The organism is Corynebacterium pilosum DSM 20521 = CIP 103422 (genome assembly GCF_000373805.1).
GTDB lineage: Bacteria > Actinomycetota > Actinomycetes > Mycobacteriales > Mycobacteriaceae > Corynebacterium > Corynebacterium pilosum.
The window spans coordinates 1-57,671 of the sequence record NZ_KB892467.1; the positions used below are offsets into that span (position 1 = coordinate 1).

Below are 57,671 nucleotides of genomic sequence, written 5' to 3' on the forward strand. Positions count from 1 at the left end.
CGTAAAGCCACCCGGAATCGGGTGCAGTTCACCAACGATGAGTCTGCGATCAAAACCTTGTGGTTGATGATCTGCAACATTGAGGACAAACGGGCCGCCAAGCGCGCTAAGCAGGGCAAACGGGTCGCGGCGACCAGCGGCCGGCTGATCGAGGGCAGGCGGGNGACGAACTGGAAGCAGGCCATCAACCAGATGTCTGTGGCTTACCCTGACCGCTTCGAGCCCTACCTCTAATAATCACGCCCCACACACAAACAACTTGACACGCTCTCGGCCAGCAAAGTCATGGCGCTGGTGCCTGCGTCCCGGAGCATGTCGTTAATGGTCATGAACCTGACACTAAAACACCCACACAACCCAAGCGCGGGGGTAGCCGGCACATGTCCGAAACCTGTGGAAAACAACATAGTTATCCACAGAAAAACAGTGGCCCACGCCACAACGGTTGCGCGCGCCACTAGCTTCGGTACCATGTTTCGGCCACGCGATCGTCGTAAAGCAAAAACGCAGGATGTGTAGGGTGGGGGCACAACGCAACCAAAGAAAGGACCCCCATGGCCCGTCTGCCACTGTCCCTCATTGATTTCTGCACGATCTACGAAGGCGAAACCGCCGGCGAATCCATGCAGCGTAGCGTCGAGCTGGCGCAGCGCGCGGAGAAGCTGGGTTATTCGCGGATTTGGTACTCCGAGCACCACAATATGCCGACCATCGCGTCGAGCTCTCCCGCGGTGCTGATTAGCCACATCGGCGCGAAGACCGAGAAGATCCGCCTGGGCGCCGGCGGCGTGATGCTGCCGAACCACTCCCCTTATGTGATCGCGGAGCAGTTCGGCACGCTCGGCGAGCTCTACCCCGACCGCATCGACCTGGGCCTGGGGCGCGCGCCCGGCACCGACCAGAACACGCTGGGGCGTGCTTTACGACGAGACCCCCGCGCCGCCGAGAACTTCCCGCAGGATGTGGTGGAGCTCCACGGCTACTTCCGCGGGCGCCCGACCGTGCCTGGGGTGACTGCCGTGCCGGGCGTGGGCGTGAAGATGCCGCTGTACATCCTGGGCTCCTCCATGTTTGGCGCGACCCTTGCCGCGAAGCTGGGGCTGCCGTACTCCTTCGCGTCGCACTTCGCGCCGCAGCACTTGGTGCAGGCCACGACGTACTACAAGGAAAGCTTTGAGCCTTCTGAGGTGCTGGATGAGCCATATGTGATCGCGGCGGTCAACGTCACAGCCGCGCCGACGCGCGAGGAAGCCGAAGAGCAGACCGCCGGGGTGCACCGCAACCGCGTGAAGACCATGATGGGGCGCCGCGGCACGGTGCTTAACGACGAGCAGCTCGACCAGGTGGTGAACTCGCACCAGGGCCAGCAGATCATCGATATGCTGCGCTTCACCGGTGTGGGTACTGGCCCGGAGGTGGTGCAGTACCTGGAGGAGTTTGCGGAGCTGGCGAAGGCCGATGAGCTGATGATTTCGCTGCAGGGGCGTAATAATGCTGAGGCGATGGCGTCGATGGAGATCCTCGCCGACGCGTGGGGCCTGGATCCGGCCAACATGGTGGGCGATCCCGGCAACTTCTAGCGGCGCGACAGATTAGGCCCCGAAGACGAGGCCGATGACGATCAGGACGGGCAGCGACAGCAGCGTTGATGCGACGCCGGTGTCGCGGGCCAGGTCGGTGGCGGTGCGGAATCGTACGGCGTAGGTGTACACGTTCTGCGCGGTCGGCAGCGCGCCGAGCACGGCGGCGGTGTACAGGGCCTGGCCCTCCATGCCGAAGAGGAAGTAGGCCAGGGCCACGGCGATGAGCGGGTGCACGATGTTTTTGAACCCAGCGGCCAGCGCCACGCCGCGGGTGAGGCGGAGTTCGGCACCGTGCAGGCTCATGCCGAAGACCATAAGTGCCAGGGGCACTGAGGCGCCGGCAAGGATGCCGATCGGCTCTGTGATCAGCGCGGGCACGTCCCAGCCACTGAGTGCCAGTGCAAGGCCGATGACGGCGGCGATGAGCATCGGGTTGCGCAGCGCGACGGCAATGTTGTGGCGCCAGCCGGAATCGGTAGCCTCGGTGGTTTTGATGTCCAGCAGGGTCAGCATCACGGGCGCGTAGAACGCCACTTGGAACAGGATGACGGGCACGACCACGGCACCATCGCCGAGCAAATACACCGCCAGCGGGATGCCCAGGTTGCCGCCGTTTGCGTAGCTTGCGGCGAGCTGCCCCACCATCGACGAGGGCGTATCCCACCCGCGCAGGCGGAAGGCGAGAAACGCGAGCAGCCCGACGATCACCGCCGAAGCCGCGACCACCGCAAAGTGCGGCCCAAGAACAACGCGGGGATCCGTGTTAAGCAGTTGGTCGATCAGCAGCGCCGGGGTGGCCACGTTGTAGACCAATAAAGCCAGCGGGCGCGACCCGCCTTTGCCCAGCACGTTGCCGCGGGCGAGGAAGTAGCCGACGGCGATGACGATGATCACTACGCCGAAGCCTTGTAGAACCGCGAACATTGCGCCCTTTCCTTTTATTTGGCTCCTAGCTTATCGGCCCACACCCCACTCGGTTTCGTTAGACATTCCTTATGCCTGCCGACACAGTGGAACAGGTACAGTGGATACCTAAGGTTTCCATGCCCCCGAGTTGGGCGTCGATAAACCCGTGAACAGGTCAAACGAATGCCACCCTAGTGGGAACTTTGAGAATCTTTGTGCCTCGGGTCATTCCTTTTCGCAAGGTGTGGATCCAGAAGTATAATCAAAACGCATTCGGTGCCATGGAAACTGTTTTCATGTGTTGTGGACCCGCCGAAAAAGAATAGAAGGATAGAGATGTCGAGCCTCAGGCCACCCCAGCAACACGAGGAAATCGCCGAGTTCATTCGGCAAGAAATTTTCACTGGCCGCTACGCGCCTGGCGATCCCCTGCCCTCCGAGGCGGAGCTGTGCCAGCAATTTGATTCATCGCGCGGCCCCGTGCGCCAGGCGATGTCCACGCTGCGCGCAGAAGGCCTCATCTCCTCGGGGCGTGGGCGCCGCTCCATCGTGCTGGAAAACATCCCCACCGAATCTTTCGACTCCGTCTTCTCCGTCACCGCTTGGCTACGCGCCCTAGGCAAGGAACCCGGGCAGAACACGCTGTGGATCGCCCGCCAGCCGGCCAGCGCGGAAGTCGCCGAGGCACTCGAAATCGCGCCGGAAGAGCAGACGGTCGCCGTCCACCGCGTGCGCACCGCGGACGGCGAACCCATCATGGTTGAAAGGATGCACTTCCCCGCCGAGATCGGCCGCCACCTGCTCGATTTCGACGCCGACAACGGCTCCATCCACCGCCACCTGCTCCGCATGGGTGTCGATTTCAACAACGTCTCGCGCACCCTCATCGCCATCCCAGCCTCCGCAGAAGACGCCGAATCCCTCAAGGTCGACGAGGGCTACCCCCTCCTGCGCCTGACCATGCGCTGCTACACACACTCCGGCCAGCCGGTCGAGCTCGCCGACTACCGCTATCGCTGCGACAAGATCCAGTTAGGCATGAACAGCGTGCGCGGCGCTTCCTCCCCGCTGTGGGTAGACATCCCCGACAGCGACTAGGTATCCCGCGCCCAAGCTATTAACCTTTTCAGGCATGGCAACGAACAGGGCGACCCGCACCGCCACCCGCGCGGTAGCCGTGCTGGGCACCGCCGGGCTGCTGGCGTCGTGCTCCGCGGGTTCCACGGCGACGCAGGTCGGCAGGGTCGCGGGCGCGGGAGTGGTCGTCGGCACGTCCGGCGCACCCGCCAGCCTCGATTTCACCACCACCGGCGGCGCCGCAATCCCTCAAGCGCTCATGTCCAACGTGTACGAAACGCTGGTACGCATCGACGACACCGGCACCCCCGTCCCCCACTTGGCGGAGAGCATTGCGCGTAACGACGATGGCCTGCGCTATACCTTTGAGCTGCGCGAGGGGGTGTTCTTCTCTAATGGTGACGAGTTCACTGCTGAAACCGCCGCGTTTTCCATCAACTATGTGAAGAATGAATGGACGAACGGGTTGAAGGCGCAGATGGATCCGGTGGAGTCGGTGGATGTCGTCGATAAGCACACGCTCGTCGTGACGCTGAGTGCTCCGTCGAATCGGTGGTTGTGGTCGATGGGCACGCTGACGGGGGCGATGATGACGCCAAATGGGGTGGATTCTTTGGCGACGGACCCGGTCGGCACGGGGCCGTACACGGTGGATCGTTTTAATGTGGGCGAGTCGATTACCTTTGCCGCGCGCGAGGATTATTGGTCTACGCCGGCGCACCATAATGCGGCGATCCGCTACTTCGCGGACTCTGTGGCCAGCGTCAACGCTTTGCGCGCCGGCGATGTGGACGTGGTGTGGGCACTCCAGGCGCCTGAGCTTCTGGATTCGCTTCCCGACGATTACCGCGTCCAAGTCGGCTCCACCAATGGCGAGGTGATCTTCTCCATGAACAATGACTCAGCCCCCTTCGACGACCCGACCGTGCGCCAGGCCGCCGCCTACGCCATCGACCGCGACGCGCTGAACCAGGTGGTCTACGAGGGCTTGGGCACCAACACCGGTGGGGCGCCGGTCCCGCCGAGCGACCCGTGGTACACCGGCCGCGACTACTACCCCTTCGACCCGGCGCGCGCCCGCGAGCTGTTGGCCGGTCGCACCCCTGAGCTCACAATCTCTGTGCCCAGCCAGCCTTATGCGCAGAAGGCCGCGGAGCTGATTTATTCGCAGCTGACGGAGGTGGGCTTCCGCGTCACGTTGGAGACCTTGGAGTTTCCTGCGGTGTGGTTGGGGCAGGTGATGAATCAGCACGATTATCAGGCGTCGATCATCGCGCATGTGGAGCCGCGCGATATCCCCGCGCTGTTTGGCAATCCGGACTATTACCTGCGCTACGACTCCCCAGAAGTGCGCAAGGAGCTGGCGCTTGCCGACGAGGGCGATACCGCACGCCAGGTCACCCACATGGAGGCCGCGGTGGACCAGATCATGGCGGATGCCGGCGCACTCACACTGGCGAATAGTCCGAATATTGTGCTCACAGCACCTGGGGTGATCGGCATCGATGCCGATGTGATCACCGATGCCCTTCCGCTGGCGGGGGTGCAGCGCCCATGACCTCCAGTGTTGTTTACTTCGCGGGCCGGATGCTCGCCCGCTTTGTCATCATGTTGTTTCTTGCCAGCGTGATCATCTTCGTGTTGTTGCGCGCCATCCCTGGTGATCCGGCGCGCATCGCGTTGGGGGTCACCGCCACCGACGAGTCTGTGGCGGAGCTCTCGGCCCGCCTGGGCACGGATCGGCCCCTGATCGCCCAGTATCTGGATTGGATGGCTGGGCTGCTCACCGGCAATTTCGGAATCTCTTTGGCCAGCCAGCAGGACATCACACCGCTGATGGTAGATCGGGCGCAGGTTTCGCTGATTCTGTGCGGGGCGGCCATGGTGGTCTCCTTGCTGATCGCGATCCCCACGGGTGTGTATTTGGCCCGGCGCGACCACCGCCCGGATGCGGCGATCGTGTCGGCGGGTACCCAGCTGGGCATCGCGGTGCCCAGTTTTTTGGTGGGTATCTTGCTGGTGGCGGTCTTTGCCGTGCGGCTGAACTGGTTGCCCGCCAACGGCTGGGTTCCGCCGGGCCAGGACTTCGGGGCGTTCGTGTCCCACCTGGTGTTGCCGGTGATAGCGCTGTCCTTGGTGCAGGCGACGATTTTGACCCGCTACGTACGCAGCGCGATTGTGGAGGAGTTGCACAAGGACTACATCCGGACGGCTCGGGCGGGGGGATCGTCGACAAGCGAAGCCCTCTACCGCCATGCTCTGCGTAACGCGGCGCTGCCTGTGCTGACCGTGACGGGGCTGCAGCTGACCAGCCTGATTGTGGGCGCGGTGGTAATTGAGCGCGTGTTCGTGATTCCGGGACTGGGGTCGATGCTGATCGATTCGGTGGCCAACCGCGATCTGACCACCGTGCAGACGGTGATGATGCTGCTGGTCGTATTCACGCTCACCGTTAATTTGGTCGTGGATGTGGCGTACCGGGTCATCGACCCTCGGCTGAGGAGTCGCGCATGAAACTCTCTGGTTGGATTGGGGCGGGCATCGTGGGCCTGGTCGTTATCATGGCGGTGGTCGCTGTGGTGTGGACGCCTTATGACCCCACGCAGGCGCTTGTCGACGATCGCCTCGCCGCGCCGAGTGCTGCCCACTGGTTGGGCACTGATCAGTTTGGTCGCGATATTCTCTCCCGCATCATGGAAGGCGCCCAGGTGACCTTGGCGGTGGGGTTGGTCGCGGTGGCGATCTCCGCGCTGGTGGGCGTGCCGCTGGGGATCATGGCCGGGCAGCGGCGTGGCTGGGCCGAAACCTTGATCATGCGGGGTGCGGACCTGCTGCTGGCTTTTCCGGCGTTGTTGCTGGCCATCGTGTTTACGGCGGTGTTTGGGGCGTCCACGAGCATTGTGATGTTGGCGATCGGGATTGCCGGCATCCCAGGCTTTGCGCGCGTGGCCAGGGCCGGCACGCTGCGGGTGATGACGCAAGACTATATCCTCGCCGCCCGCATCTCCGGGGTGTCCGGGCCGATGATCGCGTGGCGGCATATCCTGCCCAATATTGTGGGCGTGATCATCGTCCAGATGTCCGTCGGCTTTGCCCTGGCCATCCTTGCGGAGGCGGGCTTGTCCTTCCTAGGCCTGGGCACCCCTGCCCCTTATGCCAGCTGGGGCCGCATGCTGCAGGCTTCCCAGGGCTACCTGGCCTCCGCCCCGCACTTGGCGATCGCCCCCGGTATAGCCATCGCCGCCACGGTGCTGGGCTTCAACCTGCTCGGCGACGGGCTGGCGGGTAGCCGACGCCTTGTACCAGGGAAGGAGACGGCATGATCAGCGTTCATAACCTTTCGATCCGCAGCGCCTCAGGCGACCAGATCCTGGACGACATCTCCTTTGACCTCGCCCCCGGCGAGCGCCTGGGCATCATCGGCGAATCCGGCTCCGGCAAATCCATGACGGCCCTAGCATTGATGGGCCTGCTGCCGCGATCCGTGGACGCCTCGGGCGAGGTGATCGTCGATAAGCACAACATACTCACCGCACCCGCGCGCGTGACCCGCAAGATCCGCGGCCGGAAGATCGGCATGGTTTTCCAGGAACCGATGACCGCGCTGGATCCGCTCATGCCCGTGGGCCGGCAGGTCTCGCGCGATGCGGCGCGTGCCGACGAGCTCCTGGCCGACGTCGGTGTCACCCGGCCCGGCGCCTATCCGCATGAGCTGTCCGGCGGACAGCGCCAACGCGTGCTGATCGCCAAGGCCTTAGCCGGCGAGCCCGACCTGCTGATTTGTGACGAACCCACCACCGCCCTGGACACCACCACGCAGGCGCAGGTACTTGACCTGATCGAGCGCCTGGTTGCCGAACGCGGCATGGCGCTGCTGTTCATTTCCCATGACCTGGCGGTGGTGCGCCGCATGACTGAGCGCGTGCTAATTTTCCAACACGGACGCACCGTCGCCCCGGATTCCGACTACGCCCAAGCCCTCGTGGCTGCCTCGCGCCCCGGTCCGCCCGCCGCTGCGCGCCCGCTGGGTGAGCCTGTGATCGAGCTGGACCGCGTCAGCCTGCGCCGCGGCGACACCCTCGCCGTCGACGATATGTCACTGACCGTCCGCCGCGGCCAACGCCTCGGGCTGGTTGGTGGTTCCGGCTCCGGCAAGACCTCCCTGCTGCGTTTGATCGCCGGTTTGAGTACCCCGGATTCGGGCACCGTGCGCGTGGGCGGTCGCCTGCAGATGGTCTTCCAGGACCCGGCCGGCTCCCTGAACCCGCGACTAACCGTCGGCACCTCCATCCGCGAGGCCGGCGGCCGCGACGCCCCCGTCGACGCTGTGCTGGAGCAGGTCGGGCTGCCCGGGGTGGCCGGCCGCTACCCGCACGAATTCTCCGGCGGCCAGCGCCAACGCATCTCGATTGCGCGCGCCGCCAGCCCCCGCCCCGAGATTTTGCTTGCCGACGAACCCGTCTCCGCCCTCGATGTCACAGTGCGCGCCCAGGTGCTTGACCTGCTGAATTCGCTTGTCGACGACGATGGCCTCACCCTCGTGTTCGTCTCCCACGATCTGTCGGTGGTGCGCACCGTGTGTCCCACCCTCGCCGTTGTGTATGAAGGCCGCATCGTTGAAGCCGGCGACACCGAGGAAATCTGGGCCAACCCCCAACACGAGTACACCCGGCACCTGCTGGACGCCGTCCCGCGCTGACCTCCCCTCCCCTTTTTCGCAAATGCATATAGTCCTCGCTACATAGTGCGACTAGGTTATTGACAACCAGTTGGTGTCACGCACTATGTGCCGAGGACTATATCGCTTTAGGTTGTGTGGGTGCCGGATCCCGCTAGAGGTGGGTTTCACCAAGCAGTTCGTAACGCGGCCCACCCGAACGGCCCTGGCCCAGGAAGGATTCGTAGAGGCCGATCGTCGACACGCGCCACTGCGGTCCGCGGTAGACGCTCAGGGCATGGGTGAGGTCGCCGAGCAGCCACGGGTCCTGGAGTCGGTTGTGAGCGCGGGCGACGGTCAGGTGTGCGCGCTGCCGGTCGCGCTGGTCGTCGTCGAGGACGCTGCCGGCCGTCAGTCCGCGCAGGCGTGCGGTGTCGCCGCCAACGCCGATCCACAAGGTGCGCGAAGAAAAGCAGCCGGCCCCGGAGAGGTACAGGTCCAACGGGCCGGTGGACGCGGCGGCGAGGTGGCGCAGCAGCACGTCGGGGTCCTCGGCCGTGTCACCGTAAAAGGCGCAGGTGATGTGCCAGTTATCCGGGTCCGTGAAGCGCAGCACACTGCCCTCGCGTTCGCGGATGGGGCGCAGCGCGGTCACCAGGTGCTCACGCGCCTCATCGGGAATGGATAGCGCGGCGAAAAGTCGGCGGCTCATGTCTCCACCGCCAGGGTGCGGGCCACCGAATCGAAAAGGAAGGTCACCCGCCCAGGCCCAGACAACATGGCGGCAACAGGCCCCAGCATCGGTTCGTGAACATAGCTGACCAGGTGAGTTCCAGCCTCAGAGCGCAGCACCACCCGATCCATCCGCGGCACGCCCAGCACGCTGATCAGGGCGCGGGGCACGCGCAGCGAGGCTTCCGTGTCCTCCACATCCACCGTCCAGGCCACCACGCCATCACCGCGATCAACCAGGTCAGAACCTTCCACGAACCACGTTTCACCGCGGTAATCGTCGTCAAGCATGACCTGCCCGTCGACGATTCTGAAATCGCCAGCCTCGGCCACGGTGCGTAGCGCTGGGCGTGGAAAAGGGGAGGTATCCAGCATGCGTTGCAGGTCGGTGCGGCCGGCGGCCAGCTCGTCTGCGATCCATTCAGCAATCATGCCCCACACCTTAACGACGAATATAGAACAACAACGCTGGGTCCAGAACATGCTCCTGATGGACCTCGAAGGCAGCGGAGAGCTCGTCGATCAGCGCCTGCTCATTACTGGCCTCATTCATGGCATCGACTATAGCCTGCGGGCAAGGTGGAAGAGGGTGTCGGCGATCGTGTCCCCCGCCCGCCGGATGCCGTCGTGCTGGTACTTCGCGGTCTCCCACACGGTCATGTGCGGCAGCAAAGCGGCTGTGTTCAGCGACATCGCGCGCGGGACGAACATGTCGTTGGTGTACACCGCGGCGGCACAGCTGCTCTCCGCTTCGGCCAGCGCGGACGGATCATAGAGCGCCGACCAATCATCCTTGACGGCCAGGCGGTGGGCGGCCTCGCGCAGGGGCTGCAGGGCCGGGTCCTCGTCGAAAAGAAACGGGAAGATGTGCTCTCCGGTCAGGTAGAAGGGGTCCTCGCCTGTGGGGTCAGCATCGGGTGCGAAACCCTCAAGCTGCTCAGAGACGCGCTGCGCCGACCACGCCGTGGCCGCGCCGGGCGCCCCGTAAATGGATTCGTGGATGAGGGCATACAGCGGGGTGCGCTCGAAACTGACCCGCTGACCCACCTCCGCCAGGAAATCGGGCTGCAGTCGCTTTTCGCCGCGCACTGTATAGAAAGGTGCATCAAACAACATGGCCATGTCCGCAATGCCATTGCCACGTCCCAACCCGATACCCACGGTGCGCAGCCGGCGCGAGCTCAAACGCTCCCCGGTGGGCAACGTCTCATCCGCGTTGTCCAGGTGGTGGCACACCTCGCGCACGCGCTCCTCCGCCCACGGAACTTGATCGTAGAACTCGCGGTGGCGCAGCTCCATCGTGGCAAAGGTGGCGCGGTAGACGTCGTCGGCATGCACGCCCACCCCGGGCAGGCCGCCGGTGAAGTACGCGCGCCCCACCGACTCCGGCGCCACCGACAGGTAGTGCGTGATGCAGAACCCGCCAAAGGACTGCCCCAACACGTCCCACCGCTCCAGCCCCAGCGCCTGGCGCAGCTCCTCGGCGTCGGCCACAATATTGTCGGCGCGCAGCAGTGGGAGCAGGGAATCGTCGTTAAGCGAATGCCTGTCCACACGCGAGGAACGACCGGTGCCGCGCTGGTCCAGCAACACCACGCGGTAGTGGCGTAGGGCGGTGGCCAGCCAGCCGTCGATGTCCGTGGGCCGCGGCGCCGGGTTGCCGGGCCCGCCCTGCAGGTAAAGCAAGGTGGGCGCGGCGGGATCGGCGACCAGTTCGCGGGCGAAGAGCTGGCAGTTGCCGCGGGTGGGGTCGGTGCGGTCCCACGGCACGGGCAGGGTGTGGTCGTGGATGGTCAGGCCACCGTAGGTTGCTGAAACTGTTCTCACGGCCCAGATCCTACCGTTAAGCTGAAGCCATGAAGATCCTCGACTATGGTGCCCACGTCCTCTCCGCCCCCACCCCAACCGGCGACCTCTTCTTCGTCTCCTCGGACGCCGCCCTCGACGGCAGCGCGCCCGTGCGCGGCGGCCTCCCACTGATCGCCCCCTGGTTCGCAAAATTCTTAGGCGACCAGCAGCACGGCTGGGCCCGCTCCAGCGTGTGGGAGATCGATGGAACGCAGGGCACGCTTAACGACGATTACCTCGAGCTTCGTTTCGCCGCGCAAGAGATCGAGAACGGCTGGCGTTTCGAACTCAGCTGCACCAACACCGGCGATACTGTGCGCAAAATCCAGCTGGCGTTCCACCCCTACTTCGCGGTCAGCGCGGTGGCTGACGTGGTGGTGCGTGGCATCGATGGCGTGAATGTGTGGGACCGCGTCAACCATGACAAGGCGCTGTACAAGGGTGACTTCACCTTCTCTGGTTTGACGGACCGGATCGCCCTGGCAGCCCCAGAGGTCACGGTGGAGGATGCCAACCGCCGCCTGACCATCACCGCGGAGGGCACTGATTCCACCGTGCTGTGGAACCCCGGCGCGGAGGGAGGTGCGCGCCTTGGGGATCTCGGCGAGGGCGAATGGGACAACTTCGTGTGCGTCGAACCAGCACTACTGGGCACCAACGCCGAGGGCGTAGATTTGCCTGGTGGGGAGACCGCGGTAATTGCAATGGAAGTCACCGCCACTATGGTGTGACGTGTGAATGAAAGAACTGCCCGTGCCGTAGAACTCGAACCTTTACCGAAACGCCCCAACCCATGGCGGCTGTTTACGGCGTTCAATTCGTCGGAGCCACGTTGGCCCGGCGCGTTGCGCGCCGCCATTGCCGTGACGGTGCCCGGCATGATCGCCCTGCTCCTGGGACATCCGGACGCGACGGTGCTGATCGCCTCGGGCGGGTTCATCGTGATCTACGGCGAGGGCCACCCGTACCGGGCACGCATCCGCATTATGGCGTGGGCGGCGGCGATGTTGGTCGCTGGTGCCACGGTGGGTGCTTTCGTCGGCACGTTTATGTGGGATGAGTTGCAGGCGGGCGGTTCACACTGGTGGTTGATGCTCTCGGCGGTATACACGGTGATCATCGCCACGGTGGGTACGTATGTGCAGAATGCTTTGCGCCTGCGGCCGCCGGGCGTCTTTTTCATCGTGATGGTCGCCGGCGGTTCCACGATGATGGTGAAGTCCGGCCTGAACCCGATCGAGGTCGGCGGCTGGGCCATCGTCGGCGCGCTCTCCGCGATCCTGGTGGGCATGTCCGGTGCGCTGGTTAACCCGCACGGCCCGGAGCGACAGGCCGTGATCACTGCGGACCGCGCAGTCGCCGTCTTTGAGGCGAAGGATTCTTCTTTGGGCCAGCACCACCGCGCGCAGCAGGCGGTGGCGCAAGCATGGTCCACGCTTGGTGATGCGGGCATCATTTCGGGCGGCGCGATCGTCGATAAGCACCAATCGCACCTTGTGGAACGCACGATGGACGCGCACCGTCGTCTGGCGCGGCGCGGTGGCGGCAGCCGTTTTGGTAACGATTCGGACATGGGCGCACTTTTCGACGAGCAACGCTTGGTGATCCCGCATACTCGGCCGTCGATCATGTACCGGCTGACACGCTCCGCCAACCGCCATAGCCACGCCTATATCACCGCGGAGAAGGTGCTGATGGCCACGCTGTTATCGGCGATCGTGGGTATTGCGCTGGGCTTTGACCGTCCGGACTGGGCCGTGGTGTCCGCCCTGCTGATGATCCAGTGGGGCCCGGACCGCATCCCCGGCCAGGTGCGCGGGCTGCACCGCCTGGTCGGTTCCCTAGTGGGCATTGGCCTCTACGGCGTGTTCCACCTGCTGGAAGTCGATGGGCTCACGCTGCTGTTGGCGCTGGCGGTGTGCCAGTTCGGTGCCGAGTTCTTCGTGACGAAGAACTACGCGTTCACCGTGATTTTCACCACCCCGCTGGCGCTGCTGATGGGTGATTCGCTGCAGCAGCCGCTTGGCGATGTCTTCTGGGCCCGCACCGCCGAGGTAGCCATCTCCATCGTCTTTGGCTCGCTCCTGCTGTGGCTGTGGCGCCCGTCCGCGGAGCGCGCCCACCACTACCGCCTGATCATCCGGGTGCGCAAGGCCATGGGCTCCCTGCTAGGCGCGCTGCTGGTCGGCCCGCCTTCAGGCGCGAAGGAGGAACGACGCGACCTGCAGTACGAACTACTCTCCGAGCGCCGAGCCATCAACTCCCTGGCCATGGACCACCCCGACGATGCCCTAGAAAAATGGGCCGACCACGTCGAGGCGCAGACCGCCGGCTACGCGATGCTTGAGTATTGCAACGCGCGTAACGACGATCGCCTCACCCCGGCCGAGGTCGCAGAGCTTGCGGCCCGGGTTCCTACCCCGCACGGACCTCATTCAGAGCCTGCGTAAAGACCTCCGGCGGCTGAGCTCCTGAGACTGCGAGCTTGCCGTCAAAGATGAAGAAGGGCACCCCGTTGATCCCCATCTGGCGGGCTGCCTGGATTTCTTCGCTCACGCTGTCGGCGTACTTCTCAGTAGCGAGGACATCGTCGATAAGCGATGTGTCGAGCCCGACCTGCTCCCCCAGCTCGCGCATTGTCTCTGGGGAGGCCACGTTCTTGCCCTCGGTGAAATAGGCGTGCTTCAGTGCTGCATCCCACTGGGTGCCCAGGCCGGCCTCGCGGGCGGCGTGGCCGACGCGGTGGGCATCAAAGGTGTTCGCGATGACCTGACCGCGCCAGTTGAACTCCAAGCCGATCGCCGCGGCGCGCTGGGCAAGCCCGGTGAGCATCTGCTCCACCTGCGCTGGGGCCATGCCCTTGGACTCGGCCAGCCACTGCGGGCCGGACACGGTGGGCTCCTTCGGCGCGTCGGGGGTCAGCTCGAAGGAACGCCAGATGATTTCCACATCGTCTTTGCCGTCGAAGTCCTCTAATGCCATGGACAGGTGCTTTTCGCCGATGGTGCAAAACGGGCACACGTAGTCGGACCAAATATCGATTCTCATGTCATCTTCCAACCATGCATTGCGACGAATCATTCCCTTTGTGGTTTACTTAGAGATTCTGTAACCAACCCGGGTGAAGGATTGACCTGCGCCCACGAAGGAATCGGTGCCACACAACGTGACCGACAAGACTGACAAGAAGTACGCGGACGAAGATCTTTATCCGCACAAAATCCACCCGGCGTTGGTGCCGGGAATCAGCGTCGATGAGCAGCGTAACCGCTTCGGCGTCGACAAGATCGTGTTCCTGCTGACCGCCGCCGCCATCCTGGCGTTCATTACGTGGGGCGTGGTGGCGCCGGATTCGGTGGCCAATACCGCATCGGCGGCGTTCGCGTGGGGCATGAAGAATGCGGGCTGGCTGCTCAATATTGTGATGCTGCTCGGTATCGCGATCATGATCGTCGTGGCGTTTAGCCGCTTCGGGTCGATCCGCCTGGGCAAGGACAACGAGGAGCCGGAGTTTTCGCGCTTTTCGTGGATCGCCATGATGTTCGGTGCCGGTATCGGCGTCGGTATCTTCTTCTTCGGACCGTCCGAGCCGCTGTGGATGTTCCTTGACCCGCCACCGGAGACCGTCGAGGCCGGATCGCCGCACGCGATCCACCAGGCCGTCGCCCAGGCCCACTTCCACTGGGGGCTAGCAGCCTGGGGCCTGTACTCCTTCGTCGGCGCAGCGATCGGCTACTCCATGTACCGCCGCGGCCGTGTTGCCCTGATCTCCTCCGTGTTCACCCCGCTGCTTGGCCTGGGCAAAACCCAGGGCGTGGTGGGGCGCGTGATCGACATGCTGGCCATCGTGGCCACCTTGTTCGGTACCGCCGCCACGCTGGGTCTGTCGGCCACGCAGATCGCCACCGGCGCAGAGATCGTCTCTGGCGCGGGCCCGCTGGGCAATTCCGCGCTGTTCATCATCATTGGTATCTTGTCGGCCGGATTCATCATCTCTGCAGTCTCTGGTGTTTCGCGCGGCATTCGCTACCTGTCCAACGCGAATATCTCGCTGACGCTGCTGCTGGTGCTCTTCGTGTTCATCACCGGGCCAACGCTTTTCCTGCTGAACCTGATCCCGTCCGGCACCGTGTACTACCTCTCTGAGTACCTAGACATGGCCTCGCGCTCTCTGTCCTGGGGCCAGGACACCGTCGACTTCCAGGCTGGATGGACAGCCTTCTACTGGGCGTGGTGGATTGCGTGGACCCCGTTCGTCGGCATGTTCATCGCGCGTATCTCCCGCGGCCGCACGCTGCGCGAGTTCACCATAGCCACCATGCTGGTGCCCACCGCGATCCTGATTTTCGCGTTCACCGTCTTCGGTGGCACCGCCATCACCTTCTCCCAAGAGGGCATCGAAGGTTTCGACGGCACCGCCTCCAGCGAGGAAGTGCTCTTCGCCATGTTCGGGCAACTGCCTCTGTCTAACATCACCCCCTTCTTGCTGATCCTGGCCCTGGCGGTCTTCTTCATCACCTCCGCCGACTCCGCCTCCGTGGTCATGGGCACGATGAGCTCCAAGGGCGACCCTGCCCCGAACAAGCTGGTCGTCGTGTTCTGGGGTCTGTGCATGATGGGCATCGCGATCGTCATGCTGCTCTCCGGCGGCGAAGACTCCCTGTCCGGCCTACAAAACCTCACCATCCTAATTGCCCTGCCGTTCTCCATAGTGTTGCTGGGCATGATGGTCTCCTTCATCAAAGACCTCTCCACCGACCCGATTGCGATCCGCCGCACCTACGCCCGCACCGCAGTCGAAAACGCCGTGGTGCGCGGCCTGGAGGAACACGGCGACGACTTCGAGCTCACCATTTCCCAAGCCCCCGAAGGCCGCGGCGCGGGCGAAAAGTTCGACTCCACCGATGAGTCCCTCACCGACTGGTACCAGCGCACCGACGAAGAAGGCCGCAAGGTCGACTACGACTACCGCACCGGCGAGTGGGCCGACGGCTACGTCGACGAAGAGGCCGAGGCCGCTCGTCGTGAAGCCGAAGCGAAGGAAGCCGCGGAGAAGGCCGAGTTGAAGCGTCGCGACGACGAACGCCGCGCAGCCCTGGCCTCCGAGGAGAAGGACAAGGACGCTTAACGACGAGGCCATCGCTTTAATACGGGTTCTCCCGTAGTATTTGGGGTATGTACGTCACAAACGCCTACCGCATGGACCGTAAAGATGCGCTCATGCTTGCCGACCAGGTGGGCATGGGCCAGTTCATCACCACCAACGATCACGCCGGCATAGAGGCCACGCTGCTGCCCTTTGTGCTCAAGCGCGAAGGGGACCGAGTGGTCGTCGAAACGCATTTCTCCCGCGTGAACACGCAATGGGAGGACGAGGACGTGCTGATCGTGGTGCAGGGCCCGACCACGTATATCTCCGGGGTGGACCTGCCACCCGAGCCGGCCGATGCCCGCGTCCCGCGCGTACCGTCCGTGGATTATCTCACCGTGCACATGAAGGGGCGCATGCGGCATCGGCAGGGTGATGTTGCGTTTAGCACCGCGCATCTCGACGAGCTGGTGGAGAAGTTTGATGATCAGTGGCGCGTCGAGACACACTCCGATCCGCGCCTGGTGGAAGACATTCTGCCCGCCTTGGTTGCGGTGGAGATTGAGGTTGAAGAGGTCGTCGGCAAGTGGAAACTACACCAGGGACTGGCGCCCGACGAGATCGAATACACCATCGCCAAGCTGCGTGACCGCGGTACCCCGGACGCGTTGGCAGTTGCCGACGAGATGGAAACCCGAGCGTTGCCCTGGGCCCGTGCGCGTGCGGAGCGTGACCGCCAGACCGCGCAGCTGCCCGTGCCCAAGCCGAGCCGGCCCCGCCCGCCACGCGTGTACAAGTACGAGCGCGAGGGCCGCGCCTAAGCCCGCCTAACCTGGTCCGCGGCACTGACGCGTCGCCTATACTGCGGTATGTGTCTGCTGTAAGTCATACCCCACGCCAACTGGCGGCCGGCACCGGTTTTGCTTTTGTTGCTGGGTTCGTCGATGCCCTCGCCTTCATGTTTTTAGGTGGGGTGTTTTTGTCGTTCATGTCGGGCAACGTGACCCGCATCGCGGCCTCGTCCGCCACCGGCGATTGGGCAACGGTCCAGCTCGCCGCCACGTGTGTGGTGCTGTTTCTGCTCGGGGTGATGGAGGGTGCTCTTGTGCGCCGCCTTGCGGCCCGGCGGATCCCCATCGCGTTTGTGAAAAATGTCGTGGTCATCAACATGGCGCTGCTCTTCACCATTGCCTGCGTTTTCCTCGCGGCAGGAATGCCCCACATCGCGGTGGGCTTTGTCTCGCTGGGCATCGGGTCAATGAACAGCATCTTTGAGCGCAAAGGCGAGGTGTCCTTGGCGCTGACCTACATGACCGGAACGATGGTGAAGATGGGCCAGCGCCTCGTCGATACGCTTTTCGGCGGATCACACGCGGCCTGGCTGCAGCACTTTCTCATCGCGTCCGCGCTTGGATCGGGCGCGCTGGTTGGCGGATTCAGCTACAAGTGGTGGGGCCTGAACTCGCTGTATATCGCCACGGGACTGGTCTACGCCATGACGATTTTCACCGTCACGTGGCGCCTGCGCGACCACGTGCGGGTGATTTCGCGGCAGGCGCCGCGGTAGGCACGGTAGGCGCCTACTCCTCGTCGGTGGACAGCGCCGCCACGAACGCTTCCTGCGGAACGGTGACCGAACCGATGGACTTCATGCGCTTCTTACCGGCCTTCTGCTTCTCCAGCAGCTTGCGCTTACGGGAAATATCGCCGCCGTAGCACTTGGACAGGACGTCCTTGCGCAGTGCGCGGATATTTTCACGGGCGATGATCTTGGAGCCGATCGCCGCCTGGACGGGCACCTCGAACTGCTGGCGCGGGATGAGCTCCTTGAGCTTCTTCGTCATCTTGTTGCCGTACCACTGGGCGTTGTCGCGGTGCACGATCGCGGAGAACGCATCCACCGGATCGCCCTGCAGCAGAATATCCACCTTGACCAAGTCTGCTTCCTGCTCGCCGGCCTCCTCGTAGTTCAGAGAGGCGTAGCCCTTGGTGCGGGACTTCAACATGTCGAAGAAGTCGAAGATGATCTCGCCGAGCGGCATGATGTAGCGCAGCTCCACGCGGTCTTCGGACAGGTAATCCATGTTTTTCATCTGGCCGCGCTTGGTCTGGCACAGCTCCATGGTGGGTCCGACGAATTCGGACGGCACGATGATGGTCATGTTGACGATCGGCTCGTACACCGCCTGCATCTTCCCCTCCGGCCAGTCCGAAGGGTTGTGCACCAGCTGCTCCGAACCGTCTTCGGCCACCACTCGGTAGGTCACCGATGGCGCGGTCGAGATCAGGTCCAGGTCAAATTCGCGCTCGAGGCGGTCGCGCGTGATTTCCATGTGCAGCAGGCCTAGGAAACCACAGCGGAAACCGAACCCAAGCGCGACGGAAGTTTCGGGCTCCCAGGTCAACGAGGCGTCGTTAAGCTGCAGTTTTTCTAGCGATTCGCGCAGCGCCGGGAAATCCTCCTGGCTGACTGGGAAGAGGCCGGAGTACACCATGGGCTTGACGTCCTCGTAGCCCTGCAGTGGTTCGTCGGCACCTTTGGCGTCGCTGGTGACGGTATCGCCGACCTTGGTCTCGCGGACGTCCTTCACTCCGGTGATTAGGTAGCCCACCTCGCCGGGGCCTAGCCCGTCGACGGGGGTGGCCGTGGGTGAGACGACGCCGATTTCCAGCAGCTCCAGGGTGGTGCCGGTGTTCATCATGCGCAGTTTCTGGCCCTTGCGCAGCTGGCCGTCGACCATACGGATATAGGTGACTACGCCGCGGTAGGTGTCATAGACAGAGTCGAAGATCATGGCACGCGCCGGTGCGTCCTCGCCATTGATGGATTCCGGCGGCGGGATCATCTCCACGACGGTGTCCAGCAACGCTTCCACGCCTTCGCCGGTCTTGCCGGACACGCGCAGCACGTCCTCGGGTTCGCAGCCGATAATGTTCGCGATCTCAAAGGCGTACTTCTCCGGGTCCGCAGCCGGCAGGTCGATCTTGTTGAGCACCGGAATGATTTCCAGGCCCTTGTCGATCGCCATGTACAGGTTCGCCAGCGTCTGCGCCTCGATGCCCTGAGCTGCGTCGACAAGCAAAATAGCGCCTTCACACGCCTCCAGCGCACGCGAGACTTCGTAGGAGAAGTCAACGTGCCCAGGCGTGTCGATCATCTGCAGCACGATTTCTTCACCGGCGTGCTCACCGGTCGTCGGCACCCACGGCAGGCGCACGTTCTGCGCCTTGATGGTGATGCCGCGTTCGCGCTCGATGTCCATGTTGTCCAGGTACTGGTCGCGCATGTCGCGCGCCTCTACCACGTTGGACAGCTGCAAAATACGATCGGCCAGGGTGGATTTACCGTGGTCGATGTGCGCAATAATGCAGAAGTTTCGGATCCGCGCAGGATCCGTAAAGGTGGACTGGGCGAAATTTGTTGATTTCTTTGCCATTGGCCGTAACGGGTCCCTTCTTGTTCAATCGCACCCACTCTACCCTGTCCACGCTTTACGACGATCACCCGTACCCGGCCACCCCTATATTGGGCAGTGCAACTTTCTACTGGTTGTGACGCGTGTGACCTAAACGTTACAGTTGGTCTCGTAACCGCCCATCGTTTCGGGACTGATCACCATGAACATTTTGCGCCCACGCCAATCGAGTAAAGCCAGCGAAACTGGCAACTCCGATGTGGGTGACACCGGCGCCACACGTCTTGCCGCGCGCCTTTCCCGTCGTCGTGAAGAGCGCCGTGAGGCTCGTCGTGAACGCGTCGAGGACCTCGATCTTGGTCTGGAGAAATTGAATCAACGCCTAGGGCGCGCCAAAGTTGCCACCCGCCCCCGAGTCGCCAGGTCTTTGCGCGTGGAACCGACCGCTCGCCTCGCGCGCTCCATTTACTATTCCTCCGACTTGGACGGGCATGCCGAACCAGGCGAGGTCGTCTGGGCGACCGTGCCCTCACACCCACCGCAAGAGCGATCCATGCTGGTCATTGGACGACAGCAACACAAAGTTCTGGGCTTGCTCATTTCCTCGAATTCGCAGCACGCGGCTGATTCCAGCTGGCTTGAGATCGGCAACGGCGAGTGGGACGAGGACGGCGCGCAATGTTGGCTGCGCCTGGACAAGACGATGATCGTGCCTGAAATTGAGGTTCTACGCCGCGGCATCCTGTTCCCGCAGCGCCGCTTCAACATTGTGGCCAACCGTTTGCGCAGCATGTTCAACTGGTCGTGAGCTGGCACTGTGCAGCTGCGCGATTTGGTCGTCGTAAAGCGTGCCTGCTAAAGTCGCGGTGTTGTTCACGCCCGTTCTCTGGGTGAGCCGGCAACGCGGTCACGTACCTTGGGTCCGCGTCTTCAATGCCGGTTCTGCAGTCCCTTCGCGGGTGGATCGACTGGTATAGAAACATCGATTCCTAAGAGGTAAAAATGGCAAACATCAAGCAGCAGCAGAAGCGCGTTATCACCAACGAGAAGCGCCGTCAGCGCAACAAGGCGATCCGCTCCGCAGTGCGCACCGAGATCCGCAAGTTCCGCGAGGCTGTAGAGTCCGGCAACAAGGAAAACGCACAGGCACAGCTGCGCGTTGCATCCCGCAAGCTGGACAAGGCTGTGACCAAGGGCGTGTTCCACCGCAACAACGCGGCAAACAAGAAGTCCAACATGGCTAAGGCCCTCAACAAGATGGATTAATTTCCTCTTGGCTTGAGGCTTGAGCCCGCTATTCCACTTGGGATAGCGGGTTTTTGCGTTGGGGCAATCTTGCACCAGGTGGGGTACGCGATGACCTGCGGTTTCTAAACGCAGGGGTGCAGGATGGCGCCATCCTGCACCTCTGCAATCTAAAAGCCCTGGTCACAGGGGGTGGGACCTGGTGCAGGATTGCCACGCGAGCTAGCCCTACCCCAACAACCCAGTAGCCCCGCGCACGATGAGCACCACCGCGGCGACAACGAAGAACACGCCTGCACCGATGTCGATATACGGCCCAGCCCGCAGCAACTTATTGCGCACCGCGTGGGTAGACACCAAGGTGGCCAGGGCCGCCTGGAAGATCCAGGACGGGATCCACAGGGCAGCAATCACGATCAGTGCAACACTCAGCGAGGGGTTCGGTGGCAGCAACGGGGCCACCAGCGCTGCGAGGAACAGCACGATCTTAGGGTTCGAGAGGTTCGTCGTTAAGCCCTTGGCAAAAGAATGCCGCAGCCTGCCTAGACGCGATTCGGCCTCGGTGGTGTCGCTTGGCGGGTTGTGGCGTTCGGCCAGGCCACCGCGGATGGAGCTCACACCCAGGTAGATCAGCCAGGCGCCGCCGATGATCTGGACGAATTCCAACACCCACGGAAAAGCCGTGAGCAAGGCGGCGGCGCCGAGCACGGTGAGCGTGCACCACATCAGCACGCCAACTTGGATACCGGCGACGGTTGCCAGTGCGTGTCGACGAGAGCGTGTGGCGGTCCGGGTGATTAAAACAATGTCGGGGCCAGGTGATGCCGCACCTACAAGGTTGACGACAATGATGGCCCCTAGGTCTGCAAGGTTCACTTCGTGAACTTTTCTACCAGGTCCTCTCGCCCAAACATGCGGGCGGTCTCGATAGAATCAGGTGAGCCCGCACGCGGGTCGGCACCAGCGGCAAGCAGGTCGTCGATAATTGCGTCTTCTTTCTTGAAGATCACGCCTGCCAGCGGTGTTTGGCCGCGGTTATTGGTCTTGTTCACGTCCGCGCCTGCCTCGATCAGCTGCTTGACTAGCTCGCCGTGGCCGGAGTAGGACGCCAGCATCACAAAGGTGTTGCCGTCCTGGTTGGTCAGGTCGACGTTGACGCCTTGCTTGATGTAATCGATCAGCTGGGTGTCGCCGGTGCGGGCAAAGTTGAACAGTTTCGCTGCAAATTCTTGTACGTCGTTGGGAACTTCGTTGCTCATGGAGATAACGCTATCACGCGGCCAGCTTCGCGATCCTGCGTACCGCGTTCTCCACGGCGTACTTCGGGTCCCCACCCCGCCCCTTGACCTCTGCATCGAGGTCGGCCACCAGGATCACGGCTTCGCTAACCGCCTCGCCGGACCAGTTGCGGGCGACTTGCATTGTCTTCTTCGCAACGAACGGGTGCATGCCCAGGTTCCGCGCGACTTGGTCGGGTTTACCGCGTGTTTGGTACAGGCGGGCGATATCGCCGACCTTGCTTGCCAGCGCCGCAGCGATGGCCACCGGGCTGATCCCCAGTTGTAGGGCCCGGCGCGTCGAGCCAAGCGCCAGCGACAACTTGCCCGCTACCGCGGCGTCGGCGATATCGAAACCGGAGACCTCAGCCACGCCGGTGTAGTAGGCGCGCACATTGGCCACGGTGATTTCGCCGTCGACATCCTCCACCAGCTGCTCCACAGCACTAGCCAGTTCGCGTAGGTCTGATCCCACGGATTCCTGCAGCGCGCTGACCACATCGGGGGTGGGGCGCAGCCCGTGGCGGCGGAACTCTGCCGTGATCCACTGTGAGAGTTGGTTGGCATACCTTGGCGCGGTCGCATCATGCACCTGCGCGACCTTCTTGAACTTGGCCACATAGCTTTTGTTGCGCCCGCCACCAGAGTGGTTGATGATCAGTGTCATGCCCGGCGCCGGGTCAACCGCGGCTTGCAGCAACAGTTCGGTCGGCTCTTTGCCGGCCAGGTCAGTGCCGGTGAAGATGACAGCGCGTTCCTCGGCAAAAAGCGACGGGCTGGTGGCTTGCAGCAGCTCGCTTTCGGTGACTTCGCCAGCTTTGAAGTGCTGTACCTCCACGGTGGGCGGTAGCGTATCGACGATCGCTTCGGTGACGCGTTCTTGGAGGAAGGTGTCGTCGCCAAGCACTAGGTGTACGGCTGAGTCCATGAAGGTCAGTCTAGCCCTTCGCGCCTAGAGCAGGTACAGGCAGTAGGCACCGCAACAGGCAACAAGCGTGAGTCGGGGCCGCCGCAACAGGAGCCCCGCGATGACCCAACCGTAGCCCAGCAGCGCGTAGTAGGGAGTGGTCTCGACGGTGGCCAGCGGCAGCCCCGCCAGGCCGGTACCGACGGTGTTGATCCACCAGGTCAGCGGAGTGATCACAAGGTACAGAACCTGCTCTAGCCCGCCGGGCAGCACGCTCAGCCCCACTGCCACTAGCCCCAGCACGGTCACGGGAGCGGTGGCGGGCGCGACCAGCAGATTGGCTGCCACAGAGACAAGAGAGACCTCGCCGGCCATCAGGGCGATGATGGGCATAGTCACAAGATCCGCGGCGATCGCCACCCCCAAGGCGCGCACGACAATATCGGGCCAGCCGGTAGGTGCCAGCGCGCGGTACAGGAAGGGCTGCAGCACGATGATGCCTGCGGTCGCCGCGACCGACAACGCGAAGCCATAGCTTGCAGCCATGTCCGAATCAATCAGCACCAGAGCAATCACGGCGAGGCACAGCGCGTGGATGGGTTCGCTTTTCGACGAGGCCAGCACCGCCACCAGCCCCACCGCACCGGTGATGGCTGCGCGCAGAACACTGGGCTCAGTGCCGACCAAGCCAACGAACACCGCCAAAGCAACGGCCGATGCCGCGATCTGGAAGCGGAGCCCCAGCCCGCACAGCCGGGCGAGAATCGCGGCCGCGGTGGTAACAATTGCCACGTTCGCCCCCGATACCGCGGACAAGTGCGATAACCCCGTGGCGATATAGGCGTCTTGCTCCGCGGCCGACTGCATCGACGTATCACCCAGCACCATGCCCGGGAGCAAGCCCTGAGAGTGCTCGGGCACGAAGGTGGCAACAGTTTCGGCGAAGGTGGCGCGCACGTGGGCGGCCCAGGCGTCGAAACCTGTCGGCGGGGCCACCAGTTCCACGCTGCCGCTGACAATGTGCCCGGCGATACTTGGCCGGTCCGATTCAGACCACGACCCCGTTACCTGCACCACTGCCCCACTAGCCAGGCCCTCCGGGGCATCCTTGGCGAAGACGGTGACGGTACCCGGGTGGTCGTCGATACGCACCGTGAGCAGCCACCTGCCAGAGTCGAGGTGCCGTGGTGCGCTGGTCAAGCGGGCGAGGAACTCGTCGTCACGCGCCGGGCGTGCAGCCAGCCGCAGCGAGGTGACCGTCCAGGCGCTGGCGGCGGCCGTGGCGGTGACGATTGCCTGGCCGGGCTGGCGGCACACCGCGAAGCCGAGCACCACTGCTATCACGGCGAGGCCCACCTGGGGCACACCCAGCAGCAGCCCGAGCGTGACCGCCCACGCGGCGACGGCGGCCGGCACCAGCCGGAGTTCTGTCACAATCTTTCACCCCCGATTGCGAACCGCGCTATATTAGACGCAGTTTTTCGTTCCCCAACACGCAAAGGATGCACCCATGCCTAGGTTTGGCGATTTCGCTCTCACCGACATCATCTCCGTCGTCGTGGCCATCGGCTCCCTGGTCTTCGCGCTGATCACCGCGCTTCCTTAGGACATCAGCTCTAACGGCTCCTCCAGCATGGCAACGACTCTGCCTGCTGACACTCCAGTCCCAGAGAACTAAGCTCTGGGTTTCTGCTAGAGCACGACCTCTCCCTGCAGCTTGGCGAACTTCGCCGGGCCGATCCCGCTGACGTCCTGTAGTTGGGCTATGTCGCTAAACCCTCCGATCTCTTCGCGGTGGGAAATAATCGCCGCCGCTGTGGCCTCGCCTACCCCGGGCAATTCCATCAGTTCGGCTGCAGAGGCACTGTTCAGCGATACGCCCTGCGTGCCTGATCCCCCGCCCGGTGGTGGTGCTGGCGGAGCCTCCCCGATGCGCGTAACGACGATCTGCTGACCATCCATCAGCACTTGCGCCAGGTTCAGGGCCATCATGTCCGCCTCCGGCTGGGCCCCGGCCGAATCCAGGGCGTCGGCCACCCGTGCGCCTGGGGCAAGCGTGACCAAACCCGGATGATCCACCGCGCCCACCACGGACACGACCACTGACTCTGGTGCTGCTGCTGGCGCCCCTGTGTGGTTAGCTGCGGTCGCCCAAGCCGGGTCTGCTAGCGCGAGCTGGCTCTGTGAATCGGGCGGGCCCTGCCCGCCTGGCGGGCCGGTCTGATTCGGTCCGAGGATCACCCAACTGACCAGGCCCACCACCGCTACGAGCGCCGCGATAACGGCGTGTTTTGTGCTGATTTCGACACGGGACTTCGGGTAGTTCACGTTAAGAAGGTCTTCTTCGCCCGTCGGTCGGGTGAGTTCGGATATGCGTTGTGTGATGTCCATACCCGTGACGCTAAACCAGCTGCGCCGACCCCGCTGAGTGCGTCCAAAAATCTGTGGATAACCGTGTTGACACGGCCCCAAACGCTACTTTTTCGCCGACTTATCCACAGGCGCAGGCTCCGCGAACACCGCCGACAGGCCAATCGCTCCCTCACCGGTGTGCACGCGCAGCACATCCGTCAGTTCCGTCACCATCACGGTGGAGCCCTCCGGCAGCACTTCATTGAGCATGTCTTCGAGCAGCTCGGCGGATTCGTCGGCCCCCGCGTGTTGCACGGCAACGAACGCCGGCTTCCCTTCGGCTTCTTCCTGGACGAACTCCACCAGCTTCGTAAACGCCTTGGTTTGGGTGCGCGTCTTACCTGCTAGTTCCAGTTTTCCTTCGCGCACGTGCATGATCGGCTTCGTTGCCAGCAACGCGGCCGAAAGCATGGCGGTGGTCGTCGATAAGCGACCCGATTTCCGCAGCTCATCCAGCTGGTGCAGGTAAATCCAGGTCTGCGAACGCGCCAAAGTGTCTTCCGCGACACGCTCGCATTCGTCCAAGTCCGCGCCCTCGTTGGCCACGGTGACGGCAGCCATCGCGGCCGCGCCCACCGCCATGCCGACCTCGTCGGAATCGACCACGCGCACCGCACCATCAAACACGGCAGCAGCGGCCACAGCCGAGGACCACGTCGAGGACAGCGCCTTCGACAGGTGCAGCGCCACCACCCCGTCATCGCCGCCGCGCTCCAGCTGGCGCGCATAAGCGGCGGCCAACTCCAGCGCGGACAAACCAGAGGTGGACTGCTCTCCCTCTTCCTCCATCACGTGCAGGTCAACAACCGTAATGTCCAGCTCATTAATGATGTGCTGCGGCAGCCCGGAGGAAGAATCAGTCACGATGCGAACAGTCATGCTAGCCCCCAAGTCCTTGATTCCAGGCGTCCAAATACCACTGGACATCGCCAACCGTCTCAGGCGTGAAATCCAGCGCCGGCGCCTCCGGGTTAAACCGCGGCCGCGCCGTCAGCACCGAAAAATTCGTGTTTTTCAACCCCGAAAGCAACGGATATTGGTGCGCCTCCAAACCTAGAAGATGGCAGGTCACAGCGGCGATCGCGCCACCGTGAGCAACCAGTAGCACCGTCTGATTTTCCCAGCCCTCAAAAGAGTGCATCAGCTCGTCGATAAGCGAACGCACCCGGGCCGCAACCTCCAGCCGCGATTCCCCACCCGGCGGAGCCCAGTCCGGCCGATGCCTCCACGCAGCACGCTTGCCGACGAAGGCCTGGTCCACCTCTTCGTGTGTCATGCCCTGCCACTGGCCCAAATGGGTCTCACGCAGGCGCGCATCCACCTCAACAGGCAGGTCGAGGGAGGCGGCGACGATCTCCGCGGTATCTTTCGCACGCATCAAGTCCGACGAAATCACGCGCACCACGCCCAAATCTTTCACCTGAAGCGCAGCGGCGCGCGCCTGGTCCACACCGACCGCGGACAGGTGGGTGTCTAGCTGGCCCTGCATCCGCTTCGTGGCGTTGTACTCGGTTTGGCCGTGGCGCAACATGACTAGTCGACGGGACATGATTAGTAGTAGCTTTCGTCCTCGTCGGTCGGTTCTTCACCAGCCAAGGGCAGGTCTTCGATGTCCTCGATCTCGCGCACATTGCTATCGTCGGCCCACTTGCCGGGGGCCGGGGCGGTCTCGACGCCTTCGACTTCGATGCGTGGGCAGTCCGCGTAGAGGCGGTCCAAGCCGTAGAAATCACGCTCGTTGGTGCGCTGCACGTGGACGACAACGAGGCCATAATCAAGCAGCACCCAACGGAATTCGCGGTTGCCTTCGCGGCGCTTCGGCTCAAAGCCTGCGTCGGACATCTTTTCGTCGATCTCGTCGACAATCGCGCGCACCTGGCGCTCATTCTCGCCGGATACGACGACGAAAATGTCAGCGATCGCCATCACGTCGCTGACGTCGATGACGGCGATATCCTTGCCAAGCTTCTCATCGGCCGCCTGTGCGGCGATGATCGCTTTGTTGCGGGACTCTTCAGTAGCAGTCAAATGGGCACGTTCCTTTACTTTTGCAATTCATGTGCTTGAGATAATTAGATTCTAGTCTCCCACGATAGCGCCACTTTTTGCTACTCATGCCTCAACTTATGCCTCTCCGAGGCATGCCTGTGGCGCGTAGAGCTTATGCTTGGCGATGAACTGCACCACCCCATCCGGCACCAGGTACCACACGGGGCGGCCTGTGGCGGAGCGCTCGCGGCAGTCGGTCGAGGAGATCGCCATCGCCGGCACATCGATCAGGTGCACTTTGTCCTGGTGGACATCCGGCAACATGTCTTCGGTTAGCTCGTAGCCGGGCCGGGTCACGCCGACGAATTCCGCCACGTCAAACATCTGTTGCCAGTCCCGCCACGACAGGATCGAGGCCAACGCGTCAGCCCCGGTGATAAAGAAAAGTTTGTCGTCAGGATAAATTTTGGCAAGATCCCGCAGCGTATCGATGGTGTAGGTGGGCCCCGGCCTATCAATATCCACCCGCGAGACGGTGAAACGCGGGTTTGACGCGGTGGCGATCACCGTCATCAGGTAGCGGGCCTCAGAGTCCGACACCTTCCGGTCCGCTTTCTGCCACGGCTCGCCCGTCGGCACGAAAACCACTTCGTCGAGGGCGAAACGATCCGCCACCTCACTAGCCGCGACGAGGTGCCCGTGGTGGATCGGATCGAACGTTCCGCCCATCACCCCAATGCGGCGGCCGTCCGATGATGACTGTGTTGGATCGCTGCACGGCGCCTGGGATTCGGGTGTCGTCATGGGTTCACAGTCTAGCGTCGCGCAGCTAGATTAGCGGAACCACATCGATGCTCCACGCCGGAACCAAGAAATTCAGCACGGCCACGAGCATGGCCACCGCGCCGAGCACACCAGCGACTGGAATTACCCACGCTGGGACCTCAGAGGACGATTCCGCAGCGGCCAAGGTGCTGCTTGTCGACGACTGACCCGCGTTTTGCATGCTGCCCCACGCATCGGCCAGGGCCTGAGATGCCTTGCGAGTCTTGGTGTTTTCACGCACCAGGGTGCGGTCACCGTTTTCGTCAATCTGGTACTCGGAGCTGGTGACCGACGACCCGAATGGGTTGTCAGCCTGGTCTGCCGAAGCTACAGAGACACCGGACAGAGCAATGGTTGCGGCGGTTGCGGCAGCGAGGGAAACACGAGTGATCTTAAGCATGTGGGCTCTTCTTCTTAGTCGGTATGTAATTTCCTTAAGGATAGCTGATACGACAGCAAACCGACAGTGTTTTCCACCACTTAGGGACGTGTCTGTCCGGTCCCCTCCAGAATCCACTTTGTACTGGTCAACTCTGGAAGCGCCATCGGCCCACGCGCATGCAGCTTTTGGGTGGAGATGCCAATTTCCGCACCCATGCCATACTGTTCACCATCGGTAAATGCTGTGGACGCATTAAGCATCACAGCAGCCGAATCCACCTCATTAGCAAACTTCTGCAGGGTATAAGCATTCAGCGAGGCAATGGCGTCGGTATGCCCAGAGCTCCACCACGCGATGTGCGCGATAGCCCCGTCTACCCCATCGACCACGGCCGCCGCGATATCCATCGACAGATATTCATCCGCCCAGTCAGCCTCCTCGGCCTGCACGATATCGCCCACACCCAGCGCCTCTAGCTCAGCCTTCTCACCATGGACGGTCACGCCAGCCTCCTGGAGCGCGTTCAGCACACGGGCCTTGTCTTCGTCGGCAAGCGCCTTGTCCAGCAGCACGGTCTCGGTGGCGTTGCACACGCTGACCCGGCGCGTCTTCCCGTTGACCAGCATCTCAATCGCCTGATCCAGGCCCGCGTCCTTGTCCACGAAGAAGTGGCAGTTGCCGGTGCCGGTCTCAATGGTGGGTACGGTAGCCCCGGTGACCACGGCGTTGATCAGGCGCGCAGAGCCGCGGGGAATCACCACGTCCACAAGTCCGCGTGCGGTGATCAGATCCTGCACGGAATCGTGCGACTCACAGGGCAGCAGCTGCACGATCTCGCGTGGCAGATCGTGGCGCTGCGCGACTTCCTGCAGGATTTGCACTAGCTTCGCGTTCGAGTGCTCAGCTGTCGACGAGCCACGCAGCAAGGCCACGTTGCCGGACTTGATCGCCAGGCCGAACGCGTCCACCGTGACGTTGGGGCGGGCCTCATAGACCATGCCCATCACGCCGAGTGGCACGCGCACCTGCTTCATCTGGATGCCGTTGGCCATCACCCCGCCTTGCAGGACCACGCCCACCGGGTCTTTGAGGTCCGCGACCTGGCGCAAACCACCAGCGATGCCCTCAATACGGCCCGCATCCAGCGCTAAGCGATCGATGAGAGACTCCGCCATCCCGTTGGCCCGGCCGGCATCAATATCGTCCTGGTTAGCGGCCAGGATGTCGTCGGCACGCGCGATCAACTCGTCGGCGGCATCACGCAACAGGGCGTCCTTTGCGCTGGTCGGCAGGGTGGCGAGGAGTGGTGCTACCTGCTTTGCTGCGCGGGCTTTGGACAGGACCTGGTCGCGCTCGGCAGCGCGGGCTTGTTCAGTCTGGGTGCTCATGGCACTTCATCCTAGCGCGTTCCCGCTGCTTATACACCTGTTCGAAGCGTTCCCCGGACGGGTGTCCGGTTCATGTTTTATGGTGTGTCACATGACAGTGCACACACCTGCCCTTTCCCTCCAGGCCGCCATTGCGCAAGCGCGTGCCGACGATGCCTCGCTCCCAGTCACCGTGCTGTGTGGGCCCCACGCACGCAACGATGTTGTGATCGCCCTTGCTGAAACCGGCCCCTATGTGGATGTCAATGTGGTGACCCTCGATGGGTACATCCGTGAGGCCGCCCGCGCGTTGGCTCCGCGTAGCCCGCTGCCCCGGCGCCGGATCATGACGGAGGTGACACGCATTCTTCTCGACGAGGATTCAGCCTTCCGCGGCCATGGGATTCATACGGAAACGGCGACGCGGTCGTCGTTAAGCACCATCGTGGGGCGCTTGCTGCGTTTACAACCAAAGGCTCGCGCCCAAGCGGGGACCGGAGAATTACCCCGGGAGGCTGCACGCATCGCGGAGCTGGTGGAGCAGCGTACCCGTGACGATCACTACACCTGGGCCGAGGCTTTTGAAGTGGCCGCACGTGCAGGCCAGGAGCGCGCATTTATCAGCGCGGGCGTGATCCCGGCGGACCCGCAGGAAGAAGCACTTTTTAAGGCGCTGTCTCCCGTCCCCGCCGATGTCACTGTGTGTGCGCAGCCGATTCCAAAAACGATGACATACCTGGACCCGCAAGAGGAGATCGAAGCGACACTGTCCAAGATCGCCGCGCACGCGCTTGACGACGAGACCTTAACGGCCAGCGATATAGCCGTGGTGACCCCGTCAGCCGATTACCTTCCAGAGCTAGTACGAATGAGCCAATACGCAGTTTTTCCCGCCCGCGTGCCTGCGGTGAACACGTGGGCTCAGGACCCGGCTGTGCGAACCGTCTTGCGTTTAGTGTCGCTGGATGCGCACACGACCCCGCGGCGTGCGCTGTCTGAGCTGCTAGAAAGCGGGCTCATGGCGAACTCGCCCTCGGCGTTTTCTTTCAACCGATTTACCCGTGACCGCGATATGCCCATCGATTCGGGTGGGGACTGGGATATTGAACTTGCCGACGAGGATGACGCGACCGTTCTGCAGTGGCGCAACGAACTGCAGGCCGGACTGCGCGGGGTGTGGAGCGCGCGCACGTGGACCGATGTGGCGACGCGTTTACGCGCTCTGGTGATGAAATATTTGAAGTTGGATAAGGCGGTGAGCGCAGACCTCATTCTGGACACCGTAGACTCCTTGGCCACCTTCGACGGCGAGCTTCCCGCTCCAACCCAGGCGATGGTCGTGGAACTGCTGACAGATACGTGGACGTCCCCACAGGAGGTCACGAAGCAGGGAGAGATGATCGTCGGCAGCCTCGAGGACATTGTCGGAAAGAAGTTGCGCTACCTCTACATTATTGGCGCCTCGGATGCGGCGCTGCCGGGTTCCTTCTCTTTTGATCCGGCGATCACCGAACAGCAGTCTGGTCGCGACGCCACTTGGTACAACGAACACACCCGCACCCTGTGGGAGGCGGCACTGCGCTCGGCGGACACCGTGGAGATCTCCTTTGCCCGCAGCGCGATCGACGGGTCACTCACGGGTGAACCTTCCGGTTGGATCCTGCCTTACCTTCCCGATGAGAAAAAACTTTATCCCCGGTTCGATAGCAGTACACTGGTGCCACTGACCGAGCAAGCGCTGGGGCGCATCACCAATGCCACGATGCGTCCAGAGACTGACTTCGTCAAAGTCAGCCAGGCCCGCAAGGAAGGTGATCGCAACGAGTGGAACGGGTTTATTGACAGCACGCTTGCCGCAAAGTGGTTTGATCAACCGGTCTCAGCCTCAGCGCTGGAGCTGTACACCGAGGACCCGCAGCTGTTCCTCTTCCGCTACCTGCTGCGCTCCCCCATGTTGGAGGACCCAGCACCCGCCACCCAGGTCTCGCCGCTCGAGCGCGGCACAATCTACCACCGCATCTTTGAGGACTGGACTAATGAGGTGCGGCTGGGCGACAAGATCGGCACGATCCCCGATCAGGAAGAGGCACGTGCGGTACTTGATCGGATCGTCGATACGCACCTAGGTACCCGCGACGAACGCTACTCTGCCACCACGTGGGAGTCCTTTACTCAAGACGTTCGGGCCAATGTTGCGCGCTGGTTCGATCGCGAAATGGCCGATATCGCCGATGGCTGGATCGCGGTAGGCGCGGAAACCGTCTTCGGCGCCAGCGATGATGCCGGAGCCTCCCATCCCCCAGTACGTGTGGCAATTTCGCCTGAACATGGCGCGCACAGCGAGGTTCAGCTCCGCGGCGCGATCGACCGCGTGGACGTACGTGTCGACGAAGCAGGTGGTGTCCACTTGCGTGTTACCGACTATAAGTCTGGCAAGGGCGAGAACTTCGCTGACAAACTTAAAAACAGCCCGGTCGGAGAACCAAAAGACCATGAAAAGGGCGAGGGTGGCTACGCGATCCAGCTGGCCATCTACGGCGCAGCAGCGCAAACGTCCATCGAGGACAGCGACAAGGCACCGCTCTCAGGGCTGGCTGAGATCCTCGCCAAGTTCGCCACTCCCGGCGCGCCAGTAACCGTGACATCGAGGTACTGGATGTTCCGGGACAATGAAAACCCCGAAGTATCGATACGCAACGACGACGCCACTACTGAAGAGCTGCGTAACTTCCTGCAGAAGACGTACACCAGCATCGTGCAGGGCCACTTCCCGCCGACCTTCGCGAAGGAAAAGTACCTCTTCGGTTTCGAGGACACAACCCTTCTTCGTGGACCTCACGGCACGAACACGACCGCTCTCGCCGTAGCCCACAGCGGCGCTGATCAGCTCGACTCGGACATCCAGGAGGACAACTAATGACTATCCCTGCAGACCAAGCTCTCCGCGACAAGATCACCTATGACACCGACACCTCCTACTTCGTCGAAGCTGGCGCGGGCTCAGGCAAGACTTTCCTGCTGGTACAGCGTTTGATTACTTTGCTGATCGACGAAGACGTTCCTCTGAGCCAGTTGGCTGCCATCACGTTCACGGAGAAAGCCGCGGAAGAGCTTGTCAACCGTTTGCGCGCGGCCCTGACCGAGGTGGAACAGACCGGGCAGTTAAAGGTCCACGAAGAAATTCGTGAATTCGAAGCAGCAGATGCTAGGGAGCGTGCTAGGCGTGCCCTCGGTGACTTGCCGGGAGCAGCAATTGAGACGCTGCACTCATTCTGCTTGCGGTTGATCTCCATGTACCCGCTGGAAGTAGGTGTGCCGCCCACGGTGCGGAAGTCGAGCGACCTTGCTGCATCCTTTAATGCTGTGCTGCGTGCCGAATCTACCCTGACATTTATTGACCAGGTGGTGACTGACCCGGAGGGCATGGCAGAGGAGATCCGCGCCCTTAATATCGGCGTGGAGCCCACCGTGGTGGCCGAAGCCATCGACGGACTCTTGGCAGCAGGGATGAGCACCAAAAATATTGAAGATATCGCCCTGTTCATGGACGAGCACTGGGGTGAACTATCCACTGACGCAAGTAATCCTGCATCCGGTGGTGCCCTGCCTGAAAAGCAGGTGTTGGATAAGGCGTACGTCCACGAGGTGCTCACGGATCTGCGCGCAATCGCGGCGCAGTGCACCAACGAATCGGACAGGTGGTACCAGGAAAAACTATCGCCTGCGATCGACTACGTTGAAAGCCTGACTCGTCGCGCTGAAGAGACCATCGTGGACGCAGACGCGAACTACTTTTCGAAGCCCGGCAACGTCGGTTCCAAGGGCAATTGGCACAACAAGCCCATGAAGGACATCAGGGGCCTCTTCACCGCGCACGATAAGCAGTGGTCCCAGCGGGCCCGTGGGCCCCTGTCCTACTACGCTGCGGTGCTCCGCCGCCTGATCGCTGCACTGACCCTGCGTGATGCGGACAAGCGGCGCCGCTCGGGCGAGCTGGAATACCACGACATGATTTACTTGGCAGCTCGCCTCGTCGAAAAGCCTGAGGTATGCGGCGCCCTGTCAAAGCATTTCCGCATGGTCGCGATCGACGAGTTCCAGGACACGGACCCAGCCCAGCTGGAGATCGTCGACAAGATCGTCGCCGATCAGCCCGGCCACCTCTTCACTGTCGGTGACCCGAAGCAGTCGATCTACCGCTTCCGTCGCGCTGACCTAGACACGTATCTCAGCGCACGCGAAAAGGCAGAAGATGCGGGCAACGTTTTGAAGCTCACGGCAAATTTCCGGTCCCGCCACGACGTCGTTGGTGCGATCAACTCCCTGTTTGCCGGCATGTTCGACAACCTCCCAGAACCAAACCCTGCACAAGCGGAGCCGAAGGCTGTCCCTTATGTCACAATGGACGCCTTCTCGGAGAATCCAGGCCATGTCGAGTTCCTGTGCAGGCCGCACGATGAGACCGACCACGGTCTGGACACCGCCGACTTCAAAAAGGCTGAGCTCAACGATATCGCTGCCGCGGTGCGTCGCGCTCACGGCGGACGGCTCACCGGCGAGCCTGTGGCCTTGAATGACATTGCCGTCCTTGTACCAACCCACGCTGATGCATTGGCCGTGGCGGAAAAACTCACTAAGGACGAGATCCCGGCGAGGACGGAGACCTCTCAGAAGGTCTACGCCGCTCCAGAGATTGAGAACCTCACCTCGATCCTGCGCGCTATCGCCGACCCCGCCAACCGCATGGCCACCACCGTGGCATTGCGTACTCCTTCGTTTGGTCTGAGCGACCAGAACCTCGCCGAGGCTGCTCAGGCCCGTTTCGAGGGCATTACGCTTGCCGACGACCACCCGTACACTACCGCTATCGACAAACTCCGGTCGCTGCAGAATGGGGCGAAGCGGGCGGATGTGGCTACCACCGTACGCAATGTGGTGGACACGCTGGGTGTGATTCCGGATCTGGCTGCCACTGGTGATGAGATGGGGATTCGTCGCGTCCAGCGCGTCATCCACGATGCCGAGGTATTCTCAGAGGAAACCAACGCTGGGCTTAATGCTTTCCTGCGCTGGACACTGGAACAGGCTTCTGACCGCGACGGCGCAGCCGATCCCGTGCTCGACGACGGCTCCGACGCTGTGCGTGTGATGACTGTCCACGCTTCCAAGGGCCGTGAATTCCCGGTAGTCATTCTTGGTGGTCTCGCGGGCGACGACAGGGCGAGGGCGGGTGCGCTGGGCTTCCACCCGGTAACCCGCGCTGTCGAATTCAAGTTCAAAGAAATCTTTACCCCTGGTTATGAAGATTTTGAACACTACGACAAACTCGCCGACGAAGCCGAAGCAGTCCGCCGCCACTATGTTGCGGCAACACGTGCCGAACACGCGCTGGTGGTGCCACTCGAGCTGAAGCGACTCAAGTCTGGCAAGGCGTACGCGAAAGCCAAGGGGAAGCCATTCGCCGATGTAGTAGCCCCACTGGACCCCGACGGTTCAATCTTGCCGCCGGAATCGGACTACCTCAACGTGACCACTCCTGCCGAGTTCGGAGACGCCGAAGTAACGATCCAGCACGCAGAGGGTACGACGCCGGATCTCGAAGCCATCGAGAAGAAATTCAACGAACGCGAGAAGCTACGTTCACGCGTCCGCACCGCCGGAGGGAAACTCACGGCCACCGCGATCGCTCATGCGGACCAAGACAACGAAACCGCAACAGCGCTGCGTACTCTGGCCACCGACAACGGCTGGCTGCGCGCCGCGAACCAGCCCGGCCTAGACGTGGTCGGTGACAACAGCGGATATGGTTCCGTCTTCGGTACCGTCGTGCACGATCTGATGGACACCTACACCGACGATGCACAGGTGGACTCCGAGGCAGCCAACTTGGCTGGGATCCATGATCTGGACCAGGAGTTGGTCCCCATCGCTGCCCGCGCAGCCCGGGCCTTGGCTGCCCACCCGATAGTCCAGGGCGCGTTTGCAGGCAGGCACCACCGCGAGATCCCTGTGATCTCCAAGGTGGGCTCCGTTGCCGTCGATGGCATCATCGACCTGCTTTACTTCGATGAGGACGCCGACGGCTGGGTGATCGCCGACTACAAGACCGACGCCTACGCGTCCGCGCAGCTTGTCGACGAGTACTTCACCCAGTTGCAGCTCTACGCCCACCTGCTGGGCAGCCAGTGGAAGATTGAGCGCCTCGAGCTGCTCTTTGTCCGCGGCGACCAGGTGGAGGTGCGCACGCTCCAGCTCGCCTAGTAGCCCGCGTCGGTGTCCACCTCGGTGGGCATCGTCTCACCGGCTTCGAAAGCGTTGGCGTTGGCGATGATGCACGGTGCGATGAACTTCGGTGCCGTCGTCCACGTCGTCGCAATATGCGGCGTGATCTGGCAGTTCGGCATGGACCACAGCGGGTGATCATCGGGCAGCGGCTCTGGATCGGTCACGTCCAAACCTGCCCCCGCAATCACGCCGTTTTGTAGTGCCCACACCAGGTCATCAGTATTCACCACTGGCCCGCGGCCCACGTTCACCACGATGGCATTGTCGGGCATGGTTTCAAACGCCTGCTTATCGACGAGCCCCCTAGTCTGCTCTGTCAGAGGAAGCAGGTTCACCACCACGTCGGCATCAGGCCACACCTCGTCGAGCTGCTCCGTAGTCACCACGCGATCCGCGCCCTCCACCGGATTGCCGGAACGGTTCACAGCAACCACATTCGCGTTGAACCCGCGCAGCATTTCAATCAAGCGCGTCCCGATTCCACCCGCGCCCAAAATGACCACGGTGGTCTCGTCGTCGGCAAGCAACTGCGTCCGCGCGTCTAGCTCGGCGCGTACCTGGAACGTCGGGTACATGGTGGCGGCCTTATGCTGGTGCATCACAGACAACATCAGGGCCAGCGCAGCCTCCGCGACTGGAGCGGCATAGACGCCGGCAGCGTTAGCCCAGCGCACACCGCTTTTCTTAATCTTGGGCAGGATGCCATCCACACCGGAGTAGATGAACTGCACCCACTTGATATTCTCGGGCAGCTCGGGCAGCCGCCCGCCGGGGTAGACCAAGAATTCGGCTTCTGACAGGTCCTCAACGTAGGTGTGGCCGGCGGCCTCCACCTCGTCTACTACGTTCTTCCATGGGTCACCAAGAAAAGTAAATTTCATGTACCCCAGCCTAGCGACTACAGGCGTGTGGCGTAGTTGGAAAGGTAATCCGCGTGTACTACTGGGCGGCGCTGCCCGTCCGGCAACTCGTCGGTGTGTTTACCCAGCATATCCACCAAGACGTGTGCGCTATAGGCGACTTCGCCGCGGCCCACGTTCTGGCCTTCTGGGCCCAGGATTTCTACGATGTCTCCCGCCTGGAAATCGCCCTCGATAGCGGTGATCCCCACAGCCAGCAGGCTGGTCCCGCCGCGGGTCACGGCTTTCACCGCGCCCTCGTCGAGACGCAACACGCCCTCCGCATCGGCGGCGTAGAGCGCCCAAAATTTCCAAGCACTCAAACGCTTATCCGGGCGGGTGTGGAAAACGGTGCCCACGGAAGCGTCGACAAGCGCCTGCTCAATCTGTTCCGCTGAGGCAAGCAGCACCGGCACCCCACCGCGCGCAGCAAGCCTAGCCGCCGATACCTTTGAAGCCATCCCGCCGGTGCCCAATCGCCCGCCATCGCCGGCGGCGACATCGGCAAGGTCGTGCCCGGTGCGCACCTCGTCGATGAAACGGGCACCCGGTTCGGACGGGTTGCGGTCATACAATCCGTCCACATCCGATAGCAGCACCAGGGCGTCGGCTGCGGTGAGCGTCGCGACGATCGCGCTGAGGCGGTCATTATCGCCAAACCGCATCTCAGACGTAGCCACTGTGTCGTTCTCGTTGACGATGGGCACCGTGCCCAACTGACGCAACCTATCGATCGTGCGCTGAGCGTTGCGGGCCCGATCACGCCGGCCAGCATCCGCCGCGGTCAACAACACCTGCCCGGTGGTGCGCCCGTAGCGGGCGAAAGAACTCCCCCACTGCTGGGCCAAGTGCACCTGCCCCACCGCGGCGGCGGCCTGCTTCGTCGCTAAGTCCTGCGGGCGCGTCTTCAGCCCCAGCGGCTCCATACCCGCGGCGATCGCGCCCGAGGACACCACCATCACATCGGACCCGCGCTTCATGCGGGCCTCGAGGGCGTCGACGATGCGGTCGATTTTCTCGCCGCTCACCGTCGAATCCGGGTTCACTAGCGAAGAGCTACCGAGTTTCACCACCACGCGCTTTGCTGTGGCGAGGTGGTCACGAAGCTGCTGGCTGGTCATAGCTTCTTATCCTATAAGACTGCTTAGCCCTGCCAACGTTCGCGGTCGGCCTCCTCGCCCTGGCCGTAGTCGTATTCGTCGATCAGACCGCGACGTGCCTGGGACGCGCGCTTGCGCTCCTCCGCAGAGGCACGGGTGGTGGTCTCCAAGCGGGCGTCTCGGCCACGTCCGGCCAAGGTCGGATCGCCTGCCAGGGACGGCTCCCAGTCAAAGGAAATCTCCCCGATGGTCACCGTCGCGCCCTCACGCGCGCGGAGTTTGCGCAGCTTGTCCTCCACGCCGGCGCGGTTGAGACGGTCGGACAGGTAACCAATTGCCTCGTCGTTTTCGAAGTCGGTCTGCTGAATCCAGCGCAGCGCCTTCTTGCCTGTGACGATGAATGCGCCTGGCTGCTCCGGATCCTCCATGACGTCGATGCCACCACCGTGGCGATTATCCACGGCCTGTGGGCGCAGCACCGTGGCCGCATCAGTTGCAGCCCCCGGTGCCTTCTCCTGCTTCGGACGCGCGCGACGCGCCTTCTTCACGATCTCCCACAGAGCCCACTTCAACTCATCCAGGCCCTCGCGGGTAGCGGTGGAAATGATGTGGACCGGCCAGCCGAACTGCTGCTCTAGGTCCTCGAGGACAAATTCAGCCAGCTCCTTGGCCTCGGGAACGTCGGCCTTATTCAGCACAATGACGCGTGGTCGCTGTCGCAGATCGCCCAGGCCGGTGTCATGTTCGAGGTCTTCGGCGTAGGCGTCAAGTTCTGCCTCGAGCGCCTCAATATCGGACTGCGGGTCACGCCCCGGCTCGATCGAGGCAGTATCCACAACGTGCACGAGCACGGCGGTGCGCTCGATGTGGCGCAGGAAGTCCAAGCCCAGCCCGCGGCCATCGCTCGCGCCTGGGATAAGGCCGGGCACGTCCGCGATAGTAAAGGTGTCATCCCCCACGTTGACCACACCAAGGTTCGGTTCCAGGGTGGTAAACGGGTAGTCAGCAATCTTCGGCTTAGCGGCCGAGAGCACTGAAATCAGTGAGGACTTGCCCGCGGACGGGAAGCCCACCAGGCCTACGTCGGCCATGGACTTCAGTTCCAGAATGAGGTCGAGTGTTTCGCCGAGCTCACCCTGGAGTGCGAAGCCTGGGGCCTTGCGCTGCGCGTTGGCTAGCGCTGCGTTGCCCAGGCCGCCGTAGCCACCTTCGGCCGCGAGGAATCGTGTGCCCGGAACGGTGAGGTCTGCCAGGGTGTCGCCCTGTTCTGTTTTCACCACGGTTCCCACGGGCACCTGGAGGACGAGGTCCTCCCCGCGGGCGCCGTTGCGGTGGTCGCCGGCACCGTTACCGCCGCGTGGGGCGCGCAGGTGGGGGCGCCACTGGAAGTCGAGCAGCGTGTGGACCTGCGGGGACACCTCCAGGATGATGTCGCCACCATGGCCGCCGTTGCCGCCGTCGGGGCCGCCGAGAGGCTTGAATTTTTCGCGGTGGACGGATACACAGCCGTGTCCACCGTCTCCCGCCTGCAGGTGGAGGACTGCGCGGTCAACAAATTGCGCCATGTGTCTGCCTTTCTTACTGGTAAATCTTGCCTGATAGTAGCAGGTCAGCCGCCCGGTGAAAACCGAGCGGCCGCAATAAAAATCGCCCACCCTCAGCAAGGAGGATGGGCGATGAAGCCTTCAGCTCGCGCTTAAGCAGTAGCAGCAGCGGCCTGCTCTTCAGCAGGAACGATGTTGACGATACGCTTGTTGCGCTTGATGCCGAACTGGACGGAGCCAGCTGCCAGTGCGAACAGGGTGTCGTCGCCGCCACGGCCAACGTTCTCACCTGGGTGGAACTTGGTGCCGCGCTGGCGGACGAGGATCTCGCCTGCCTTCACCTGCTGGCCGCCGAAACGCTTGACGCCAAGACGCTTTGCCTCGGAGTCACGACCGTTCTGAGTGGACGATGCGCCCTTCTTCGTTGCCATGTTTTTTCTCCTTTGAGATTACGTTCTCGGCTTACTTGATGCCGGTGATCTTCAGAACAGTCAGTGGCTGACGGTGGCCGATGCGGCGCTTGTAGCCAGTCTTGTTCTTGTACTTCATGATGTCGATCTTACGGCCCTTGCCGTGCTCGACGATCTCTGCAGCGACGTTGGCCTTAGCCAGGTCGTCTGCCTTGGTGGTGACGTTGGCGCCGTCGACAAGCAGAACCGGGGTGAGAGCCACGGCATCGCCTGGCTCACCCTCGATCTTCTCGACCTTGACGAGGTCGCCTTCGGCAACCTTGTACTGCTTGCCGCCGGTCTTGACGATCGCGTACATAGAGGGTTACCCCTTATCTATACTCGTGAGATCCCCGCCACGCATTCTTTAGCAGGTATCCCCTTTTGGACAATGATATAAACGTGTTTCGCGGGCAGAATGCGCCTCAAAACAGTGACTGTCAAAGACTACACCGTCAAGGGACCAAACTCCAAACCGCCATCACCACAGCTACGCCCGCGTGCTGCGTCGCGTCGCCCGGCGGCGCCCACGTCCCCGCGAGGAGGACTTCTTCTGGGTGTCCTGCTTCGGCGCGGACTCCTTCTTTTTCTCAGCCGACGGCGTGGACTGCTTCGGCTGATTCGACTGACTAGCCTGGCCCGCCTGCCCCGACGTCCGTGCCCGGCGCACCGCACGTCGGCGTCCACGGCGCGAACGGCTTGGCTTATCATCTGATCGCTTATCGACGATCACCTCAACCGGCTTGTCCTCCTGGTCTGGTTGAGCTGGCTCAGACTTTTCGTAGTCTTCGCGGCGTGGGCGATGGTCCGAACGGGAGTTGCCGCGGGTACGCCGCTTGCGTCGTGGCGACTTCTCGAACTCAGCAACAGCCTCTTCGAAAGTCTTCTCGCCCTCGCCGACGGTCCCTGCAGAGTCATCGTGGTCTTCAGAGCCCTCGTGACCGTCAGGATCGCTCACGCGATCCTGTTGACGTCCTCGACCCCTACCCCGTCCACGGCGTCCGCGACGGCGGGAGGAACGGCGTTCGTTGTCCTCGCGCTCCTCGGTGTCATTGCTGGTCTCTTCCTCGTCGGAGACGGTTCCGATCACAGAGTCAGCAATCTCCTCAAGCTCGCGGTCATCGCGTTTCTTCGTGGACTTAGGTGCGGAGGAGTCCTCGTCGTCACGCCCACGAATCGCCTTCGCTGCTGGGTGGTCCTCTGGTTTTTGTGCAGGCTTACGACGACGGCGTGGCGCCTCGTCGTGTGTGTGCTCCACTGGATCGTCGGACAGGATGTAGCCGCGGCCACCGCAGGTCTCACATTCGTGGGAGAACGTCTCTAGGAGACCGGTGCCTAGGCGCTTGCGTGTCATCTGCACCAAGCCCAGGGAGGTGACCTCGGAGACTTGGTGGCGGGTGCGGTCGCGACCCAGTGCTTCCTTCAGGCGGCGCAGAACCAGTTCTTGGTTTTCGGGCAGGATCATGTCGATGAAGTCGACGATGATCATGCCGCCGATGTCGCGCAGGCGCATCTGGCGCACGATCTCTTCGGCCGCCTCCAAGTTGTTGGCGGTCACGGTTTCTTCCAAGGAACCGCCAGAGCCGGTGAACTTGCCGGTGTTCACGTCGATCACCGTCATTGCTTCGGTGCGATCAATGATCAGGGAACCACCCGAGGGCAGCCACACCTTGCGCCCCAGCGCCTTCTGCAGTTGTTCGTCGACGCGGTGCTCCGCAAAAGCATCGGCGCCGTCATGCTCGTCGCGGTCAAACTTGACCAGGCGGTCTTCGAGATCTGGCGCGACCTTGGAGACGTAGTTGTAGACGATGTTCCAGGACCGCTCACCATCGACAACCAGTTCAGTAAAGTCTTCATTGAACAGGTCACGCACAACCTTGACCAGCAGGTTTGGCTCTTCATACAGGGTGACAGGCTTGGCACCCTTGGAAGACTTCTCCTTCGCCGCCTGCTCCTGGATAGCTTCCCACTGCGTGTGCAGTCGGTTCACATCTGCAGCGATCGCTTCCTCGGGGACGCCTTCGGCCGCGGTGCGGATGATCGCCCCGCCCTTGCCTGGGACGACGTTGTTCAAGATCTCCTTCAAACGCTTGCGCTCAGGGGCAGGCAGCTTGCGCGAAATACCTGCGCTGCGCCCACCTGGCACGTAGACGAGATAGCGGCCAGCCAGGGAAATCTGAGTGGTCAAACGGGCACCCTTGTGCCCGATCGGGTCCTTCGACACCTGCACTAGCACTTGGTCGCCAGACTTGAGAGCGTTCTCGATGCGGCGCGCACGCCCGCCCAGTCCTGCTGCCTTCCAGTCCACTTCACCTGCGTAGAGCACGCCGTTGCGGCCTTGGCCGATGTCAATGAATGCGGCTTCCATACTGGGCAGCACGTTCTGGACGCGGCCGAGATAAATGTTTCCGATCATCGAGGTATTTTCCTCGCTGGTGACGAAATGCTCCACCAGCAGGCCATCTTCCAGCACGCCTACCTGGGTGATCCGACCATGGTGGTCGTGGCGCTCGCGCTCACGCACGATCATGGTGCGCTCGACAGACTCGCGGCGCGCCAAGAACTCCGCCTGGCTGACGATCCGCGACTGCTTGCGACCCTCCGCGCGCTTTTCGCTGCGGCGGCGGCGCTGGGCTTCAAGGCGCGAGGATCCCTTGATCGCTACCGGCTCTTCAATGACGTCAGCTTCTTGCTCTTGTTCAGGGGCCTCGACGCCGGCATCGTCGTGACGCTTGTTCTGCTTCTTCGACGGCTGCGCATCCTCGTTGGCTGCGGAGCTGGAGCTGGTGCGGCGCGCGCGACGACGATCAGAGCGCGACGGAGCCTTGAAAATCGGGGCGTGCGCCTCCACGGCGGTCTCCTCCGCAGGCGCTGGCGTGATCTCCGGGGTCACTTCAACTAGCGGCTCGTCTTCCGACTCCTGCGCGTCCGCAGAATCTTCCTGCTCTTCCTGCTCTTCGCGTTCCGACGAGGCCAGGTCCGCGTCCACCTTGTCTTCGATCTGGCTGATCTCGTTGGCCACGTCCTTGCGCACGCGGTCACGGATCTTCTCATCGGCTTCCGCCGCCACGTCCTCGGGCACTGGGGTGCTGACAGAAGGATCTGTCGCCGCGCCCTGCAGCACGTCCAGGACTTGCTCGGCCTCAGCGCGCGTCAGCGAGGACTGAGCCACCTTGACAAGGCCCATCCCGTTGAGCGCGATGACTAGGTCCTTGGACGGCAGGCCGAGCTGCTTCGCCAGCGTGAACACGCGAGTTTTGTCACGAAGCTGGGAGCGATCAAAGTTCTGGATGGCGCTGGATTCTGCTGCGGCTGGCTGATCGGTTTCTTTGCCAGAGGCCATCTCAGCATTTTTAGTGTTCTTAGTGTTTTTGCTGTTTCGGTTTTCAGCGCGTTTCGCCGATTTCTCCGCGGTAGAGGCCTTTCGGGTGGCTTTGCGCCCCTTCTTCGTGGCCTTCCGTGTCGGTTTCTTTTCTGCAGTCGCTGCCTCGTTGGCGTTGGACTTATCGTTTTGTTCGGTATTTTCGCTGTTGTCAGCCACGACCGATCTCCTATTATTATCAAGCCGCGACGTGCGCCTACCGGGCGCTGGCGTTCAACAGCTTGTCGTCGCTGTTCGCCGCCGCCACACAGTTCGCGCACCTCACGGTACGTATGCGGGTATCAAAGCTTATCCTCGCGCCCAGCCTCGGCCACCGTGTCGTGGCACGTTCTCACACTCGGCGCGCTGCTCCCCATTGTGGCACACCCCGCGATAAATAGTTGATCGGACCCGCTAGCGGTGCCGGGCGATCACAGCCGCAACGGTCTCGACAATCGACGGATGTTGCTCATCTTTCTCCAGCTGAGCACGAATAACGGAGCCGACCACAGCATCAACCACTTCATTGACAGCGTCGAGGGCCACGTTGGAAGCCTTGAGAATTTTCTCGGCCTCTACAACGGAGTCCGCATAAAGCTCAGTCACTAGGCCAAATAGGGTGCCGGGCTCACGCAAGCCGTCAATCAGCGCGCCGATCAGGCCCGGAAGGTCTTTCCTGCTGCCGAGCGTCAGGCTTTCGACGAGGCGCCAGGCCACCAGGTCGTCACTATCGGTAGACGTCGCCAACCCCAATTGTTCCTCGGCGATCATCGTGCGCACCTTCGCCAGTTCGGTAAAGCACGTTTCTAGGAGCTTTTCTCGACTGACGTAATAGTATCCAATGGAGCCGACGGGCACGCCAGCCCGAGCAGCGACTTGGCGGTGCGTTACCTCTCGCAGACCTTCGTTCAACAAGATCTCGATTGCTGCCCGCAGAATTACCTCACGCTTCTGAATGGCGCGTGATTGCTCGGCGCGCTGTGCCACTTGCCCCACCTCCTTCTCATACAGGCAATACCTTTTATGCAATCAAACTTATATCTTTTCCCGCGGAAAATCGAATTGATTGCATTAAAAGATTTTTAGACTACTCACGTGCGCCAGAAACATGGATTTAGCTGCAGTTTCACAGCTGTACGTTTGCTTTATGTTCCCTGTGTAGCGTCGCTACTGTCAGACCGAACGGTTCAGCAACAGTGAAACGAATCTTTCAGTGATTCATAGACCTATAGTGGAGCCACACGACGAAAGGAAAAATACTATGGCTACCGAGCACACTGAACACACCGATAAATCACAACGCCCCGTCCACGTCGCGCACAACGAGGACGCGCATCGTTACACCATCACCTATGACGGTGACAGCTCCCCCGTCGGCTACCTGGAGTACGTCGACGAAGGTTCTGAGCGCAATTTCAAACACACCGTGGTGAAGAAAGAATTCAACGGCCGCGGACTGGCCGGCATCCTAGTCAAGGTCGCTGCTGAAGACAGCGCATCCCGCGGATGGCCCATCATCGCAGAATGCCCCTACGTTTCTTCATGGATGGAGAAGAACGATTTCCAGGGTGAGTGGCGTACGCCCTAACTAAAGCCAGAAAAGATCAAAGCTCCTCCAACAGCCATAATCATGGCTGCGGAGGAGCTTTCACCACGTTGAACTACTTGTTCGGGAACCAGATTGCGATCTCGCGCTCTGCGGACTCAAGCGAGTCGGAACCGTGAACAACGTTCTCACCAACGGTCAGAGCGAAGTCACCACGGATGGTGCCTGGGGTGGCCTTGGACACTGGGTCGGTGCCACCAGCCAGCTGGCGCCATGCCTCGATGGCGCGCTCGCCCTCGACGATGCCCGCGACCAGCGGTGCGGAGGTGATGAACTCAACGAGCTCGCCGAAGAATGGCTTGTCCTTGTGCTCTTCGTAGTGCTTCTCAGCGGTCTCGCGGTCTGCGGTACGCAGGTCCATCTCGACGAGCTTCAGGCCCTTGCGCTCAATGCGGGAGATGATTTCGCCGACGTGGCCATTAGCGACGCCGTCTGGCTTAATAAGAATCAGTGTACGTTCAGTCATGCCGAATACCCTACCGAACTACTTGCAGGCGCGCAGACTTTGGACCGCCATTCAGCGTCCCATCAGTCCAGTTCCCTCACGATGCGCTGGGCATCTTCGTTGCTGGCGTAACGATCCCACAGCATCAGCTGCCTGATCGCCCCGGATTCATTGCCCTCAGCCTTCAGACCCCGCAGGGTCTCTTTCTGCTCGTCGCTAAGCACGAATTCCCTCGGCGGCTTCTCCTCGGCCATTTTCATAAACCCCAGGATGAGGAAAATCGCAGCCAGAATCAGCGACACCCACAGCATCCACCCCGGACCACCAAACCAGTTGGCGCCCAGTGCGATCAGGGTGAACAAGGTAGCAAGGATGAAATAGAGCACGCGCATAGCCACAACCCTAATGAAAGGGGCCACCTTCTGCGAGGTAACGCAGGTGCTTATCGACGAGATCCAGCTGCGTCAGCGAATACACCATCCGCATGCCGACGACATCCTCGACCTCGTTAAGCACCCAACCGTCTTGGTGCCTGATGAAATCCACCCCGCATAACCCCTGGGTAAGAATCGGCGCGACCTTGATCAGCTCACCCAATCGAGCCAGTTCATCGTCGTGAAGCGAATATGTGCGCGCGGAACCGCCAAGCGAATAGTTGGATTTGAAGCTGGTGGTGGAGGTGCGTAGCATCGCGGCCTGCACCTGCCCTCCCAGCAGGTAGACGCGCAGGTCCACCCCTGGGCTGTCGGCGAGTTCCTGCACGATGAGGCTGTCGTCGTCGACATTGGTCGCGCGGGTCACGCGTTCGACCCCTTCTCCACCGTGTCCGCCGCGAGGCTTCACGACGAAGGGTGGCGCCATGGTGTGACCAGGCGCCAATTGAGTGCGCATCACCGGCACACCGCGGGCGTGGAAGTACTGGTAGGTGGCCCATTTATCGTTGGCCACGCGCGCAAGTTCCGTCCCGTTGTGCACCGCTACGCCGCAATCCTCAAGACGCGCGCGCAGCTGCGGGGCGACGCAGCGAAACAGGGCGAGATCAGGCAGGCTGCTGGGCAGCCTGCCTGCTAAGGGTTCGTCGGCAAGCACCAGTGTTGCCTGCAGTCCATAACGTGTGGCGGTGGTGAGATATTGCTTGATCATCCACTGGTTGCGGGCGGCGCGCGGGCCGTCGTAGACCAGCCACATGCTACGCATCGCGAACGTACTCCATGATCAACCGGCCAATGTCGATGCCGGTCGTACGCGACATGTTCACGAAATGGGCGTTGGAATTGACCTCGCACACCACGGGGCCGTCCGGACCGTCCAGCAGGTCCACGCCGGCGAAACCGGCCCCCACCGCGCGGGTCGCGGCGATCGCCAAACGTTCCTGCTCTAGCGTGGCCTGGACCTGGCGGGCCTGACCACCATGGGTCAGGTTGGCGCGAAACTCCCCTGGCTGGGCGGTGCGCTCGATGGTCGCCACGACTTCATCGCCAATCACCTGGAGGCGATAGTCCCGCCCTGCGGACTCAGTAACGAACTCCTGGACGATGCCGTCGCGCGCGCCCAGCTGACCCAACCACGTGACAAGATCCTCGCGCGTGCGGGCCAAATGCACCTGCGCGCCGAAGGAACCGAAAGATTCTTTGACCACCACCGGCAGCCCGAAGTGCTCGATAGCCTCGTCCACGAAGGGCTGCTCCTGCCACGCGACTGGCTGGAAACGCAGGGGCACCACCATCGTGTCCGGCTGGGCGATGCCTGCTTCCAGCAAACAGGTGTAGGTGCGAAACTTATCGTCACAGGCCTCGATCGCCGCCGCCGAGTTAAAACAGCGCACACCGCGGGCCTCCAGCCAGCGCCCCACAGCGACATCCTTGTCCCACAGCACCACCCAGTCGGGGCGTTCGCGTTCCAGCTGCGCTTGAACCTGCGCGTTGGTGACAAACTGCGCCTTCAGGCCTGCCTGGTCGGCCGCGCGCAGCAACCACTCGTGCAGCTCAGCGAACTTGGCAGAGTGGTAGAAGTGGTTGACGACGATCCAACCGGCCATCGCATTAACCCAGGTGCTGGGTGGTGAGCAGGCCGCGCTTCATGCGCTCGATCATGTTGCGGCGCAGCGTCAGAACGAACCACCACACCACCGCGAACATCACGCCGATGGCAAAGACCGACCAGTGAATGAAGATGCCGGCGAGCAAGAACACCTGCAAGATAACCGCCACGGGCAGCGCCCACTTAAAACGCGTGAGGAAGGCCAGCACAGTGTGCGCCACACCAAGCGCGGTGATATACCCCCAGTTGAAGGTGGTCCACAGCTGACCATCGTCGATCTTCAAGATCACGGTCAGCGACAGGAAAATGGTGATGGCCTCGAGAAAGAGCACTCCGGCGACCACCCCGTTGAGGCCTTTCATCGGGTCCTTGGCAGGCTCGTGGCCCTTGCCTAGTGGGCCGTAGTTCTCGTCGCTCATCTACTCCGCATCCTTTGCAAACAGTGGGTGTGCTTGTGCCACGACCTGCCCAGAGCCGGTCAGCACAATACCAGTGCCTGATTGTGCCTCATCGCCACCCATTTCCTCAAGCGCCAGCTCACGGGCCGTCGCGTACGCACCGGCCAACGTGTCGTCGACAAATACTCGGTCATCGCCGAAGATCTCTCGCGCAAGCTCCGCCAACTCATAAGGGTCCATGGCGCGTGACGACGACAAGCCCGCCACCACAACTACTGACAGCACAGGTTCCAGTGCGCGCAAAATACCGGCCGCGTCCTTATCCTCAAGCACTCCCACCACACCGATCAGGGTGGTGAAATTAAAGTCGCGCTCGAAGGCGGCCGCCAGCGCCTGGGCACCGGCCGGGTTGTGAGTGGCGTCCACGAATGTTGTGGGGGTGGTGTCCATGCGTTGCAGCCGGCCCGGCACCTCCACGGCCGCGAAACCGCGGCGAATCGTGTCCTGGTCCAACTGGTGGCCCGAATGCGCACCAAAGAAGGCTTCCACCGCTGCGAGGGCAACAGCCGCGTTCTCCGCCTGGTGGGCGCCCGATAAGGGAACGAAGACGTCGTCGTAAAGCCCGCCCAAGCCACGCAGCTGCACGGTCTGCCCGCCCACAGCAATGGCAGAATCCGCCACGGTGAACTCGCTGCCGTAGCGGGCTACAGCAGCATCGACCTCCACGGCGCGCGCGAGGATCGGCTCCAGCGCCTCCCCCGGTTGTGCCGCGATGACGGCCACAGCATCGGGGTTGCGGATGATCCCGGCCTTGTTCGCGGCGATCTCCGCGATGGTCTCGCCTAAGTAGTCGGTGTGGTCCAGGCCGATCGGGGTGATCACGTTGACATCCGCGTCGGCCACATTGGTGGAATCCCACAGCCCACCCATGCCGGCCTCAATGACGGCGACATCCACCGGCGCATCCGCGAATGCGGCAAAAGCGATGGCGGTAAGCACCTCAAACTTCGACAGTGGAATATCGAAACGGGCATCCACCATCTCCACAAAAGGCGCGATCTCTTCATAGATGCGCACGAAGTCCGCCGGGTGCATGTCCTGGCCATCGATGCTGATCATGTCATTGACGGCGTTGATCTGCGGGCTGACAAAGAAGCCCACGCGGCGGTGAAAAGCCTCCAGCAGCGTTGCGATCATCCGCACCGTGGACGTTTTCCCGTTCGTGCCAGCCACGTGGATCACCTTGTAGCTCTGCTGCGGGGTACCCAGGAAATCAAGCAGCAGCGAGATCTTCTCGGTCGACGGTTCGATCTCCCGCTCGTTCGCCCGCTGCCCCAGCTTCTCGGTCACCCGCGCTAGTGCTGCGCGGTCGTCGTCGGTGATGGGCCGCTGGATCGGTTCGACCGTCTCGGTCTCCAAACCCTCGACCTCAACGGGGTCTTCGCCCACCACCGGCGCTCCGCCCAGGTTGAGGGTGCGGCCGGCGTCGGTGGTCTCCACGTCGAAGGCGGGCTGCTCAGGCAGGTCCGCCTCATCGGTCAGGTCAGCATCACCGTCGTCGATGCTGGCATCGATGGCCTCGAGAATGCGCTTGATCTGTTCGTCGTCAGAATGTGGGCGATGACCCGTCATCTATTTCAAGTTCTCCAATCGCGCGCTGATGCGCGCTTGCTCTTCGGTTGCTATCTGCTGGCGGTCGCGGATCTTCTGCACCACGGCCTCCGGCGCGTTCGCCAGGAACTGCTCATTGTTCAGCTGTTTCGCGGTGGTCTCCAGTTCCTTCTCTGCGGCAGCAAGCTCCTTTTCCAGGCGCTTGCGTTCCGCAGCCACGTCCACTGTGCCGGAGGTATCCAGCTCCACGTCCAGGGTGGTCTGGCTCAGGCGCATTTCAATGCTTGCCGACGATGCAAAGTCCGCACCCGGCGCCTCCACGCGCGCAATATCGCGCACCATGGCTTCCTGGTCCTCCAGGTCAGCCGCGGCGAAGTCCAGCTTGCCCGGAACCTTCTGCGAAGGCTTCACACCTTGGTCGGCGCGGAAACGGCGCAGTTCAGTGATCAGCTTGATGGAATCCTGAATCCTTCGCGCCGCTACCTCATCGGTAGCTGCCCCACCGTTGGTGTCCTCAGACGATGGCCATGGGGCCTGGGTGACGGACTCCTCTTCGGTCAGCGCGGTCCACAACATCTCCGTGATGAACGGCATGGTGGGGTGCAACAGGCGCAGTACAACATCAAGCGCGCGACCCAGCACGATCTGGGTGGACCGGGTGCGGGCCTTCTCCTCCTCCGTCGCCTGGTCAAGATCACGAGAAATCTGAGTTTTGGAAATCTCCAGGTACCAGTCACACAGCTCATCCCACACGAAGTGGTAGAGGTCCTCGTTGGCTTTCGCGAACTGGTAGTCATCTAGGCGCTCGTCGACAAGCGCACGGACCTCCTCCAAGCGGTCGAGGATCCAGCGGTCAGCATCCGTGAGCGTCTCGCGGACAGGCAGTTCGCTCACCGCAGCACCATTCATCAGCGCGAACTTGGTGGCGTTGTACAGCTTGGTGGCAAAGTTGCGGGCGGCCTGGGCGTTGTCCTCGCCGATCGGCAGGTCTACACCGGGGTTCGCGCCACGAGCCAGGGCGAAGCGCAGTGCGTCCGCGCCATATTCCTCCACCCAGTCCATCGGGTCGATGCCGTTGCCCAGGGACTTCGACATCTTGCGACCCTTTTCATCGCGCACCAGGCCGTGCAGGTAGAGATCCGTAAAAGGCACCTGCGGGCGGCCGTCGATGCCTTCGCCCAAGACCTCCGGGGTTTCCTTGCCGGCAAAGGTGCCGAACATCATCATGCGCGCCACCCAGAAAAACAGGATGTCATAGGCGGTGACCAGCACGGATGTTGGGTAGAACTTTTCTAGGTCCGCAGTCTTTTCCGGCCAGCCCATCGTGGAGAAAGGCCACAGTGCAGAGCTGAACCAGGTGTCCAGCACGTCAGGGTCCTGCTCATAGCCTGCTGGCGGTTCTTCGTCCGGGCCCACGCAGACCACGTCGCGGGTCCCGTCGCTTTGCTCGGGCCCGTACCAGATCGGGATCCGGTGGCCCCACCACAGCTGGCGCGAAATCGTCCAGTCATGCATGTTGTCCACCCAGTCGAAGTAGCGCTTCTCCAACGCTGGTGGGTGAATCTTCGTGTCGCCTTCGCGCACCGCGTCGCCGGCCATCTTCGCCAGCTCCTCGACCTTGACGAACCACTGCAAGCTCAGGCGCGGCTCAATCGCTTCCTTGGAACGCTCCGAGTGTCCAACCGAGTGCACGTACGGGCGGACCTCCTTGACGATGCGGCCTTGTTCCGCCAGTGCCTCGCGCACCTTAACGCGGGCTTCCTCGCGGGTCAGGCCATCGAACTGGGTACCGGTATCTGCGATGTGGCCGGTCTTATCCATGATGATCGGCATGTCCAGATCGTGGCGCAGGCCCATCTCATAGTCATTCGGATCGTGGGCAGGGGTGATCTTCACCGCGCCGGTGCCGAATTCCATATCCACGTAGTCGTCGGCAATGACCTTCAGCTTGAGGTCATCACGGAACGGGTGATCAAACTCGGTACCGACCAAAGCGGCGTAGCGCTCGTCGTCGGGATGCACGGCAATAGCCACGTCGCCCAGCATCGTTTCCACACGCGTGGTGGCCACGATCAGGTGGGGTTCGTCGTCGTTTAGCGAACCGTAACGGATGGAGACCAGCTCGCCCTCGACGTCCTCGTAAATCACCTCAATATCAGACACGGCGGTCTCCAGCACGGGTGACCAGTTCACCAGGCGGTAATCCTGGTAGATCATGCCCTTGTCGTACATCATCTTGAAGATGGTCTGCACCGCGCGCGAGAGGTTCTCATCCATGGTGAAGGAATCACGGGACCAGTCCACCGAATCACCGATGGCACGCATCTGCGACTGGATGGTGCCACCGTACTTTTCCTTCCAGTCCCACACGTGCTGGATGAATTCTTCGCGGCCGTAATCGTAGCGGTCCTTGCCCTCAGTTTCCTTGAGCAAAGCCTCCACCTTGGTTTGGGTGGCGATGCCCGCGTGGTCCATCCCCGGCAGCCACAACACCTCATAACCCTGCATGCGCTTCCGACGTACCATCACATCAATCAGCGTGTGGTCGAGCGCATGGCCCATGTGCAGCTGGCCCGTCACATTCGGTGGCGGCAGCACAATAGAGTAGGCAGGCTTATCACTTTCCGCATCGGCGGTGAAATAGCCCTTATCTACCCACCCCTGGTACAGCTCCGCCTCCAGGGATTGAGGCTCCCAATTCTTCGGGAGGTTGTCTGCTCGGTTCTTGCCCACGTTTGCTTCAGTCACGCGCACCAGTCTAGCCGGTACAGGCAGCACAGATTAGATGACCTAGCTAAGTTCTGGCGCGGCGGTCGCGGTGACCGTGTAGCCGTCATCCAATTCGATCGTGATCGTTGCCACGCCGTTGTCATCCACGCTGAGCGTTTCGACGACAGCGGGACCAAAATCGCTGCGCTGCACATCTACCTCGCTGAGGTCCGAGCAGTACCGCAGGTTGTGGTCAAAGGGAACGTAGACCTCCGCCAGAACGGTGAAGTCGCCCGGGGTGTCGTCGTCAAGCGAGGAATACTCGATATAGCGAAACACGCCGATATTGTGGGCGGCCCGGTATCGCCTAGTCACCGTGGTGGTGGGATCTTCTGGCCCCACCAGTTCGTCGAAGGAGATTTGGCTGCCCTCGTGCGCCTCGCGGAACACCCCGATCCGTCGCGCGAGGCGGTCGGTGAGGTGGAAATCAGACTCCGGGTCCGCCGCGATCGCAAGCCCAATCGCCGTCGACGCAGTGGGCAGCTGCGAACGGTGCACGCGCCTTCCGTAGCGTTCCCGCAAGACCCGCGAGACCAGAGGCAACGCAGACGCCCCGCCGACCAAGTAAATGCCGGCGATCTCCGTATCGCGCAGGCTGTTTTGCTCCCCCAGCAACGGCACGATGGCCTCCATCGTGCGCTCCACAAGAGGTGTGGCGGCCTCATAAAAATCGGCGACAGGAACGGTGACTGCTCCGCCAGGCAGGTCGATCAGCACCCGGCGGGTTTGCGGCTTAATCGCCTCTTTTGCTTCGCGGATCCTGTCCATCACGGCAGGGGGCACACCATCGGCCAGCACCTTCGGCGGCAGGGCAAGACCGGCCAAGACATCGTCGAAATCATCGCCGCCCAAACGCGCAATACCCGTGGATCGTTCCACCACATGGTCCAACCCATCGATGCGCAGCAAGGTCGCATCAAAAGTGCCGCCACCCAGGTCAAACACGATGATCGAGGTACGCTTCGTGTTCAGAGTGCGCGCGTAGCGGTGGGTGTATTCGAAACCGGCAGCACTTGGCTCATTGATCAGGCCAATCACGGTGGCGCCGGCTCGTCGAAAAGCATCCATGGTGAGCAGGCGCTGGGTCGACCCTGCGTTGGCCGGGACACCAAGCACGATCTCCACCGGCTCGTCGGCAGGCTGCTGGGCTCGGAGCTGGTCGATGATATAGCGTGCGAAGGTTGCGAGCACTTCGGGGATCGTCGATACGCGATCACCGACCGTGACCTCAGTGTGCGGGCCGATATCCGGCGCAGACAAGAGACGCTTGAACGAGCGCGTGACGACGACGCCCTGGTCTACCGCAGCCATCGCGTCCCAGCCGGCGCGGATGTTTCCCTCGACCAACCCAACGACGGTGGGAACATACTCGTGGAGGTCGCCCTGCGGGTCTGGGATATTCACCACAGGGTAGTTCCCGCGATCAACAGCGGCGATCACTGTCCTTGTGGTGCCAAAATCAATACCGTAACGCATGATTCCACACCCTAGACTGTGTCGCCGCTTTTCGTTGGTCTCTTATTTCAGCAAGTCGGCGACTGCGTCGCGCTCACCTTCGAGCTCGGTGATGTTCGCGTCGATACGCTCGCGCTGGAAGTCAGAGATATCTAGGCCCTCGACAACCTTCCAGGCGCCGTTCTCGCCGATCACTGGGAAGCCGAAGATCAGGCCTTCTGGCACGCCGTACTGGCCGGTGGAAGGAACAGCGGCGGTGGTCCACTTGCCGTCGGTTCCCTGCACCCAGTCGCGCATGTGGTCAATCGCTGCCGACGCAGCCGACGCTGCGGAGGACTTACCGCGTACCTCGATGATCTCGGAGCCGCGCTTTGCCACGCGTGGGATGAACTCGTTGACGTACCAGTCATTATCTACAGCCTCTGGAACAGGCTTGCCGTCGACGGTGGCGTAGGTGATGTCTGGGAACTGGGTGGCGGAGTGGTTGCCCCACACAGCGACCTGTTCGAAAACGTTGGTGGTCACGTCGAGCTTCTGGCTCAGCATGGATTCGGCGCGATTGTGGTCCAGCCGCATCATCGCGTTGAAACGGTCCGCAGGAATGTCCTTGGCTGCGTTCGCCGCGATCAGTGCGTTGGTGTTGGCCGGGTTACCGACGACCAGCACGCGCAGGTCATCTGCAGCGTGGTCGTTGAGCGCCTGGCCCTGAGGGCCGAAGATCTTGCCGTTATTGGCGAGCAGGTCTGCACGTTCTTCGCCTTTGCCACGTGGCTTCGCGCCGACGAGGAAGGCGGAGTTGGCGCCGTCGAATGCGGTCTTCGCATCATCGGTGACGGTGATCTTGGTGAGCAGGTCGAACGCGGAGTCCGACAGTTCCATCGCAACACCCTCGGCGGCCTTCACCGCATCAGGGATCTCAAGCAAGGTCACTTCGATGGGGGTATTAGGGCCGTATACGTCGCCGTTCGCAAGCCTCCACAGCAACGAGTAAGCAATGTTGCCGGCCGCGCCGGTGACTGCAACTTTCACGGGAGCATTAGAAGACGTAACCATATTGGAAAATACCTCTCACTTGATTCGCTTGGATGTCTGTGGTGGCTGTCTCTGACCACTGCCTGACAACCAACAGCCTACCCGCGTTTCCCCTAGCGCGAAGCGATTCAAAGACGCCCGCAAGCACGCGAAAACCAGTGCGGCCGATCACAGCTTGAGGCCCCTCCCCCACAAATCACCCCCTAAAATGGCAGTTTTATCGGGTTTTGTGTGGGTTTGGCTACAACCAGGCACACCACGGGTGTAGTTCAGGCACTATAGACTGTGATCAGTACAGATAATTAGGTAAAAATTATAGTTTTCCAGTTTGGGTGGGCTCCCGCTCACCGTCGCCGTACGAAAGGTGGCCATGTCTTCGAATTCGCAACCACAGGACCAAGGTCCGGTGGAAGATTCCGTGAACGAGCACAATGCACCCGACGATGCTAGCGACACCAGCGACAACACCACCGTGCACGATGTCATCGATATCGCGCTGACCGGTTTTGCCAAAAATGGATTTAGCGGTACCAAATTAGACGCAATCGCCAAGAAGTCAGGCATGTCCAAGCGTATGATCCATTACCATTTTGGCGATAAAAAAGGTCTATACCAGCAGGCGTTGGCTACCGCGGTGTCTCGCTTGCACCCGCCAGAGGATCTCCTTAACCGCTCCTATGCTGTCCCCGTCGAGGGCGTACGCCGGTTTGTTGATGCACTCTTCTATCGCATGGTGGAACAGGAGGATTCTCTGCGCTTACTTCAGCGTGAAAACATGGATCCTGTGCTCAAACTCACAGAAATCTCCGCCATTGCGGAAGCATCCGAGCTCACCTTGCACCTGGAGCGGCTGCTCATGATGGGCCAAGACGCCGGCGCTTTCCGCCCCGGAATTTCCGCAGAGGATCTCTTGGCGCTCATTGTGTCGCTGGGCAGTTACCGGATCGGTGGCCGTGCCCTGTCCATTAATCTCTTTCAGATCGACCCGACCAGCCGAGAGAACACCGAAGGAATGCGTCGCTTCGTGATCGACGCGGTGCTGGCATTCCTGACGTCTAATATCCCCGACTCGGGCTACGATTCCTACCTCAGCGCCACACCTGCGATCCCTAAGGCCCCTGCCGCCGGAGAAATTTATGAGCTAGGCGACGACATCTACTAACGCCGCCCTGCTACTGGACTAGGCGGACTTTTCTTCGTCGGCAAGCACGAAGGTTGGCTCGCCCTCGCCGCGGACAACGGCATCGGAAATGATGACTTCGTCGATGTCTTCGCGATCAGGCAGGTCGTACATGATCGGCACCAAGACTTCTTCCATGATGGCGCGCAGGCCACGGGCACCGGTTCCCCGTTCTGCGGCCTTGTCCGCGATTTCACCAAGGGCTTCCTCGGTGAACGTCAAGGTGGCATCATCCATGGAGAACAGGCGCTCATACTGCTTTACCAGGGAGTTTTTCGGCTCAGTAAGGACCTTGATCAGGGATTCGCGGTCCAGGTTGTCCACCGTAGCCACGATCGGCAGGCGCCCGATGAACTCCGGGATCAGGCCGAACTTCACCAGGTCTTCAGGCTGCACCTTCTTCAGGATCTGCTGCTCTTCGCGCTCTTTCTCCGACTCAATTTCTGCGCCGAAGCCAATGCCCTTCTTGCCCACGCGCTCCGCGATGACCTTCTCTAGGCCCGCGAACGCACCGGCAACGATGAACAGAACGTTGGTGGTGTCCAGCTGAATGAATTCCTGGTTCGGGTGCTTCCGCCCGCCCTGTGGCGGCACGGATGCGACGGTGCCCTCCAAGATCTTCAGCAGCGCCTGCTGCACGCCCTCGCCCGAAACGTCGCGGGTGATCGAGGGGTTTTCAGACTTACGCGAAATCTTGTCCACCTCATCGACGTAGATGATGCCGCGCTGCGCACGCGCCACGTCGAAGTCAGCGGCTTGCAGCAGTTTCAGCAGGATATTTTCTACGTCCTCACCGACATAGCCAGCCTCAGTCAGGCTGGTGGCATCGGCGATGGCGAAAGGCACGTCGAGCATGCGCGCCAAGGTCTGCGCTAGGTACGTCTTGCCGGAGCCGGTGGGGCCCAGCAGCAAGATATTGGACTTGGCGATCTCTACCGCGTCATCACGCTTCTTCCTCGTGGACGCTGCCTCTTCTGCGCGAATGCGCTTGTAGTGGTTGTATACAGCCACCGACAGGGTGCGCTTGGCCTCATCTTGGCCGATGACATAATCGTCGAGGAACGCGGAGATCTCCGAAGGCCGCGGCAGACGCTGCCTCTTCGAATCTTCCTCGGCCTGGGCGCCTTGGAGTTCCTCTTCGATAATCTCATTACACAACTCAATGCACTCATCGCAGATGTACACTCCGCCACCCGCGATGAGTTTCTTCACCTGCTTTTGGCTCTTTCCGCAGAAAGAGCACTTCAGCAGGTCGGAGCTATCTTGAGTCACTGACATGAGGTTTAAACGCTCGCTTTTCCGTTCGCTTGTACTTCCAGCCTGCAGGGTAGCCCGATTGTAGCGAGTTCCCCACAGATTGTCCCACCCAGCTTAGTAGCAAGCGCGCTTAACGACGATTCCCCCGTCTGCGCGTCGCGATTAGCGCCACTGCCCGGCAATTGTGGACTCGAGAGGTTCAACCAAAAGTAGGCTAAAAGTGTTCTGGAACACATTAATTGTCGCGCTGCGGTAGTGTCGCCCGCATGACCAAGCTCCTCGGTGCGATTGAACGCCCCCAGCTCCCACGCCCCACCTTCCGCGAGTTCCTCCGCGATGCAGGCCCCACCGAGATCGGCAACGGCCTGGTCGCGTTTATCTTTTCCGCTTCCGGCCCGGTTGCTGTGATTCTCGCGGCGACCGCCGCAGGAAATTTTTCACCAGAGCAGACATCTTCCTGGATCTTGGGCGCGTTCTTGGGCAACGGCATCATCACCTTATTGATGACGTACCTCTACCGCTCCCCCA

Annotated in this window: 52 protein-coding genes and 1 pseudogene (1 of these 53 running past the window's edge); 19 read left to right on the plus strand and 34 right to left on the minus strand. The window is 62.0% G+C overall.

Annotated features, from left to right (window positions below; genetic code table 11):
- Positions 1-234 (plus strand): annotated as a pseudogene (locus B097_RS12755) (IS256 family transposase); the annotation flags it as partial.
- A 320-nt stretch (positions 235-554) separates the two neighbouring features.
- Positions 555-1,580, plus strand: coding sequence for an LLM class flavin-dependent oxidoreductase (locus B097_RS0108450; protein WP_018582094.1), 1,026 nt, complete (start codon positions 555-557; stop codon positions 1,578-1,580).
- A gap of 12 nt (positions 1,581-1,592) precedes the next feature.
- Here B097_RS0108450 and B097_RS0108455 read toward each other — a convergent pair whose 3' ends face one another.
- Entirely contained in the window at positions 1,593-2,507 is a 915-nt protein-coding gene (locus B097_RS0108455; RefSeq protein ID WP_018582095.1) for an AEC family transporter, read from the minus strand.
- A gap of 318 nt (positions 2,508-2,825) precedes the next feature.
- On the opposite strand from B097_RS0108455, the gene B097_RS0108460 reads away from it, so the two are divergent.
- From B097_RS0108460 to B097_RS0108480, 5 genes are read left to right on the plus strand one after another with little or no spacing between them, the layout of a single operon-like run.
- Positions 2,826-3,587, plus strand: coding sequence for a GntR family transcriptional regulator (locus B097_RS0108460; protein WP_018582096.1), 762 nt, complete (start codon positions 2,826-2,828; stop codon positions 3,585-3,587).
- A 34-nt stretch (positions 3,588-3,621) separates the two neighbouring features.
- Complete coding sequence (locus tag B097_RS0108465) at positions 3,622-5,124, plus strand: ABC transporter substrate-binding protein (RefSeq protein ID WP_018582097.1); 1,503 nt, start codon at positions 3,622-3,624, stop codon at positions 5,122-5,124.
- The gene (locus B097_RS0108470; RefSeq protein WP_018582098.1) at positions 5,121-6,080 is read left to right on the plus strand and encodes an ABC transporter permease; all 960 of its coding nucleotides are present in this window, start codon (positions 5,121-5,123) and stop codon (positions 6,078-6,080) included. The genes B097_RS0108465 and B097_RS0108470 overlap by 4 nt, the downstream gene beginning before the upstream one ends.
- Entirely contained in the window at positions 6,077-6,889 is an 813-nt protein-coding gene (locus B097_RS12760; RefSeq protein WP_018582099.1) for an ABC transporter permease, read from the plus strand. The genes B097_RS0108470 and B097_RS12760 overlap by 4 nt, the downstream gene beginning before the upstream one ends.
- Complete coding sequence (locus B097_RS0108480) at positions 6,886-8,265, plus strand: ATP-binding cassette domain-containing protein (RefSeq protein ID WP_018582100.1); 1,380 nt, start codon at positions 6,886-6,888, stop codon at positions 8,263-8,265. The genes B097_RS12760 and B097_RS0108480 overlap by 4 nt, the downstream gene beginning before the upstream one ends.
- Before the next feature lie 133 nt (positions 8,266-8,398).
- Here the strand turns inward: B097_RS0108480 and thpR are convergent, their stop codons facing one another.
- From thpR to B097_RS0108500, 3 genes are all read right to left on the minus strand, one after another.
- Positions 8,399-8,935 carry an RNA 2',3'-cyclic phosphodiesterase gene (gene thpR / locus B097_RS0108485; RefSeq protein ID WP_018582101.1) on the minus strand — a complete coding sequence of 179 codons (537 nt, stop codon included), beginning with the start codon at positions 8,933-8,935 and terminating at the stop codon, positions 8,399-8,401.
- Positions 8,932-9,387: a hypothetical protein gene (locus B097_RS0108490; protein WP_018582102.1), complete on the minus strand. Its 456-nt coding sequence runs from the start codon at positions 9,385-9,387 to the stop codon at positions 8,932-8,934. Before B097_RS0108490 ends, thpR begins: the two co-directional genes overlap by 4 nt.
- A 129-nt stretch (positions 9,388-9,516) precedes the next feature.
- On the minus strand, positions 9,517-10,782 hold the full coding sequence (locus B097_RS0108500; RefSeq protein ID WP_018582104.1) for an alpha/beta fold hydrolase: 1,266 nt from the start codon (positions 10,780-10,782) through the stop codon (positions 9,517-9,519).
- Between the two features lie 29 nt (positions 10,783-10,811).
- Between B097_RS0108500 and B097_RS0108505 the strand changes: the two genes are divergently transcribed.
- On the plus strand, positions 10,812-11,534 hold the full coding sequence (locus tag B097_RS0108505) for an aldose epimerase family protein (protein ID WP_018582105.1): 723 nt from the start codon (positions 10,812-10,814) through the stop codon (positions 11,532-11,534).
- Positions 11,535-11,537: 3 nt separating this feature from the next.
- Entirely contained in the window at positions 11,538-13,253 is a 1,716-nt protein-coding gene (locus B097_RS0108510) for an FUSC family protein (protein ID WP_018582106.1), read from the plus strand.
- Here the strand turns inward: B097_RS0108510 and B097_RS0108515 are convergent.
- Positions 13,219-13,851, minus strand: a complete 633-nt coding sequence (locus B097_RS0108515) for a DsbA family oxidoreductase (RefSeq protein ID WP_040429541.1) — start codon at positions 13,849-13,851, stop codon at positions 13,219-13,221. The genes B097_RS0108510 and B097_RS0108515 overlap by 35 nt on opposite strands.
- Positions 13,852-13,957: 106 nt before the next feature.
- On the opposite strand from B097_RS0108515, the gene B097_RS12765 reads away from it, so the two are divergent.
- The 3 genes from B097_RS12765 to B097_RS0108530 are packed head-to-tail and all read left to right on the plus strand — an operon-like array spanning position 13,958 to position 17,459.
- A complete protein-coding gene (locus tag B097_RS12765) occupies positions 13,958-15,931 on the plus strand; it encodes a BCCT family transporter (RefSeq protein ID WP_018582108.1) in 1,974 nt (657 codons plus the stop codon).
- Positions 15,932-15,978: 47 nt separating this feature from the next.
- Entirely contained in the window at positions 15,979-16,713 is a 735-nt protein-coding gene (locus B097_RS0108525) for an FMN-binding negative transcriptional regulator (RefSeq protein WP_018582109.1), read from the plus strand.
- A 50-nt stretch (positions 16,714-16,763) separates the two neighbouring features.
- Entirely contained in the window at positions 16,764-17,459 is a 696-nt protein-coding gene (locus B097_RS0108530; RefSeq protein ID WP_115324619.1) for a YoaK family protein, read from the plus strand.
- A 13-nt stretch (positions 17,460-17,472) separates the two neighbouring features.
- On the opposite strand, the gene lepA is transcribed toward B097_RS0108530, so the two are convergent.
- Positions 17,473-19,329 carry a translation elongation factor 4 gene (gene lepA, locus B097_RS0108535; RefSeq protein ID WP_018582111.1) on the minus strand — a complete coding sequence of 619 codons (1,857 nt, stop codon included), beginning with the start codon at positions 19,327-19,329 and terminating at the stop codon, positions 17,473-17,475.
- 181 nt (positions 19,330-19,510) lie between these two features.
- Between lepA and B097_RS0108540 the strand changes: the two genes are divergently transcribed.
- Both B097_RS0108540 and rpsT read left to right on the plus strand, forming a co-directional pair.
- Entirely contained in the window at positions 19,511-20,116 is a 606-nt protein-coding gene (locus tag B097_RS0108540) for a type II toxin-antitoxin system PemK/MazF family toxin (RefSeq protein ID WP_018582112.1), read from the plus strand.
- A gap of 194 nt (positions 20,117-20,310) precedes the next feature.
- Positions 20,311-20,574: a 30S ribosomal protein S20 gene (gene rpsT, locus B097_RS0108545; RefSeq protein WP_018582113.1), complete on the plus strand. Its 264-nt coding sequence runs from the start codon at positions 20,311-20,313 to the stop codon at positions 20,572-20,574.
- A 207-nt stretch (positions 20,575-20,781) separates the two neighbouring features.
- Here the strand turns inward: rpsT and B097_RS0108550 are convergent, their stop codons facing one another.
- The 11 genes from B097_RS0108550 to B097_RS0108605 form a co-directional block, all read right to left on the minus strand.
- On the minus strand, positions 20,782-21,429 hold the full coding sequence (locus tag B097_RS0108550; protein ID WP_018582114.1) for a LysE family translocator: 648 nt from the start codon (positions 21,427-21,429) through the stop codon (positions 20,782-20,784).
- Complete coding sequence (locus tag B097_RS0108555; protein WP_018582115.1) at positions 21,426-21,812, minus strand: ankyrin repeat domain-containing protein; 387 nt, start codon at positions 21,810-21,812, stop codon at positions 21,426-21,428. The genes B097_RS0108550 and B097_RS0108555 overlap by 4 nt, the downstream gene beginning before the upstream one ends.
- A 13-nt stretch (positions 21,813-21,825) precedes the next feature.
- The gene (gene holA, locus B097_RS0108560) at positions 21,826-22,758 is read right to left on the minus strand and encodes a DNA polymerase III subunit delta (protein ID WP_018582116.1); all 933 of its coding nucleotides are present in this window, start codon (positions 22,756-22,758) and stop codon (positions 21,826-21,828) included.
- Positions 22,759-22,782: 24 nt separating this feature from the next.
- Complete coding sequence (locus tag B097_RS0108565) at positions 22,783-24,171, minus strand: ComEC/Rec2 family competence protein (RefSeq protein WP_018582117.1); 1,389 nt, start codon at positions 24,169-24,171, stop codon at positions 22,783-22,785.
- 258 nt (positions 24,172-24,429) lie between these two features.
- Positions 24,430-25,128 (minus strand): ComEA family DNA-binding protein, encoded by a 699-nt coding sequence (locus B097_RS0108575; protein ID WP_018582119.1) that lies wholly within the window; start codon positions 25,126-25,128, stop codon positions 24,430-24,432.
- A gap of 84 nt (positions 25,129-25,212) precedes the next feature.
- Positions 25,213-26,028 carry a DegV family protein gene (locus B097_RS0108580; RefSeq protein ID WP_018582120.1) on the minus strand — a complete coding sequence of 272 codons (816 nt, stop codon included), beginning with the start codon at positions 26,026-26,028 and terminating at the stop codon, positions 25,213-25,215.
- Between the two features lies 1 nt (position 26,029).
- Complete coding sequence (locus B097_RS0108585; protein ID WP_026254409.1) at positions 26,030-26,698, minus strand: histidine phosphatase family protein; 669 nt, start codon at positions 26,696-26,698, stop codon at positions 26,030-26,032.
- Positions 26,699-26,700: 2 nt separating this feature from the next.
- Positions 26,701-27,177, minus strand: coding sequence for a ribosome silencing factor (gene rsfS / locus B097_RS0108590; RefSeq protein ID WP_018582122.1), 477 nt, complete (start codon positions 27,175-27,177; stop codon positions 26,701-26,703).
- Positions 27,178-27,273: 96 nt separating this feature from the next.
- Positions 27,274-27,942 (minus strand): nicotinate-nucleotide adenylyltransferase, encoded by a 669-nt coding sequence (gene nadD, locus B097_RS0108595; protein ID WP_081618038.1) that lies wholly within the window; start codon positions 27,940-27,942, stop codon positions 27,274-27,276.
- A 25-nt stretch (positions 27,943-27,967) separates the two neighbouring features.
- A complete protein-coding gene (locus B097_RS0108600) occupies positions 27,968-28,363 on the minus strand; it encodes a hypothetical protein (RefSeq protein WP_018582124.1) in 396 nt (131 codons plus the stop codon).
- 80 nt (positions 28,364-28,443) lie between these two features.
- Positions 28,444-29,733: a glutamate-5-semialdehyde dehydrogenase gene (locus B097_RS0108605; protein WP_018582125.1), complete on the minus strand. Its 1,290-nt coding sequence runs from the start codon at positions 29,731-29,733 to the stop codon at positions 28,444-28,446.
- 91 nt (positions 29,734-29,824) lie between these two features.
- On the opposite strand from B097_RS0108605, the gene B097_RS0108610 reads away from it, so the two are divergent.
- Positions 29,825-32,629 carry a PD-(D/E)XK nuclease family protein gene (locus B097_RS0108610; RefSeq protein WP_018582126.1) on the plus strand — a complete coding sequence of 935 codons (2,805 nt, stop codon included), beginning with the start codon at positions 29,825-29,827 and terminating at the stop codon, positions 32,627-32,629.
- Complete coding sequence (locus tag B097_RS0108615; RefSeq protein WP_018582127.1) at positions 32,629-35,973, plus strand: UvrD-helicase domain-containing protein; 3,345 nt, start codon at positions 32,629-32,631, stop codon at positions 35,971-35,973. The genes B097_RS0108610 and B097_RS0108615 overlap by 1 nt, the downstream gene beginning before the upstream one ends.
- On the opposite strand, the gene B097_RS0108620 is transcribed toward B097_RS0108615, so the two are convergent.
- The 7 genes from B097_RS0108620 to B097_RS0108650 form a co-directional block, all read right to left on the minus strand.
- The gene (locus B097_RS0108620) at positions 35,970-36,878 is read right to left on the minus strand and encodes a D-isomer specific 2-hydroxyacid dehydrogenase family protein (RefSeq protein WP_018582128.1); all 909 of its coding nucleotides are present in this window, start codon (positions 36,876-36,878) and stop codon (positions 35,970-35,972) included. The genes B097_RS0108615 and B097_RS0108620 overlap by 4 nt on opposite strands.
- Before the next feature lie 17 nt (positions 36,879-36,895).
- Positions 36,896-38,017, minus strand: a complete 1,122-nt coding sequence (gene proB / locus B097_RS0108625; protein WP_018582129.1) for a glutamate 5-kinase — start codon at positions 38,015-38,017, stop codon at positions 36,896-36,898.
- A 23-nt stretch (positions 38,018-38,040) separates the two neighbouring features.
- Positions 38,041-39,561, minus strand: a complete 1,521-nt coding sequence (gene obgE, locus B097_RS0108630; protein ID WP_018582130.1) for a GTPase ObgE — start codon at positions 39,559-39,561, stop codon at positions 38,041-38,043.
- 131 nt (positions 39,562-39,692) lie between these two features.
- Positions 39,693-39,971 (minus strand): 50S ribosomal protein L27, encoded by a 279-nt coding sequence (gene rpmA, locus B097_RS0108635; protein ID WP_018582131.1) that lies wholly within the window; start codon positions 39,969-39,971, stop codon positions 39,693-39,695.
- A 31-nt stretch (positions 39,972-40,002) separates the two neighbouring features.
- On the minus strand, positions 40,003-40,308 hold the full coding sequence (gene rplU, locus B097_RS0108640) for a 50S ribosomal protein L21 (RefSeq protein WP_018582132.1): 306 nt from the start codon (positions 40,306-40,308) through the stop codon (positions 40,003-40,005).
- Between the two features lie 171 nt (positions 40,309-40,479).
- Complete coding sequence (locus B097_RS0108645) at positions 40,480-43,530, minus strand: translation initiation factor IF-2 N-terminal domain-containing protein (RefSeq protein WP_018582133.1); 3,051 nt, start codon at positions 43,528-43,530, stop codon at positions 40,480-40,482.
- Positions 43,531-43,764: 234 nt separating this feature from the next.
- Positions 43,765-44,337 (minus strand): TetR/AcrR family transcriptional regulator, encoded by a 573-nt coding sequence (locus B097_RS0108650; RefSeq protein ID WP_018582134.1) that lies wholly within the window; start codon positions 44,335-44,337, stop codon positions 43,765-43,767.
- Positions 44,338-44,611: 274 nt separating this feature from the next.
- Between B097_RS0108650 and B097_RS0108655 the strand changes: the two genes are divergently transcribed.
- The gene (locus B097_RS0108655) at positions 44,612-44,938 is read left to right on the plus strand and encodes a GNAT family N-acetyltransferase (RefSeq protein WP_018582135.1); all 327 of its coding nucleotides are present in this window, start codon (positions 44,612-44,614) and stop codon (positions 44,936-44,938) included.
- Positions 44,939-45,011: 73 nt separating this feature from the next.
- Here the strand turns inward: B097_RS0108655 and ndk are convergent, their stop codons facing one another.
- The 9 genes from ndk to B097_RS0108700 all read right to left on the minus strand — a co-directional run bounded on the left by ndk (position 45,012) and on the right by B097_RS0108700 (position 54,727).
- Entirely contained in the window at positions 45,012-45,422 is a 411-nt protein-coding gene (ndk, locus tag B097_RS0108660) for a nucleoside-diphosphate kinase (protein WP_018582136.1), read from the minus strand.
- A 62-nt stretch (positions 45,423-45,484) separates the two neighbouring features.
- Positions 45,485-45,793: a hypothetical protein gene (locus B097_RS0108665; RefSeq protein ID WP_018582137.1), complete on the minus strand. Its 309-nt coding sequence runs from the start codon at positions 45,791-45,793 to the stop codon at positions 45,485-45,487.
- A 10-nt stretch (positions 45,794-45,803) separates the two neighbouring features.
- The gene (locus B097_RS0108670; RefSeq protein ID WP_018582138.1) at positions 45,804-46,598 is read right to left on the minus strand and encodes an ATP-grasp domain-containing protein; all 795 of its coding nucleotides are present in this window, start codon (positions 46,596-46,598) and stop codon (positions 45,804-45,806) included.
- Positions 46,591-47,439, minus strand: a complete 849-nt coding sequence (locus tag B097_RS0108675; protein WP_018582139.1) for a RimK family alpha-L-glutamate ligase — start codon at positions 47,437-47,439, stop codon at positions 46,591-46,593. Before B097_RS0108675 ends, B097_RS0108670 begins: the two co-directional genes overlap by 8 nt.
- Before the next feature lie 4 nt (positions 47,440-47,443).
- Entirely contained in the window at positions 47,444-47,860 is a 417-nt protein-coding gene (locus B097_RS0108680) for a DUF4233 domain-containing protein (RefSeq protein WP_018582140.1), read from the minus strand.
- Entirely contained in the window at positions 47,861-49,471 is a 1,611-nt protein-coding gene (locus tag B097_RS0108685; RefSeq protein ID WP_018582141.1) for a bifunctional folylpolyglutamate synthase/dihydrofolate synthase, read from the minus strand.
- Complete coding sequence (locus tag B097_RS0108690) at positions 49,472-52,198, minus strand: valine--tRNA ligase (protein ID WP_026254410.1); 2,727 nt, start codon at positions 52,196-52,198, stop codon at positions 49,472-49,474. It lies immediately after the preceding gene.
- A gap of 42 nt (positions 52,199-52,240) precedes the next feature.
- A complete protein-coding gene (locus B097_RS0108695) occupies positions 52,241-53,695 on the minus strand; it encodes an Hsp70 family protein (protein ID WP_018582143.1) in 1,455 nt (484 codons plus the stop codon).
- 42 nt (positions 53,696-53,737) lie between these two features.
- Positions 53,738-54,727, minus strand: a complete 990-nt coding sequence (locus B097_RS0108700; RefSeq protein WP_040429537.1) for a malate dehydrogenase — start codon at positions 54,725-54,727, stop codon at positions 53,738-53,740.
- Positions 54,728-55,076: 349 nt separating this feature from the next.
- On the opposite strand from B097_RS0108700, the gene B097_RS0108705 reads away from it, so the two are divergent.
- Positions 55,077-55,868: a TetR/AcrR family transcriptional regulator gene (locus B097_RS0108705; protein ID WP_018582145.1), complete on the plus strand. Its 792-nt coding sequence runs from the start codon at positions 55,077-55,079 to the stop codon at positions 55,866-55,868.
- A gap of 18 nt (positions 55,869-55,886) precedes the next feature.
- Here B097_RS0108705 and clpX read toward each other — a convergent pair whose 3' ends face one another.
- The gene (gene clpX / locus B097_RS0108710) at positions 55,887-57,164 is read right to left on the minus strand and encodes an ATP-dependent Clp protease ATP-binding subunit ClpX (RefSeq protein WP_026254411.1); all 1,278 of its coding nucleotides are present in this window, start codon (positions 57,162-57,164) and stop codon (positions 55,887-55,889) included.
- 245 nt (positions 57,165-57,409) lie between these two features.
- On the opposite strand from clpX, the gene B097_RS0108715 reads away from it, so the two are divergent.
- Positions 57,410-57,671: the start of a benzoate/H(+) symporter BenE family transporter gene (locus tag B097_RS0108715; protein ID WP_018582147.1), read on the plus strand. The gene runs 965 nt beyond the window's last position; the window shows 262 of its 1,227 coding nt (coding positions 1-262); the start codon lies at positions 57,410-57,412; its stop codon lies off the right edge, out of view.

Bases quoted from the DNA above. Each gene is read 5' to 3' on its own strand.
- B097_RS0108655 (WP_018582135.1), top strand. From the start codon at position 44,612: ATGGCTACCGAGCACACTGAACACACCGATAAATCACAACGCCCCGTC.
- B097_RS0108620 (WP_018582128.1), bottom strand. From the start codon at position 36,878: ATGAAATTTACTTTTCTTGGTGACCCATGGAAGAACGTAGTAGACGAG.
- B097_RS0108670 (WP_018582138.1), bottom strand. From the start codon at position 46,598: ATGCGTAGCATGTGGCTGGTCTACGACGGCCCGCGCGCCGCCCGCAAC.
- lepA (WP_018582111.1), bottom strand. From the start codon at position 19,329: ATGGCAAAGAAATCAACAAATTTCGCCCAGTCCACCTTTACGGATCCT.
- rplU (WP_018582132.1), bottom strand. From the start codon at position 40,308: ATGTACGCGATCGTCAAGACCGGCGGCAAGCAGTACAAGGTTGCCGAA.
- B097_RS0108695 (WP_018582143.1), bottom strand. From the start codon at position 53,695: ATGCGTTACGGTATTGATTTTGGCACCACAAGGACAGTGATCGCCGCT.
- B097_RS0108480 (WP_018582100.1), top strand. From the start codon at position 6,886: ATGATCAGCGTTCATAACCTTTCGATCCGCAGCGCCTCAGGCGACCAG.
- B097_RS0108665 (WP_018582137.1), bottom strand. From the start codon at position 45,793: ATGCGCGTGCTCTATTTCATCCTTGCTACCTTGTTCACCCTGATCGCA.
- B097_RS0108605 (WP_018582125.1), bottom strand. From the start codon at position 29,733: ATGAGCACCCAGACTGAACAAGCCCGCGCTGCCGAGCGCGACCAGGTC.
- B097_RS0108580 (WP_018582120.1), bottom strand. From the start codon at position 26,028: ATGACTGTTCGCATCGTGACTGATTCTTCCTCCGGGCTGCCGCAGCAC.
- proB (WP_018582129.1), bottom strand. From the start codon at position 38,017: ATGACCAGCCAGCAGCTTCGTGACCACCTCGCCACAGCAAAGCGCGTG.
- B097_RS12760 (WP_018582099.1), top strand. From the start codon at position 6,077: ATGAAACTCTCTGGTTGGATTGGGGCGGGCATCGTGGGCCTGGTCGTT.
- B097_RS0108680 (WP_018582140.1), bottom strand. From the start codon at position 47,860: ATGAGCGACGAGAACTACGGCCCACTAGGCAAGGGCCACGAGCCTGCC.
- B097_RS0108540 (WP_018582112.1), top strand. From the start codon at position 19,511: ATGAACATTTTGCGCCCACGCCAATCGAGTAAAGCCAGCGAAACTGGC.
- thpR (WP_018582101.1), bottom strand. From the start codon at position 8,935: ATGAGCCGCCGACTTTTCGCCGCGCTATCCATTCCCGATGAGGCGCGT.
- rpsT (WP_018582113.1), top strand. From the start codon at position 20,311: ATGGCAAACATCAAGCAGCAGCAGAAGCGCGTTATCACCAACGAGAAG.
- ndk (WP_018582136.1), bottom strand. From the start codon at position 45,422: ATGACTGAACGTACACTGATTCTTATTAAGCCAGACGGCGTCGCTAAT.
- B097_RS0108490 (WP_018582102.1), bottom strand. From the start codon at position 9,387: ATGATTGCTGAATGGATCGCAGACGAGCTGGCCGCCGGCCGCACCGAC.
- rpmA (WP_018582131.1), bottom strand. From the start codon at position 39,971: ATGGCAACGAAGAAGGGCGCATCGTCCACTCAGAACGGTCGTGACTCC.
- B097_RS0108615 (WP_018582127.1), top strand. From the start codon at position 32,629: ATGACTATCCCTGCAGACCAAGCTCTCCGCGACAAGATCACCTATGAC.
- B097_RS0108460 (WP_018582096.1), top strand. From the start codon at position 2,826: ATGTCGAGCCTCAGGCCACCCCAGCAACACGAGGAAATCGCCGAGTTC.
- obgE (WP_018582130.1), bottom strand. From the start codon at position 39,561: ATGGCGCAATTTGTTGACCGCGCAGTCCTCCACCTGCAGGCGGGAGAC.
- clpX (WP_026254411.1), bottom strand. From the start codon at position 57,164: ATGTCAGTGACTCAAGATAGCTCCGACCTGCTGAAGTGCTCTTTCTGC.
- holA (WP_018582116.1), bottom strand. From the start codon at position 22,758: ATGGACTCAGCCGTACACCTAGTGCTTGGCGACGACACCTTCCTCCAA.
- B097_RS0108575 (WP_018582119.1), bottom strand. From the start codon at position 25,128: ATGGACATCACACAACGCATATCCGAACTCACCCGACCGACGGGCGAA.
- B097_RS0108455 (WP_018582095.1), bottom strand. From the start codon at position 2,507: ATGTTCGCGGTTCTACAAGGCTTCGGCGTAGTGATCATCGTCATCGCC.
- B097_RS0108470 (WP_018582098.1), top strand. From the start codon at position 5,121: ATGACCTCCAGTGTTGTTTACTTCGCGGGCCGGATGCTCGCCCGCTTT.
- B097_RS0108585 (WP_026254409.1), bottom strand. From the start codon at position 26,698: ATGTCCCGTCGACTAGTCATGTTGCGCCACGGCCAAACCGAGTACAAC.
- B097_RS0108685 (WP_018582141.1), bottom strand. From the start codon at position 49,471: ATGACGGGTCATCGCCCACATTCTGACGACGAACAGATCAAGCGCATT.
- B097_RS0108450 (WP_018582094.1), top strand. From the start codon at position 555: ATGGCCCGTCTGCCACTGTCCCTCATTGATTTCTGCACGATCTACGAA.
- nadD (WP_081618038.1), bottom strand. From the start codon at position 27,942: ATGACGACACCCGAATCCCAGGCGCCGTGCAGCGATCCAACACAGTCA.
- B097_RS0108515 (WP_040429541.1), bottom strand. From the start codon at position 13,851: ATGAGAATCGATATTTGGTCCGACTACGTGTGCCCGTTTTGCACCATC.
- B097_RS0108505 (WP_018582105.1), top strand. From the start codon at position 10,812: ATGAAGATCCTCGACTATGGTGCCCACGTCCTCTCCGCCCCCACCCCA.
- B097_RS0108675 (WP_018582139.1), bottom strand. From the start codon at position 47,439: ATGGCCGGTTGGATCGTCGTCAACCACTTCTACCACTCTGCCAAGTTC.
- B097_RS0108525 (WP_018582109.1), top strand. From the start codon at position 15,979: ATGTACGTCACAAACGCCTACCGCATGGACCGTAAAGATGCGCTCATG.
- B097_RS0108700 (WP_040429537.1), bottom strand. From the start codon at position 54,727: ATGGTTACGTCTTCTAATGCTCCCGTGAAAGTTGCAGTCACCGGCGCG.
- B097_RS0108555 (WP_018582115.1), bottom strand. From the start codon at position 21,812: ATGAGCAACGAAGTTCCCAACGACGTACAAGAATTTGCAGCGAAACTG.
- B097_RS0108705 (WP_018582145.1), top strand. From the start codon at position 55,077: ATGTCTTCGAATTCGCAACCACAGGACCAAGGTCCGGTGGAAGATTCC.
- B097_RS0108600 (WP_018582124.1), bottom strand. From the start codon at position 28,363: ATGCTTAAGATCACTCGTGTTTCCCTCGCTGCCGCAACCGCCGCAACC.
- B097_RS0108465 (WP_018582097.1), top strand. From the start codon at position 3,622: ATGGCAACGAACAGGGCGACCCGCACCGCCACCCGCGCGGTAGCCGTG.
- B097_RS0108610 (WP_018582126.1), top strand. From the start codon at position 29,825: ATGACAGTGCACACACCTGCCCTTTCCCTCCAGGCCGCCATTGCGCAA.